The organism is Kaistia hirudinis (assembly GCF_014196455.1).
GTDB classification, from domain to species: Bacteria; Pseudomonadota; Alphaproteobacteria; order Rhizobiales; family Kaistiaceae; genus Kaistia; species Kaistia hirudinis.
Genome location: NZ_JACIDS010000001.1, coordinates 1,022,735 through 1,076,907 on the forward strand (window position 1 = coordinate 1,022,735; position 54,173 = coordinate 1,076,907).

The 54,173-nt window shown below is 65.2% G+C and carries 61 protein-coding genes and 4 tRNA genes (1 of these 65 cut by a window edge); 10 read left to right on the top strand and 55 right to left on the bottom strand.

Annotated elements, in window-relative coordinates; genetic code table 11:
• Together GGR25_RS04700 and GGR25_RS04705 are read right to left on the bottom strand one after the other, a co-directional pair.
• A protein-coding gene (locus GGR25_RS04700; RefSeq protein WP_183397529.1) for an AAA family ATPase crosses the window boundary here: on the bottom strand, positions 1 to 984 show its 5' portion. 135 nt of this gene lie to the left of the window's left edge; the window shows 984 of its 1,119 coding nt (coding positions 1–984); its start codon is at positions 982 to 984; its stop codon lies off the left edge, out of view.
• Between the two features lie 10 nt (positions 985 to 994).
• Entirely contained in the window at positions 995 to 2,107 is a 1,113-nt protein-coding gene (locus tag GGR25_RS04705) for an S-(hydroxymethyl)glutathione dehydrogenase/class III alcohol dehydrogenase (RefSeq protein WP_183397530.1), read from the bottom strand.
• Between the two features lie 418 nt (positions 2,108 to 2,525).
• On the opposite strand from GGR25_RS04705, the gene GGR25_RS04710 reads away from it, so the two are divergent.
• Positions 2,526 to 4,007 (top strand): DHA2 family efflux MFS transporter permease subunit, encoded by a 1,482-nt coding sequence (locus GGR25_RS04710; RefSeq protein WP_183397531.1) that lies wholly within the window; start codon positions 2,526 to 2,528, stop codon positions 4,005 to 4,007.
• A 4-nt stretch (positions 4,008 to 4,011) separates the two neighbouring features.
• Here GGR25_RS04710 and GGR25_RS04715 read toward each other — a convergent pair whose 3' ends face one another.
• Both GGR25_RS04715 and GGR25_RS04720 read right to left on the bottom strand, forming a co-directional pair.
• Positions 4,012 to 4,632 (bottom strand): glutathione S-transferase family protein, encoded by a 621-nt coding sequence (locus tag GGR25_RS04715; protein ID WP_183397532.1) that lies wholly within the window; start codon positions 4,630 to 4,632, stop codon positions 4,012 to 4,014.
• 106 nt (positions 4,633 to 4,738) lie between these two features.
• The gene (locus GGR25_RS04720; protein ID WP_183397533.1) at positions 4,739 to 5,377 is read right to left on the bottom strand and encodes a TetR/AcrR family transcriptional regulator C-terminal domain-containing protein; all 639 of its coding nucleotides are present in this window, start codon (positions 5,375 to 5,377) and stop codon (positions 4,739 to 4,741) included.
• Between the two features lie 75 nt (positions 5,378 to 5,452).
• On the opposite strand from GGR25_RS04720, the gene tet reads away from it, so the two are divergent.
• A complete protein-coding gene (gene tet, locus GGR25_RS04725) occupies positions 5,453 to 6,640 on the top strand; it encodes a Tet(A)/Tet(B)/Tet(C) family tetracycline efflux MFS transporter (RefSeq protein WP_183397534.1) in 1,188 nt (395 codons plus the stop codon).
• A gap of 6 nt (positions 6,641 to 6,646) precedes the next feature.
• On the opposite strand, the gene GGR25_RS04730 is transcribed toward tet, so the two are convergent.
• Both GGR25_RS04730 and GGR25_RS04735 read right to left on the bottom strand, forming a co-directional pair.
• Positions 6,647 to 7,957 carry a replication-associated recombination protein A gene (locus GGR25_RS04730; protein ID WP_183397535.1) on the bottom strand — a complete coding sequence of 437 codons (1,311 nt, stop codon included), beginning with the start codon at positions 7,955 to 7,957 and terminating at the stop codon, positions 6,647 to 6,649.
• A gap of 2 nt (positions 7,958 to 7,959) precedes the next feature.
• Positions 7,960 to 9,393, bottom strand: coding sequence for a DegQ family serine endoprotease (locus GGR25_RS04735; RefSeq protein ID WP_183397536.1), 1,434 nt, complete (start codon positions 9,391 to 9,393; stop codon positions 7,960 to 7,962).
• Between the two features lie 183 nt (positions 9,394 to 9,576).
• Here GGR25_RS04735 and GGR25_RS04740 point away from each other — a divergent pair, with 183 nt between their 5' ends.
• Both GGR25_RS04740 and GGR25_RS04745 read left to right on the top strand, forming a co-directional pair.
• On the top strand, positions 9,577 to 10,560 hold the full coding sequence (locus GGR25_RS04740) for a hypothetical protein (RefSeq protein WP_183397537.1): 984 nt from the start codon (positions 9,577 to 9,579) through the stop codon (positions 10,558 to 10,560).
• Between the two features lie 13 nt (positions 10,561 to 10,573).
• Positions 10,574 to 11,266: a hypothetical protein gene (locus GGR25_RS04745; RefSeq protein ID WP_183397538.1), complete on the top strand. Its 693-nt coding sequence runs from the start codon at positions 10,574 to 10,576 to the stop codon at positions 11,264 to 11,266.
• A 97-nt stretch (positions 11,267 to 11,363) separates the two neighbouring features.
• On the opposite strand, the gene rplQ is transcribed toward GGR25_RS04745, so the two are convergent.
• From rplQ to GGR25_RS04965, 44 genes are all read right to left on the bottom strand, one after another.
• Positions 11,364 to 11,792 (bottom strand): 50S ribosomal protein L17, encoded by a 429-nt coding sequence (rplQ, locus tag GGR25_RS04750; RefSeq protein WP_183397539.1) that lies wholly within the window; start codon positions 11,790 to 11,792, stop codon positions 11,364 to 11,366.
• A gap of 49 nt (positions 11,793 to 11,841) precedes the next feature.
• Positions 11,842 to 12,900, bottom strand: coding sequence for a DNA-directed RNA polymerase subunit alpha (locus GGR25_RS04755; RefSeq protein ID WP_343067976.1), 1,059 nt, complete (start codon positions 12,898 to 12,900; stop codon positions 11,842 to 11,844).
• A gap of 82 nt (positions 12,901 to 12,982) precedes the next feature.
• A complete protein-coding gene (gene rpsK, locus GGR25_RS04760; RefSeq protein ID WP_183397541.1) occupies positions 12,983 to 13,372 on the bottom strand; it encodes a 30S ribosomal protein S11 in 390 nt (129 codons plus the stop codon).
• 79 nt (positions 13,373 to 13,451) lie between these two features.
• On the bottom strand, positions 13,452 to 13,820 hold the full coding sequence (gene rpsM, locus GGR25_RS04765; RefSeq protein ID WP_183397542.1) for a 30S ribosomal protein S13: 369 nt from the start codon (positions 13,818 to 13,820) through the stop codon (positions 13,452 to 13,454).
• Between the two features lie 168 nt (positions 13,821 to 13,988).
• On the bottom strand, positions 13,989 to 14,594 hold the full coding sequence (locus GGR25_RS04770) for an adenylate kinase (RefSeq protein WP_183397543.1): 606 nt from the start codon (positions 14,592 to 14,594) through the stop codon (positions 13,989 to 13,991).
• Positions 14,591 to 15,922, bottom strand: a complete 1,332-nt coding sequence (gene secY, locus GGR25_RS04775) for a preprotein translocase subunit SecY (protein WP_183397544.1) — start codon at positions 15,920 to 15,922, stop codon at positions 14,591 to 14,593. Before secY ends, GGR25_RS04770 begins: the two co-directional genes overlap by 4 nt.
• A 114-nt stretch (positions 15,923 to 16,036) precedes the next feature.
• Entirely contained in the window at positions 16,037 to 16,522 is a 486-nt protein-coding gene (gene rplO / locus GGR25_RS04780; RefSeq protein WP_183397545.1) for a 50S ribosomal protein L15, read from the bottom strand.
• Between the two features lie 19 nt (positions 16,523 to 16,541).
• Positions 16,542 to 16,754: a 50S ribosomal protein L30 gene (gene rpmD / locus GGR25_RS04785; RefSeq protein ID WP_183397546.1), complete on the bottom strand. Its 213-nt coding sequence runs from the start codon at positions 16,752 to 16,754 to the stop codon at positions 16,542 to 16,544.
• Positions 16,755 to 16,781: 27 nt separating this feature from the next.
• Positions 16,782 to 17,330, bottom strand: coding sequence for a 30S ribosomal protein S5 (rpsE, locus tag GGR25_RS04790; protein WP_183397547.1), 549 nt, complete (start codon positions 17,328 to 17,330; stop codon positions 16,782 to 16,784).
• 48 nt (positions 17,331 to 17,378) lie between these two features.
• On the bottom strand, positions 17,379 to 17,735 hold the full coding sequence (gene rplR, locus GGR25_RS04795) for a 50S ribosomal protein L18 (protein WP_183397548.1): 357 nt from the start codon (positions 17,733 to 17,735) through the stop codon (positions 17,379 to 17,381).
• Positions 17,736 to 17,746: 11 nt separating this feature from the next.
• Positions 17,747 to 18,280 carry a 50S ribosomal protein L6 gene (gene rplF, locus GGR25_RS04800; protein WP_183397549.1) on the bottom strand — a complete coding sequence of 178 codons (534 nt, stop codon included), beginning with the start codon at positions 18,278 to 18,280 and terminating at the stop codon, positions 17,747 to 17,749.
• A gap of 40 nt (positions 18,281 to 18,320) precedes the next feature.
• Positions 18,321 to 18,719, bottom strand: coding sequence for a 30S ribosomal protein S8 (rpsH, locus tag GGR25_RS04805; protein ID WP_183397550.1), 399 nt, complete (start codon positions 18,717 to 18,719; stop codon positions 18,321 to 18,323).
• 13 nt (positions 18,720 to 18,732) lie between these two features.
• On the bottom strand, positions 18,733 to 19,038 hold the full coding sequence (gene rpsN, locus GGR25_RS04810; protein ID WP_183397551.1) for a 30S ribosomal protein S14: 306 nt from the start codon (positions 19,036 to 19,038) through the stop codon (positions 18,733 to 18,735).
• A 23-nt stretch (positions 19,039 to 19,061) separates the two neighbouring features.
• Positions 19,062 to 19,619 carry a 50S ribosomal protein L5 gene (rplE, locus tag GGR25_RS04815; protein WP_183397552.1) on the bottom strand — a complete coding sequence of 186 codons (558 nt, stop codon included), beginning with the start codon at positions 19,617 to 19,619 and terminating at the stop codon, positions 19,062 to 19,064.
• Positions 19,612 to 19,929, bottom strand: a complete 318-nt coding sequence (gene rplX, locus GGR25_RS04820; protein ID WP_183397553.1) for a 50S ribosomal protein L24 — start codon at positions 19,927 to 19,929, stop codon at positions 19,612 to 19,614. Before rplX ends, rplE begins: the two co-directional genes overlap by 8 nt.
• A gap of 1 nt (position 19,930) precedes the next feature.
• Positions 19,931 to 20,299 carry a 50S ribosomal protein L14 gene (gene rplN, locus GGR25_RS04825; RefSeq protein WP_183397554.1) on the bottom strand — a complete coding sequence of 123 codons (369 nt, stop codon included), beginning with the start codon at positions 20,297 to 20,299 and terminating at the stop codon, positions 19,931 to 19,933.
• Between the two features lie 63 nt (positions 20,300 to 20,362).
• Positions 20,363 to 20,611 carry a 30S ribosomal protein S17 gene (gene rpsQ / locus GGR25_RS04830; protein WP_183397555.1) on the bottom strand — a complete coding sequence of 83 codons (249 nt, stop codon included), beginning with the start codon at positions 20,609 to 20,611 and terminating at the stop codon, positions 20,363 to 20,365.
• Positions 20,612 to 20,621: 10 nt separating this feature from the next.
• Positions 20,622 to 20,822, bottom strand: coding sequence for a 50S ribosomal protein L29 (rpmC, locus tag GGR25_RS04835; RefSeq protein WP_183397556.1), 201 nt, complete (start codon positions 20,820 to 20,822; stop codon positions 20,622 to 20,624).
• A 26-nt stretch (positions 20,823 to 20,848) separates the two neighbouring features.
• Complete coding sequence (gene rplP / locus GGR25_RS04840; protein WP_183397557.1) at positions 20,849 to 21,262, bottom strand: 50S ribosomal protein L16; 414 nt, start codon at positions 21,260 to 21,262, stop codon at positions 20,849 to 20,851.
• A 34-nt stretch (positions 21,263 to 21,296) separates the two neighbouring features.
• Complete coding sequence (gene rpsC, locus GGR25_RS04845) at positions 21,297 to 22,013, bottom strand: 30S ribosomal protein S3 (protein WP_183397558.1); 717 nt, start codon at positions 22,011 to 22,013, stop codon at positions 21,297 to 21,299.
• Positions 22,013 to 22,393, bottom strand: a complete 381-nt coding sequence (rplV, locus tag GGR25_RS04850) for a 50S ribosomal protein L22 (RefSeq protein ID WP_183397559.1) — start codon at positions 22,391 to 22,393, stop codon at positions 22,013 to 22,015. Before rplV ends, rpsC begins: the two co-directional genes overlap by 1 nt.
• Position 22,394: 1 nt before the next feature.
• Positions 22,395 to 22,673, bottom strand: coding sequence for a 30S ribosomal protein S19 (gene rpsS / locus GGR25_RS04855; protein WP_183397560.1), 279 nt, complete (start codon positions 22,671 to 22,673; stop codon positions 22,395 to 22,397).
• Positions 22,674 to 22,685: 12 nt separating this feature from the next.
• A complete protein-coding gene (gene rplB, locus GGR25_RS04860; protein WP_183397561.1) occupies positions 22,686 to 23,522 on the bottom strand; it encodes a 50S ribosomal protein L2 in 837 nt (278 codons plus the stop codon).
• A 22-nt stretch (positions 23,523 to 23,544) separates the two neighbouring features.
• Entirely contained in the window at positions 23,545 to 23,838 is a 294-nt protein-coding gene (locus GGR25_RS04865; protein WP_183397562.1) for a 50S ribosomal protein L23, read from the bottom strand.
• The gene (gene rplD, locus GGR25_RS04870; protein WP_183397563.1) at positions 23,835 to 24,455 is read right to left on the bottom strand and encodes a 50S ribosomal protein L4; all 621 of its coding nucleotides are present in this window, start codon (positions 24,453 to 24,455) and stop codon (positions 23,835 to 23,837) included. Before rplD ends, GGR25_RS04865 begins: the two co-directional genes overlap by 4 nt.
• On the bottom strand, positions 24,455 to 25,171 hold the full coding sequence (gene rplC, locus GGR25_RS04875; RefSeq protein WP_183397564.1) for a 50S ribosomal protein L3: 717 nt from the start codon (positions 25,169 to 25,171) through the stop codon (positions 24,455 to 24,457). The genes rplD and rplC overlap by 1 nt, the downstream gene beginning before the upstream one ends.
• Before the next feature lie 16 nt (positions 25,172 to 25,187).
• Positions 25,188 to 25,496, bottom strand: a complete 309-nt coding sequence (gene rpsJ, locus GGR25_RS04880) for a 30S ribosomal protein S10 (protein WP_018184903.1) — start codon at positions 25,494 to 25,496, stop codon at positions 25,188 to 25,190.
• Positions 25,497 to 25,558: 62 nt separating this feature from the next.
• Positions 25,559 to 26,749 carry an elongation factor Tu gene (gene tuf, locus GGR25_RS04885; protein ID WP_183397565.1) on the bottom strand — a complete coding sequence of 397 codons (1,191 nt, stop codon included), beginning with the start codon at positions 26,747 to 26,749 and terminating at the stop codon, positions 25,559 to 25,561.
• A 53-nt stretch (positions 26,750 to 26,802) separates the two neighbouring features.
• Positions 26,803 to 28,878 (bottom strand): elongation factor G, encoded by a 2,076-nt coding sequence (gene fusA, locus GGR25_RS04890; RefSeq protein WP_183397566.1) that lies wholly within the window; start codon positions 28,876 to 28,878, stop codon positions 26,803 to 26,805.
• Between the two features lie 23 nt (positions 28,879 to 28,901).
• Entirely contained in the window at positions 28,902 to 29,372 is a 471-nt protein-coding gene (rpsG, locus tag GGR25_RS04895; RefSeq protein ID WP_183397567.1) for a 30S ribosomal protein S7, read from the bottom strand.
• 12 nt (positions 29,373 to 29,384) lie between these two features.
• Positions 29,385 to 29,756, bottom strand: a complete 372-nt coding sequence (rpsL, locus tag GGR25_RS04900) for a 30S ribosomal protein S12 (RefSeq protein WP_073058749.1) — start codon at positions 29,754 to 29,756, stop codon at positions 29,385 to 29,387.
• 441 nt (positions 29,757 to 30,197) lie between these two features.
• Positions 30,198 to 30,635 carry a cupin domain-containing protein gene (locus tag GGR25_RS04905; RefSeq protein WP_183397568.1) on the bottom strand — a complete coding sequence of 146 codons (438 nt, stop codon included), beginning with the start codon at positions 30,633 to 30,635 and terminating at the stop codon, positions 30,198 to 30,200.
• Between the two features lie 160 nt (positions 30,636 to 30,795).
• Complete coding sequence (locus tag GGR25_RS04910) at positions 30,796 to 32,082, bottom strand: alpha/beta hydrolase (protein WP_183397569.1); 1,287 nt, start codon at positions 32,080 to 32,082, stop codon at positions 30,796 to 30,798.
• Between the two features lie 149 nt (positions 32,083 to 32,231).
• Positions 32,232 to 33,401 (bottom strand): linear amide C-N hydrolase, encoded by a 1,170-nt coding sequence (locus GGR25_RS04915; protein WP_183397570.1) that lies wholly within the window; start codon positions 33,399 to 33,401, stop codon positions 32,232 to 32,234.
• A gap of 254 nt (positions 33,402 to 33,655) precedes the next feature.
• The gene (gene rpoC, locus GGR25_RS04920; protein ID WP_183397571.1) at positions 33,656 to 37,891 is read right to left on the bottom strand and encodes a DNA-directed RNA polymerase subunit beta'; all 4,236 of its coding nucleotides are present in this window, start codon (positions 37,889 to 37,891) and stop codon (positions 33,656 to 33,658) included.
• Positions 37,892 to 37,984: 93 nt separating this feature from the next.
• Entirely contained in the window at positions 37,985 to 42,118 is a 4,134-nt protein-coding gene (rpoB, locus tag GGR25_RS04925; RefSeq protein ID WP_183397572.1) for a DNA-directed RNA polymerase subunit beta, read from the bottom strand.
• 138 nt (positions 42,119 to 42,256) lie between these two features.
• Positions 42,257 to 42,634, bottom strand: a complete 378-nt coding sequence (gene rplL / locus GGR25_RS04930; protein WP_183397573.1) for a 50S ribosomal protein L7/L12 — start codon at positions 42,632 to 42,634, stop codon at positions 42,257 to 42,259.
• 44 nt (positions 42,635 to 42,678) lie between these two features.
• Entirely contained in the window at positions 42,679 to 43,197 is a 519-nt protein-coding gene (gene rplJ, locus GGR25_RS04935; RefSeq protein WP_183397678.1) for a 50S ribosomal protein L10, read from the bottom strand.
• A gap of 310 nt (positions 43,198 to 43,507) precedes the next feature.
• Entirely contained in the window at positions 43,508 to 44,206 is a 699-nt protein-coding gene (gene rplA, locus GGR25_RS04940; RefSeq protein ID WP_183397574.1) for a 50S ribosomal protein L1, read from the bottom strand.
• 2 nt (positions 44,207 to 44,208) lie between these two features.
• Entirely contained in the window at positions 44,209 to 44,640 is a 432-nt protein-coding gene (gene rplK, locus GGR25_RS04945) for a 50S ribosomal protein L11 (RefSeq protein WP_183397575.1), read from the bottom strand.
• A 145-nt stretch (positions 44,641 to 44,785) separates the two neighbouring features.
• The gene (gene nusG / locus GGR25_RS04950; protein WP_183397576.1) at positions 44,786 to 45,316 is read right to left on the bottom strand and encodes a transcription termination/antitermination protein NusG; all 531 of its coding nucleotides are present in this window, start codon (positions 45,314 to 45,316) and stop codon (positions 44,786 to 44,788) included.
• Positions 45,317 to 45,327: 11 nt separating this feature from the next.
• A complete protein-coding gene (secE, locus tag GGR25_RS04955; protein WP_183397577.1) occupies positions 45,328 to 45,528 on the bottom strand; it encodes a preprotein translocase subunit SecE in 201 nt (66 codons plus the stop codon).
• A 97-nt stretch (positions 45,529 to 45,625) separates the two neighbouring features.
• Positions 45,626 to 45,701 (bottom strand) — tRNA-Trp (locus GGR25_RS04960).
• Positions 45,702 to 45,801: 100 nt separating this feature from the next.
• Positions 45,802 to 46,884, bottom strand: coding sequence for a citrate synthase (locus GGR25_RS04965; RefSeq protein WP_183397578.1), 1,083 nt, complete (start codon positions 46,882 to 46,884; stop codon positions 45,802 to 45,804).
• Between the two features lie 83 nt (positions 46,885 to 46,967).
• Between GGR25_RS04965 and GGR25_RS04970 the strand changes: the two genes are divergently transcribed.
• Positions 46,968 to 48,122, top strand: coding sequence for a citrate synthase family protein (locus tag GGR25_RS04970; RefSeq protein WP_246409196.1), 1,155 nt, complete (start codon positions 46,968 to 46,970; stop codon positions 48,120 to 48,122).
• A gap of 33 nt (positions 48,123 to 48,155) precedes the next feature.
• On the opposite strand, the gene GGR25_RS04975 is transcribed toward GGR25_RS04970, so the two are convergent.
• The 4 genes from GGR25_RS04975 to GGR25_RS04990 form a co-directional block, all read right to left on the bottom strand.
• Complete coding sequence (locus tag GGR25_RS04975; RefSeq protein ID WP_246409198.1) at positions 48,156 to 48,527, bottom strand: hypothetical protein; 372 nt, start codon at positions 48,525 to 48,527, stop codon at positions 48,156 to 48,158.
• Positions 48,528 to 48,536: 9 nt separating this feature from the next.
• Entirely contained in the window at positions 48,537 to 49,727 is a 1,191-nt protein-coding gene (gene tuf, locus GGR25_RS04980) for an elongation factor Tu (protein ID WP_183397565.1), read from the bottom strand.
• 108 nt (positions 49,728 to 49,835) lie between these two features.
• Positions 49,836 to 49,909 (bottom strand) — tRNA-Gly (locus GGR25_RS04985).
• 19 nt (positions 49,910 to 49,928) lie between these two features.
• Positions 49,929 to 50,013, bottom strand: a tRNA-Tyr gene (locus GGR25_RS04990).
• A 186-nt stretch (positions 50,014 to 50,199) separates the two neighbouring features.
• Between GGR25_RS04990 and rlmB the strand changes: the two genes are divergently transcribed.
• Complete coding sequence (rlmB, locus tag GGR25_RS04995; protein ID WP_183397579.1) at positions 50,200 to 51,042, top strand: 23S rRNA (guanosine(2251)-2'-O)-methyltransferase RlmB; 843 nt, start codon at positions 50,200 to 50,202, stop codon at positions 51,040 to 51,042.
• A 14-nt stretch (positions 51,043 to 51,056) separates the two neighbouring features.
• On the opposite strand, the gene GGR25_RS05000 is transcribed toward rlmB, so the two are convergent.
• Positions 51,057 to 52,103 (bottom strand): AI-2E family transporter, encoded by a 1,047-nt coding sequence (locus GGR25_RS05000; protein WP_183397580.1) that lies wholly within the window; start codon positions 52,101 to 52,103, stop codon positions 51,057 to 51,059.
• 331 nt (positions 52,104 to 52,434) lie between these two features.
• On the opposite strand from GGR25_RS05000, the gene GGR25_RS05005 reads away from it, so the two are divergent.
• The 4 genes from GGR25_RS05005 to GGR25_RS05020 all read left to right on the top strand — a co-directional run bounded on the left by GGR25_RS05005 (position 52,435) and on the right by GGR25_RS05020 (position 54,031).
• Positions 52,435 to 52,509: transfer RNA gene (locus GGR25_RS05005), tRNA-Thr, on the top strand.
• A 148-nt stretch (positions 52,510 to 52,657) separates the two neighbouring features.
• The gene (locus GGR25_RS05010; RefSeq protein WP_183397581.1) at positions 52,658 to 52,852 is read left to right on the top strand and encodes a hypothetical protein; all 195 of its coding nucleotides are present in this window, start codon (positions 52,658 to 52,660) and stop codon (positions 52,850 to 52,852) included.
• 125 nt (positions 52,853 to 52,977) lie between these two features.
• Entirely contained in the window at positions 52,978 to 53,448 is a 471-nt protein-coding gene (locus tag GGR25_RS05015) for a DUF2165 family protein (RefSeq protein ID WP_183397582.1), read from the top strand.
• Between the two features lie 136 nt (positions 53,449 to 53,584).
• A complete protein-coding gene (locus GGR25_RS05020) occupies positions 53,585 to 54,031 on the top strand; it encodes an NUDIX hydrolase (protein WP_183397583.1) in 447 nt (148 codons plus the stop codon).
• The last annotated feature ends 142 nt before the right edge of the window (positions 54,032 to 54,173 follow it).

The window sequence follows — 54,173 nt, forward strand, 5'->3', positions numbered from 1 at the left end:
GACCCAGATCTGGGTGCGTTCGGCGGCCTTGGCGATCAGGCGCGCCAGCGGGGGGATGAGATCGGGGTGGAGGCTCGTTTCCGGCTCGTTCAGCGCGATGAAGGCCGGCAGGCGGTAGCTCGAGAGCGCCGCGACGAGGGCGAGATAGGCCAGCGTGCCGTCGGAGAGCTCATGCGCGCCGAGCGGACGCGGCAGATCGGCGAACTGGAGGCCGAGCGCCACGCGGCCATCGGGGAATTCGAAGGCGAGCCGGGCGCCGGGAAACGCGTCATGGATGGCGGCCGCGATCGCCGGCATCTCGCCGCGCACCTGTTTCACGGTCGCCAGCGCCGCGGCGAGATCCGCGCCGTTTGAGGCGAGCGTCGGTGTCGTGACCGCGAGGGCCGGGCGGCGGAGCGGCGAAGCCCGGTCGGTGCGGAAGTCGTGATAGAAGCGCCAGTCGGACAGCGCGCGCCGCACCGTCTCGAGCTCGGCGAAACGCCCCTGATCACGGAAGGCGGCGAGCGCGGTTTCCGACGGGACCAGCGCCTCGTCATAGGTGATGCGTGCGCCATCCTCGCCGCGCAGCCATGCGGCCGGGCCGGCGCGCTGCATCAGCGTGACGGGCCGCCGGCCGGAGGTCGCGCGCAGCGACTCCGCCTTGACCAGCGGCTCGGCGAGCGTCAGCGCCGCCTCGTCGAGCGCCGGCGTGCCGATCTCGATGGCATAGTCGAGATCGTCGAACACGGCGCGCAGCGACAGCCGCGCTCTGTCGCCCTTCCGGCGCGGTCCGGCCCAGAAGACGCTCTCGACGCCGCCCTCCTCCACGATCGCCCGCGTGATGGTCCCCGTGGCCGCGTGCTGCAACAGCTCGAGCGCGCGGTAGAGATTGGATTTGCCGACGCCGTTCCTGCCGAGAAGCACCGTCAGCCGCCCGATCGGCAGATAGATCTTCCGCAGCGAGCGGTAGTTCTCGATCGAGACGGCTGTCAGCGGCAGCTTCATTGCGCGCGGATCAATACACCACCACCGAGCGGATCGACTTGCCCTCATGCATCAGGTCGAACGCCGTGTTGATCTCGTCGAGCGGCATGGTGTGGGTGATCAGATCGTCGATGTTGATCTTCCCCTCCATGTACCAGTCGACGATCTTCGGCACGTCGGTGCGCCCGCGCGCGCCGCCAAAGGCCGAGCCCTTCCAGACGCGGCCGGTGACGAGCTGGAACGGGCGGGTCGCAATCTCGGTGCCCGAGGGCGCCACGCCGATGATGATGGATTCGCCCCAGCCGCGATGGCAGCACTCCAGCGCCTGGCGCATGGTGTGGACATTGCCGATGCATTCGAAGGAGAAATCGGCGCCGCCGCCGGTCAGGTCGATGATCGCCTGCACGACCTTGTCGCGGCCGACCTCATCGGGATTGATGAAGTGCGTCATGCCGAACTTCCGCGCCATCTCGACCTTGCCGGGGTTCAGGTCGACGCCGATGATCTTGTCCGCGCCGACCATGCGCGCGCCCTGGATCACGTTCAAACCGATGCCGCCGAGGCCGAACACCACGACATTGGCGCCCGGCCAGACCTTGGCCGTATAGACCACCGCGCCGATGCCGGTCGTCACGCCGCAGCCGATGTAGCAGATCTTGTCGAAGGGCGCGTCCTCGCGGACCTTGGCGAGCGCGATCTCCGGCAGCACGGTGAAGTTCGAGAAGGTCGAGGTGCCCATATAATGGAACACCTGCTCGCCCGAGCAGGAGAAGCGCGTCGTCGAATCCGGCATCAGGCCCTGGCCCTGCGTGGCGCGGATCGAGGTGCAGAGATTGGAGCGGCGCGACAGGCACGTCTTGCAGTTGCGGCACTCGGGCGTATAGAGCGGGATGACGTGGTCGCCGACCTTCACCGAGGTGACGCCGGCGCCGACCTCGCGCACGATGCCCGCGCCCTCATGGCCGAGGATCGCCGGGAACTTGCCCTCCGAATCGAGGCCGGACAGCGTATAGGCGTCGGTGTGGCACACGCCCGTCGCCATGATCTCGACGAGCACCTCGCCCGCCTTCGGCCCGTCGAGCTCGATCGTCTCGATGGTCAGCGGCTTGTTGGCTTCCCAGGCGACTGCGGCACGGGTCTTCATGGGCGGTTCCTCTCTGTCGAACGTCGGGGCGAGATTCCCTCTCGCTTCGCCCCAAGCTTATACGCCGCGTCCAAGCGCAGGGAAGAGGAGGCGCAAGGCGGCGCGGGGAGAATGTGGCGGGCGACTTTCGAGGAGCGATGCTGCGGCCCCATCCAGCTGCCGTCATCCCGGCGGAAGCCGGGATCCATACAGCCTGAGGCGCCGCGTCGACCGGCGCTTCGGCTGAATGGATCCCGTGTCGAGCACGGGATGACGGCGGAGACGGGGGCGACATCGGCGTATCAACGTTTCGAGGAGGGGGCCAAGGAGAGGCGAAAACACCCGCGCGTCGCCGCCATCCTCCCTGCGACACGGCGTTCCATTGGCGGGCGTCGTCGTGCTAGCGATTGTATGCAATCGAAAGTCGGGGGACGGGCGGATGGATGGAGCGGTGTCGGGCGCGGGTTCGCGTGAGGGAGCACCGGGCGGTGCGCCGCTGCCCGCCGACCCGGCGCGGCCGCATGCCAATCCCTGGCCGATCGTCGCCGTCACCTGCATCGGCGCCGCCATGGGCCAGTTCGATGCCAGCGTCGTGCAGCTCGCCTTGCCCGATCTCGCCGTCGTGTTCGACACGCGCGAAACGCTGGCGAGCTGGGTCGCGCTCTCCTATGTGCTCGCCTTCTCGGCCGCCCTCCCCGTCTTCGGGCGGCTCTGCGCCATGTTCGGCCGGAAGCGGCTCTATCTGGCCGGCATGGTGGTCTTTATCCTCGCCTCGGCGCTCTGCGGCATCGCCACCAGCCTGCCGGAACTGATCGTCTACCGCATCATCCAGGGCATTGGCGGGGCGAGCCTCGGCGCCAATTCGATCGTGATCCTCAACCAGGCGGCCGGCAAGGCGCTCCGCGCCCGGGCCATGGGCTATTTCTCCGCCGCCCAGGCCGTCGGCGTCAGCCTGGGGCCGATCGCGGGCGGGCTGCTGCTCGGCTTCTTTGGCTGGCAGGCGATCTTCTGGGTGACGGTGCCGATCGGCCTTCTCGGTGCCGTGGCGGGCTGGCTCGTCCTGCCCGACGATACGGAGCGTGACCGGCAGCCCTTCGACTGGCAGGGCGCGCTGCTGCTCGGACCCTCACTCGTCTGCCTCGTGATCGTGCTGAACCACATCGCCGATTGGGGCATCGCCTCGCTGCCGGCGCTCGCCTTCGGGATCGGCGGCATCGTGCTGCTCGCCTGCTTCATCCTGCGCGAGAAGCGGACGCCCTCGCCGCTGATCGATCTCGGCATCTTCGCGTCGAAGCCGTTCTCGCTCGGCGTCGTCGCCGTGCTGCTCTCCTATGCGCTGCTCTATGGCATGTTCTATCTGATGTCGTATGCCGCGATCCGCGGGCTGCACGAGCCGCCGGAGCGCGCGGGGCTGCGCCTTTCCGCCATCCCGATCGCGCTCGGCATCGCCGCACCCTTCGCCGGCGCGCTGGTCAAGCGCCATGGCACGGCGACGCTGGCGCTCTTCGGCATGGCGCTGGCCGCCGCCGCGTTGCTGACGCTCTCGCTGGTCGCGCTGGAGCCGATCCCTTCGCGCACCATCGGCATGATCGCGCTTGCCGTCTTCGGCGCCGGGCTCGGCTTCTTCATGGCGCCGAACAACAGCGCCACCATGGGCGCGGCGCCGGCGCGCTTTGCGGGCGAGGCCGGGGCGATGATCAATCTCGCGCGCATGCTGGGCGTCAGCCTCGGCATCGCCTCCTCCGCCTCGATGCTGCGCTGGCGGACGGAAGTCATCACCGGGGCGACGGGCGACACCGTGTTCTTCTACGGCCATCCGATGCTGGGCGCGGTCGAGACGAGCTTCGGCCTCCTGTTCGGCCTCGCCCTCGTCGCCGCGACCGCGACGTGGTGGCGCCGGCGCGTCGCGCCCGACGCCTGAGGCGTCAGGCCGGCGGGCTGAAGGCCTGCGATATCTCGGCGAAGACCGGCAGCGCCTCGCAGCGCTCGGCGTGGGCCAGCAGCGCCGGATGATCGCCGAAGAGATCGGGATGCACATCGCGCACGAAGCGGAGCGCGCAGGCGACCGCGATATCGGCATGGCCGATGCGCTCGCCGAACCACCAGCTCGTCGATACAGCCGCCCGTTCGGCCTCGAGCACATCGAGCACGTCGGCGATCTGCGCGCGGCAACGCGCGACCCAGACGTCCGACTTCTCCTTATGCAGCACGCCTTCGTAGAAAAGGATCACCGCCTTGTCGGCGAGCCCGGTGCCGAGCGCCGCGATCTTGAGCGCGCGGCGCCGGTCCGGCCCATGGTCGGCAATCAGGCGCTGGTCTTCCTCGACCTGCTCGTCCAGCCAATCGAGGATCGCAGCGCTCTCGATCAGCACCTCGCCGCTATCCAGCACCAAAGTCGGCACGCGGCGAAGCGGGTTATAGACGACGATCTTCTCCGCATCGGCAAAGGTCGACCACGGCTTCTGCTCGAAGGGCAGGCCATAAAGCTTCAGCGCAATGCCGACGCGGCGGACGAAGGGGGAGTCGTATTGGCCGATGAGGAACATGGGTGTCTCCGCTGGGCACGAGCCGCTCGGTCAATCCTAGCGACTGCGCCGCCCCCGCGCCAAGCTCTTGCTCGGAGCCGATCGCCATCGCGAGAGTCAGGCGCGGTCACGGCTCGTCGTTCGCCTCTTCCTCCCCACCAGCCAGCACGGCCGCCGCTCCGTCGAGGATCAGGCGCAGGCCGAGCTCGAACGCTGCAGCCGGGCTGCTGGTTCGATAGTGATGGACGGCGATCGCGGTGAGTGGATAGGCCTTGGCGCCTTCGTCGAGGGCGCGGCGATCCGCGTCTTCCACGCTCTCGGCCTGCTCTTCCACCACACAGCCGACTGTATAGCGGCTGATCGCGATGACGAGATCCATCGCAAAGACCGCGCTGAAGCCGGCCTCCACCAGATGGCGCAGTTGCGCCTCGATCTGGTCGAGATCCTGCGGCCCCGCCTCCGTGCCGGCATGGACGCGCGCGCCGTCGCGCCACGCCGTCAGGCCCGCGTGAAAATTGCGCGCGTTCATCTCCAGGAAGGCCCGCCAGGGCTCACCGGGCAACGGCGCGCGACGACCGGGCGCCCGCGCCTGGATCTCGTCGTTCATCGCATTGAGCAAAGCGCGCTTGCTCTTGAAATGCCAATAGAGCGCGGGCTGCTGCACGCCGAGGCGTATGGCAAGCGCCCGCGTGGTCAGCCGGTCCACGCCGACCTCATTCAGAAGCTGCAACGCCTCGTCGACGATGCGCGCCCGATCGACCTTCATTTCTTCCCCTTGCCAGATGTGAGCATCGCGCCTATGGAAATTTATCGATGATAAAGTTTAACCCAGCGTGATGTCTTGAACAGATCCCTTTGCGCCATTCTTGCGACGATCACGCTGGATGCGGCCGGTATCGGCCTGACTCTGCCGATCATTCCGAGCCTCTTGCGCGATGTCGGCCACACCGGCGATCTCGGTTGGCGGTTCGGCGCCTTCCTCTCCCTTTATGCGCTGATGCAGTTCATCGCCTCGCCCCTGCTCGGCATGCTCTCGGACCGGTTCGGGCGGCGGCCCGTTCTGCTCGCCTCGCTTGCCGGCGCGGCGATCGATTATCTCTTCATGGCTTTCGCGCCGACGCTGGCGCTGCTCTTTCTCGGGCGGGCGATCGCCGGCGCCACAGCGGCCAATATGGCAGTGGCCTCGGCCTATATCACCGACATCACGCCGGATTCCCAGCGCGCCCGCCGCTTCGGCCAGTTGAGCGCCTGCTTCGGCCTCGGCTTCATTGCCGGCCCCGTGCTCGGCGGCACGCTCGGCGACATCTGGGTTCGGGCGCCATTCATCGCAGCGGCGGTGCTCAACGGCATCAACCTCGTCGTCACCTTCCTCGTTCTGAAGGAATCGCGGACGCCCGGCATCGCGGAAGGCGAGCGGCCCTCGCTGAACCCGCTCGCGCCGCTGCGCTGGGCGCTGACCTTCCCCGCCTTGCTGCCGCTCCTCGGCGCCTATGTCATTCTCGGCTTCATCGGCGAGATCGCCGGGACGATCTGGGTGCTCTATGGCGAGGACCGGTTCGGCTGGGACACGGTGACGATCGGCATCTCGCTCGCCGGCTTCGGCGTGTTCCACGCGCTGGCGCAGGCGTTCCTGGTCGGCCCGATCGCCGAGCGCTATGGCGCGCGGCGCGCCCTCGTCGTCGGCATCGGCGCCGATACGCTCGCCTATGTGCTGATCGCGCTGGCAACGCAGGGCTGGATGGCCTTCATGCTGCTGCCGCTGTTCTGCCTCGGCGGGCTCGGCGGTCCGGCGATGCAGTCCCTGCTCACCGCCCGCGTCAGCGCCGATCATCAGGGGCGTCTGCAGGGCGTACTTGCCAGCATGACCAGCCTCGCCTCGATCTTCGGACCGTTGCTGATCAGCAGCCTCTATTTCGCCTCGCGCGCCCAGGTGCCGGGTCTCGTGTGGCTGGTCGGGGCGGCGCTCTATCTCGTCTGCCTGCCACTCCTGCTCGCCGCGTCGCGGTCGCAACCTGGCATGACGGCGTGAGCTGCCCTACCCCCCGCCGCGCTCCTTCCTCAGCTTGGCCCAATAGTCCATGCGCTTCCTGATTTCGCGCTCGAAGCCGCGTTCGACCGGCTCGTAGAAGCTCTGGCGCCCCAGTGCGTCGGGGAAATAGTCCTGGCCCGAGAAGGCGTCGGGCTCGTCGTGGTCGTAGCGATAGCCCTCGCCGTAGCCCTCGCCCTTCATCAGCTTGGTCGGCGCGTTCAGGATGCGCTTGGGCGGCAGCAGCGAACCGCCCTGCTTCGCGGTCTGCGTCGCGGCCTTGAAGGCGGTGTAGACGGCGTTCGATTTCGGCGCCGTGGCGAGATAGACGCAGGCCTGCGCGAAGGCGAGTTCGCCTTCCGGGCTGCCGAGATAGTCATAGGCATCCTTCGCGGCATTGGCGATGACCAGCGCCTGCGGGTCGGCGAGGCCGATATCCTCGACCGCCATGCGCACGAGGCGCCGTCCCAGATAGAGCGGATCCTCGCCGGCATCGAACATGCGCGCGAGATAATAAAGCGCCGCGTCGGGATCGGAGCCGCGGACGGATTTGTGCAGGGCGGAGATGAGGTTGTAATGGCCGTCCTGGCCCTTGTCGTAGATCGGCGCGCGGCGCTGCACGATCTCCTGCAGCGCCTTCGAATCGAAGATTTCGCCTTCCCTCGCGGCGCGCCAGACTTCCTCGGCCAGCGTCAGCGAGGCGCGGCCGTCGCCATCCGCCATGCGGATCAGCACCTCGCGGGCCTCCTCGTCGAGCGGCAGGGGCTTGCCCTCCGTCTCTTCGGCGCGCTCCAGCAACTGCCCGATCGAATGGGCGTCGTGCGAATGGAAAACGAGCACGCGGGCGCGGGACAGCAGCGCTGCGTTCAGCTCGAAGGAGGGGTTCTCCGTCGTCGCGCCGACCAGCGTGACGGTACCGTCCTCCATCACCGGCAGGAAGCTGTCCTGCTGGGCGCGGTTGAAGCGGTGGATCTCGTCGACGAAGAGCAACGTGCCCTTGCCGATCTGCCGCCGCGCCCGCGCCGCCTCGAACACCTTCTTCAAATCCGCGACGCCGGAAAAGATCGCCGAGATCTGCTCGAAATGCAGATCCGTCTCATGCGCGAGCAGGCGCGCGACGGTCGTCTTGCCCGTGCCCGGCGGTCCCCAGAAGATCATCGAGCCGAGCGAGCCGGAATGGAGCATGCGCGTTATCGCGCCGCCTTCGCCGACCAGGTGGTCCTGCCCGACGACCTCGGCGAGGCGCTGCGGGCGCAGCCGATCGGCCAGCGGGCGCGGCGCCGCCTTCTCCAGTCCCGCCGCGGCGAAGAGATCGCTCATGGTCAGCCGCCGATCGTCGAGCGGATCAGCCGCCCGCCGCGCTCGATGGTCAGCCGCCAGGCGTCGGCCGGCTGGCCGGCGACACTGGCCAGGATCCGCGTCGTGTCGATCGGGACGCCGTTCACGTCGACGATCACGTCGCCAGGCTGGAAGCCGACGCGGGCCGCGATCGAGCCGTCGGCGATCTTCTCGATCAGCACGCCGCGCTCACGATTGCCCTTGTAGCCGTTCTCGACCGCGACAGCCGGCGAGAGATTGACCACCGTGGCGCCGGTGAAGGGCGACTCGGCGTCGATCGCGCGCTCGTCGCGCAGCGGCACCTCGGGCGGCGCCTCCAAAGCGAGCGTCAACTGCATCTCCTTGCCGCCGCGCAGCACAGTGAGCGTGGACGAACTGCCGACGCCACGCGTCGCCAGGCGATAGTTGAGGGCATTGGGATCATCGATGTCGATGCCGTCCGCCTTGACGACGAGATCGCCCGCGGCGAGCCCCGCCTTGGCGGCCGGGCTGTCCGCACGGACCGCACTGACCAGCGCGCCAGTGGGCCGGTCGATGCCGAGGCCGTCGGCAATGTCGGCGGTGACGTCCTGGAAGTCCGCGCCGATCCAGGGCAGGCTCAGCTTCTTCCCGGACAGCGCGGACTGCGCGACGACGCGCACGAGATTGGACGGGATCGCAAAGCCGATGCCGATCGAGCCGCCGGAGCGGGAATAGATCGCTGTGTTGATGCCGACGAGGCGGCCCTTCATGTCGATCAGCGCGCCGCCGGAATTGCCGGGATTGATGGCCGCGTCGGTCTGGATGAAGAACTGATAGTCGGACGCGCCGACCTGGCTGCGGGCGAGCGCGGAGACGATGCCGCTGGTCACGGTCTGGCCGACGCCGAAGGGATCGCCGATCGCGAGCACCAGATCACCGACTTCCAGCGCATCCGAATCGGCGAATTCGATCACCGGAAACGGCCCCTTCGCGCCCTTGAGGCGGAGGACGGCGAGATCCATGCGCTCGTCCTTCAGGATGATGTCGGCCGGCAGCTCGCGCCGGTCGGAGAGCGCGACCTTCACCTCGTCGGCATTCTCGATGACGTGATAATTCGTCACCACGAGGCCGGACGACTCGATGATGACGCCGGAGCCGAGCGATTGCTGCACGCGCTTGCGCGGCGCACCGCCCATGTCGCCGCCGAAGAAGCGGCGGAAGAACGGGTCGTCCATGAAGGGCGAGACGCGCTGCTGCACCACGCGCGAGGCATAGACATTCACGACAGCCGGCGAGACGCGCTTCACCAGCGGCGCAAAGGAAAGGCTGATCTCCTGCGCACTCTGCGGAACGGTGCGCTCGACCGCCGTCGAACGCTCCGTCAGGCCGAATGCGGCCAGACCGCCAAGGAGCGCGAGGCAGAGCCCGAACGGCAACAGCCCGAAACGCAGTCGCATGACGCGGAACCTCCTGAAGACATTGTCACCCTGACGATGCTACATGAATTGCGGCGAGGCCGTGGCCCTCCGGCAATCCCCAGCGGCATCGCTGGCAGGGTCTTTTGCGCGGCCGTTTGCGCCGTCGGGGCTTGGCGCGCTGCACCGCTTGGGAATAATAAAGCGGGGGCAAGAAGGATTTCCATGCTCTGGATCGGTTTGTTCATAGTCGGGGTCTTCGGCGTTCTGGCCGGCGTGATCCCGCTGATCCTGAACGGCGCCCGCGCCGGCAGCATCGTGACGCTCGCTTTCGGCCTGGCGCTGCTGGTTTCCGGCACGGTCGGCGTCGTGGCGCGGCCCGACCTCGTGGCGCTGCGCCTGCCGCGCATCGTGCTCGGCGGCGGTGACGAACCTGCCCCGACGCCCGTCGCCGTGGTGAAGACCACCGATTCGCTCCCCGCCCCCGACGAGCCGGCCAAGGCCGAGCCCGCGGCGCCGGCCGCCTCCTCCGACGCGCCCAAGGACGAATCGCAGATGGCGCCGGCGAAGCTGCCGGAACCGGTCACGGTCACCACCACCAAGGTGGTCGGCGTCGAGCCGGAGCCCATGGCGAACCAATCCGCGCAGCTTCCCGATGCCGGCAATGCCGAGATCAGCGCCGCGCCAGCCGCACCGGCGGCTCCCGCGCAGCCGAACGACGCCGAGGCGCTCGCCGCCCTCGTCCCGCAGCAGCCGCGCGACGAGGCCGCCTTCACCAAGGTCGTGACCGCCGCGCGCCAGGAATATGAGGGCGCGAATTTCGACGACCGCGCCGCGCTGCAATCCGGCCGCGCCGCCGCGATCTGCGGCGCCGTCAAGGGACCGGCCGTGCAGAACTGGGTCGGGCGGATCAAGGAGATCGACAAGGACGCGGGCGGGCGCACGATCGTGACCGTCAGCCTGCCGGACGGCACGCTGGTCAAGACGTGGAACAACGCCATGTCCGACATCGAAGACAAGACGCTGATCGTCGCCGGCACGCCGCTCGCCACCGCCTTCGCGAAGCTCGCCCAGGGCGATGCGATCCGCTTCTCCGGCACTTTCTTCAATGACGAGCCGGACTGCTTCCGTTCGAGCCGCCTCTCGCTCGACCAGTCGATGACGGAGCCGAGCTTCCTGTTCCGCTTCAACGACGTCGAAAAGCTCTGACGGGAACTCTGCGATGCGCCGCGCGATCCTGATTGCCGGCCTGGCCGGCATGCTGACGGCCGGCTCCTCCGGCGACGCCTTCGGCCGCGATGTGGCCAACCCCATCTGGCCGGACAACTATGTCGGGCGGCTGCAGGCGCTGGCGCTGGTCCAGTCGCTGCGGGCCGAACTGCTCGCCAATCCGAGCGCGACGCTGGTTCTCGATCGCTGGTGCGCCGACCACCGCCTCGCGCCGCCCGGATCGAAGATCGTCGCCGACCGTGTGAAGGGCACAGACAAGGCGGCCGATGCGGCCGTGCGCGAGGCTCTCGGAGTCGGACCGGATGAACCCATCGCCTATCGCCGCGTCCGCCTCACCTGCGGCGACACCGTGCTCTCGGAAGCCGACAACTGGTATGTCCCGGCTCTCCTCACCGAGGCGATGAACCGCGAGCTGGAGACGACCGACACGTCGTTCGGGCGCGTCGTCAAGCCGCTCGACTTCACGCGCACCACGATCGCCTCGAAGCTTCTCTGGAGCCCCCTGCCTGAGGGCTGGGAAATGCAGGCTGCCGACGGCGCTGCGGCGGCCAATGCAGCCCTCCCCGTCCCGGACTTCGTCCTCCAGAACCGCGCCGTGCTGAAGCGCGCCGATGGCCGCCCGTTCAGCCTCGTCGTCGAGAACTATACCGGCAACATCCTGGCCTTCCCGCCGCCCGCTCGCTGACCGGGCCGCGTCCGCTTCACGAACCGCTTCTCGCACAAACAAAAAGGGCGGCCCTTGCGGACCGCCCTCTTCCAAACTCGCGAAACGAAATCAGCGATTACGCCGCCTCGGCCTCGGACGACTCGGCAGCCGCGTTGCGCGCGCGATCCGCGGCGCCCTTGGCTTCGACGTCGCGCTCGACGAACTCGATCACCGCGACCGGCGCATTGTCGCCATAGCGGAAGCCGGCCTTGAGAACGCGGGTGTAGCCACCCTGACGCTCCTTGTAGCGCGGTCCGAGCGTCTCGAAGAGCTTCTTCGCGGCGTCCTCGTCGCGCAGCTGCGCGATCGCCTGGCGGCGCGCGTGCAGGTCGCCGCGCTTGCCGAGCGTGATCAGCTTCTCGACGATCGGGCGAAGATCCTTCGCCTTGGGGAGCGTCGTGGTGATCTGCTCGTGCGTGATGAGCGCGACGGCCATATTGGCGAACATCGCCTTGCGATGGCTCGCCGTGCGGCTGAACTTGCGGCCCGAATTACCGTGGCGCATGGCCCTCTCCTCGATTCAATTTCCGGCGGCTCACGCCGTGGGACGTGTCTTAGTAATGGTCTTCGTAGCGCTTGGCGAGCTCTTCGATGTTCTCCGGCGGCCAGTTCGTGACCTCCATGCCGAGATGGAGACCCATCTGGGCGAGAACTTCCTTGATCTCGTTGAGCGACTTGCGACCGAAGTTCGGCGTGCGGAGCATTTCCGCCTCCGTCTTCTGGATGAGGTCGCCGATATAGACGATGTTGTCGTTCTTCAGGCAGTTCGCGGAACGCACCGAAAGCTCGAGCTCGTCGACCTTCTTGAGCAGCGCCGGGTTGAAGGCGAGCTCCGGAATGGCCTCCGCGGTCGTCTCCTTCTGCGGCTCTTCGAAATTGACGAAGATCGACAGCTGGTCCTGGATGATGCGCGCCGCATAGGCGACCGCGTCATCCGGGCGGAGCGAGCCGTCGGTCTCGACCGAAAGCGTCAGCTTGTCATAGTCGAGAACCTGGCCCTCGCGGGTGTTCTCGACGCGGTACGACACCTTCTTGACCGGCGAATAGATGCTGTCGACCGGGATCAGGCCGATCGGGGCATCCTCGGGGCGGTTGCGGTCAGCCGCGACATAGCCCTTGCCGGTGTTGACGGTGAACTCCATGCGGATCTCGGCGCCCTCGTCGAGCGTGCACAGCACGAGCTCGGGGTTGAGCACCTCGACATCGCCGACCGTCTGGATGTCGCCGGCGACGACGACGCCCGGGCCCTGCTTCCGCACGACCATGCGCTTCGGGCCGTCGCCCTGCATCTTGATCGCGATTTCCTTGATGTTGAGGATGATGTCGGTGACATCCTCACGCACGCCGGGAATCGACGAGAATTCATGCAGCACGCCGTCGATCTGGACCGCGGTGACCGCGGCGCCCTGAAGCGAGGAAAGCAGCACGCGGCGCAGCGCATTGCCGAGCGTCAGGCCGAAGCCACGCTCCAGCGGCTCCGCGACAACGGTCGCGAGGCGCCGGGGATCGGAGCCCAGCGAGACTTCCAGCTTGTTCGGCTTGATCAGTTCTTGCCAGTTCTTGTGGATCACGACCGTATCCTTTTGATCTCGACGCGCTCCGACGGTTCGGATCGCGTGGCGTCCGGCCGGGCCGGAACGCCGAATGTCGATGCGGAACGGAAAGGGCGCGGCGTATCCGCGCCCTCACGAGGCCTCAGACGCGGCGGCGCTTGCGCGGCCGGCAGCCATTGTGCGCGATCGGCGTGACGTCCCGGATCGAGGTGATGGTGAAGCCCGCGGCCTGCAGCGCGCGGAGCGCCGACTCACGGCCCGAACCCGGACCGGAGACTTCGACCTCGAGCGTCTTCATGCCATGCTCGGCAGCCTTGCGGCTCGCATCTTCCGCCGCCATCTGCGCGGCATAAGGCGTGGACTTGCGCGACCCCTTGAAGCCCATCATGCCGGCCGACGACCAGGAGATCGTGTTCCCCTGCGCGTCCGTGATGGTGATCATCGTGTTGTTGAAGGTCGAGTTCACATGCGCGACGCCCGAAGAAATGTTCTTGCGTTCGCGGCGACGCACGCGCGTCGTGTCCTTAGCCATTCTCTATCCTTTGGTTCGATCTCGACACCGCCGTAGTTCCGGCGGCTACACCGGGAGCCTAGCGCCCCTGTTCCGTGAATTACTTCTTCTTGCCGGCGATCGGCTTGGCCGGGCCCTTGCGGGTGCGCGCATTGGTATGCGTGCGCTGGCCGCGAACCGGCAGGCCGCGGCGATGGCGCAGGCCGCGATAGGAGCCGAGGTCCATCAGGCGCTTGATGTTCATTGCGACTTCGCGGCGCAGATCACCTTCCACGACGTAGTCGCGGTCGATCGCCTCGCGGATCTGCAGAACTTCGGCGTCCGAAAGCTCGTTCACGCGCCGCGCCGGATCGATGCCGGTCTTGGTGACGATGTCGGCAGCGTGCTTCGGGCCAATGCCGTGGATATACTGGAGCGCGATGATGACGCGCTTGTTCGTCGGAATGTTTACGCCTGCGATACGGGCCACTTGCCGTCTCCATTTACGCCGCCCGTCAACCGGGATCGGCACCTCGTTTTCCCCGCGTCCGGTGGAGGCCGGCCCTTGCGGAGCTTCTAAATTCTAATCAGCAAACACGCGACGCCGCGCCCCGATTCCCGGGGAACGACGCCGCCGTTCCGAAATGAGAGGCGTCCCTTATCGGGTAACGGCCTTCTCGTCAAGATGGGCGAGCGTCTTTTCGACATCCCGCCAGACTTCGTCGATGGGCCGCATGCCATCCAGCTCGATCAACCGGCCCCGCGCCTTGTAGTAAGGCGCGATCTGCGCGGTATCACGATCATAGGCCGCAAGACGGGTCTTGAAGACCTCCGGATCGTCATCCTTGCGAACCGGCTCGCCGCGCGCCTTCGTCTCCTCGGCGCGCTTGACGATGCGATCGATCAGCTTGGAACGATCGACCTTGAGCTCCACGACAATGTCGAGCACCAGGCCCTTCTTCGCCAGCATCGCCTCGAGTGCATCGGCCTGGGCGATCGTGCGGGGGAAGCCGTCGAGAATGAAGCCCTTGCGGGCATCCGCCTCGTCGATCCGGTCCGCGACGATGCCGATCACCACCTCGTCCGGGACGAGATTGCCGGCATCCATGATCGCCTTGGCCTTGAGGCCGACCGGCGTTCCCGCCTTGACCGCCGCCCGGAGCATGTCGCCCGTCGACAATTGCGGAATGCCGAAGCGCTCGACAATCCGTGCCGACTGGGTGCCCTTGCCGGCACCCGGCGGTCCGAGCAGGATCAGCCTCATCGTCTCTTCCCCTTGAGCTTAGCCTTCTTCACGAGCCCTTCATATTGATGCGCAAGCAGGTGTCCCTGCACCTGTGACACGGTGTCCATCGTGACATTCACCACGATGAGCAGCGACGTGCCGCCGAAATAGAAGGGAACATGGGTGGCCGAGATCAGGAATTCGGGCAGCAGGCAGACGATGATCAGGTAGGCCGCGCCGAGCACTGTGATTCGGGTGAGCACATAGTCGATATACTCGGCCGTGCGCTGGCCCGGACGAATGCCCGGAACGAAGCCGCCGTGCTTCTTCAGATTGTCCGCGGTGTCGACCGGATTGAACACGATCGCCGTATAGAAGAACGCGAAGAACGCGATCATCGCCGCATAGAGCAGCATATACAGCACCGTGCCGTGGCCGAGCAGCGCGACGATCGAGTTGAACCAGCCGGGGCCCTGCCCTGCCGTGAAATTCGCGACGGTCGCCGGCAGCAGCAGCAGGGACGAGGCGAAGATCGGCGGGATGACGCCGGCGGTGTTCAGCTTCAGCGGCAGATGCGACGACTCACCCTGGAACATCCGGTTGCCGACCTGGCGCTTCGGATACTGGATGATGAGGCGGCGCTGCGCGCGCTCCATGTAGACGATGAAGGCGATCGCCGCGACGGCGACGACGGCCACCAGCAGGATGACCCAGGTCGCGATCGCGCCCTGACGGCCGAGCTCGAGAACGCTCGCCAGTGCATGCGGCAGGTTCGCGACGATGCCGGCGAAGATGATCAGCGAGATGCCGTTACCGATGCCGCGCGACGTGATCTGCTCACCGAGCCACATCAGGAACATCGTGCCGCCGGTCAGCGTCAGCACGGTCGTGATGCGGAAGAACAGGCCGGGATCGATGACGATATTCGAACCGCCCTCGAGGCCGACGGAAATGCCGTAGGCCTGCACGACGGCGAGCAGCACCGTGCCGTAGCGCGTGTACTGGTTGATGATCTTGCGTCCCGCCTCGCCTTCCTTCTTCAGGGCATCGAGCGAGGGGACGATCGACGTCATCAGCTGGATGATGATCGACGCCGAGATATAGGGCATGATTCCGAGCGCGAAGATCGCCATACGGCCGACCGCGCCACCCGAGAACATGTTGAAGAGGCCGAGAATGCCGGACTGCTGGTTCTGGAAGGCGCTCGACAGCGCCTCCGGATTGATGCCCGGCAGCGGAATATAGGTGCCGAGGCGATAGACCAGCAGCGCGCCGAGCGTGAACCAGATGCGCTTCTTCAGTGCATCGGCCTTGGCGAACGCGCCAAAGTTCAGATTGGCCGCGAGTTGTTCAGCCGCAGATGCCATTCACCGCTCCGATCGGGCCCGAGGCGCGGGCCCAGTACCCCCAACATGAGGGGCTTACGTGGTCCCTCGAAGGCACGACATCAAGCCGCGCCTTCGACCGGATCGCAAGCGGCTTTACGCCGCTTCGGTCTCAGCAACAGCCGCGGCGAGCAGCTTGACCGAACCGCCAGCCTTTTCGACCGCCTCGAGTGCGGGCTTCGACGCACCGGCAACCTCGAAGGTCACGGCGCCCTTGAGCTCGCCCGGGCCGAGAAGGCGCAGGCCGTCCTTGACGCGGCGCAGAACGCCGGCCTCGACCAGGACTTCGACGGTGATCGGCTTCGCCGTATCCAGCTTGCCGGCGTCGATCGCCTTCTGGATGCGGCCGAGGCTGATCTCGTTGTAGTCCTTGGCGAAGATATTGGTGAAACCGCGCTTCGGCAGGCGACGATGCAGCGGCATCTGGCCGCCCTCGAAGCCCTTGATCGCAACGCCGGTGCGCGACTTCTGGCCCTTGACGCCACGCCCACCGGTCTTGCCCTTGCCGGAGCCGATGCCGCGACCAACCCGGATGCGATCCTTGTGAGCGCCCGGATTGTCAGTGATCTCGTTCAGCTTCATCGAACTGTCCTCTCGCGGATCACGCCTCGTCCACGACGCGGACGAGGTGCGACACCTTGGCGATCATGCCCCGAACCGCAGGGGTGTCCTGCAGCGTCGCGCGGCGGCGGATCCTGTTGAGGCCGAGGCCGATCAGCGTAGCGCGCTGCTCGGCCGGCCGGCGAATCGGGCTTCCCGTCTGCTCGACGACGATCGTCTTAGCAGCGCTGGTGCCGTCGGTCTTCTTGGCCATCGTCCATAATCCTCGAATTCGGGCCTATCAGGCCTCGGCAGCCGCAACCTCGACCGCGTCGCCGCGGCGGGACTGCAGAACCGAAACCTTGATGCCGCGACGGGCCGCGACGGAGCGCGGGCTGTCCTCGGCGGCGAGCGCCGCAAACGTGGCACGCACCATGTTGTACGGGTTGGACGAGCCCATCGACTTCGCGACGACGTCCTGGACGCCGAGCGTCTCGAACACGGCGCGCATCGGGCCGCCGGCGATGATGCCGGTGCCGGGCGGTGCGGCGCGCAGGAAAACGCGACCGGCGCCGTGGCGACCGAACACGTCGTGATGCAGCGTGCGACCGTCGCGCAGCGGCACGCGGACCAGCGAACGCTTGGCGGCCTCGGTCGCCTTGCGGATCGCTTCCGGAACCTCACGCGCCTTGCCGTGGCCGAAGCCGACCCGGCCCTTCTGGTCGCCGACGACGACGAGGGCCGCGAAGCCGAACCGCCGTCCGCCCTTCACCACCTTCGCGACGCGATTGATGTGAACGAGCTTGTCGACGAATTCGCTGTCGCGCTCTTCCCGCTGCTCTCTTGCCATCGAAAGATCCAATCGTCTTGTTGTTTCGCTAGATGCGCCCGAGGCGCATCAGAAATCGAGACCGCCTTCGCGAGCTCCGTCGGCCAGCGCCTTCACGCGGCCGTGATACAGATACGGCCCGCGATCGAACACCACCTGCGTGACGCCCGCCGCCTTGGCGCGCTCGGCAATCAGCTTGCCCACCACCTCGGCGGCCGCCTTGTCGGCGCCGGTCTTCAGCGAGGAGCGCAGATCCTTCTCGAGCGTGGACGCCGAGGCGATCGTGTGCCCGGCCGCGTCGTCGATCACCTGAGCATAGATATGCTCGGACGAACGATGCACGCTGAGGCGCGGACGTCCCGACGCGACCTTCCGGATCGCACGGCGGACGCGCGCGGCGCGCCGATCCTTGATCGTATTGGCCATGACGGTCTCCGTTACTTCTTCTTGCCTTCCTTGCGGAAGATCACTTCGTTCGCGTACTTGACGCCCTTGCCCTTGTAGGGCTCCGGACCGCGGAATTCGCGGATCTCGGCGGCGACCTGACCGACACGCTGACGATCGATGCCCGAGATCAGGATCTCGGTCGGCTTGGCGCACTGGATCGTGATGCCGGCCGGGATCGGATAGACCACGTCGTGGCTGTAGCCCAGTGCCAGCTGCAGGTTGGTTCCCTGCACGGCAGCGCGGTAGCCGACGCCGTTGATCTCGAGCTTCTTGGAGAAGCCGTCCGTCACGCCCTTCATCAGGTTGGCGATCATCGTGCGCGACATGCCCCAGGCAGCCCGCGAGGGCTTGCTGTCGTCACGCGGCGCGACGTTCACGCCGCCCTCGCCCAGCTCCACCGTGACATGCTCGGTGAAATTGAACGTAAGCTCGCCCTTCGGTCCCTTAACGGACACCGTCTGGCCATTGATGGTGGCCGTAACGCCTTTCGGCACCGCCACCGGCTTCTTTCCGATACGAGACATCAGATCAATCCGTCCGGTTCGTGTTTCGCGTTAAACCAGATCAGAATACCTGGCACAGAACTTCGCCGCCGACATTCTGCTCGCGGGCGTCGGCATCCGACATGACGCCCTTCGGCGTCGAGAGGATGGAGACGCCGAGGCCATTCTTGACCCGCGGAATGTTCTTAACCGAAGCGTAGACACGCCGACCGGGCTTCGACACCCGCTCGATCGTCCGGATGACCGGCTCGCCGTCGAAATACTTCAGTTCGATCTCGATTTCGGCCTTGCCGTCACCGTGATCGACCATGGCAAAGCCACGGATGTAGCCCTCGGACTGCAACACGCCGAGCACGTTGTGGCGCAGCTTCGAAGCCGGGGTCGAAACCTTCGACTGCCGACGAAGCTGTGCGTTACGGATGCGGGTGAGCATATCACCCAGAGGATCGGTCATTGTCATCGGACCGTTCTCCTTACCAGCTCGACTTGACCAGGCCCGGGATCAATCCCAGCGACCCGAGTTCGCGCAGTGCGATACGCGACATCTTCAGCTTGCGATAGACACCGCGCGGACGCCCGGTGACCTCGCAGCGGTTGCGAATGCGCGTCGGCGAGGAGTTGCGGGGCAACTCAGCCAGCTTGAGGCGCGCCTGAAAGCGCTCCTCCAGCGGCAGCGACTCGTCGTTCGCGATCGCCTTCAGCTTCGAGCGACGGCCCGAATACTGCTTGGCGAGCTTGCGGCGCCGATCGTTCTTCTCGATGGAGCTCTTCTTAGCCATATCAGTCTCGTCCTCTCGGCTCGTTACTGGCGGAACGGGAAGTTGAGCGCCTTCAGCAGCGCCCGGGCTTCCTCGTCCGTCTTCGCGGTGGTGCAGACGATCACGTCCATGCCCCAGACCTGATCAACCTTGTCGTAGTTGATCTCCGGGAAAATGATGTGCTCCTTGATGCCCATGGCATAGTTGCCACGGCCGTCGAAGCTCTTCGGGTTCAGGCCGCGGAAGTCACGCACGCGCGGCAGCGCGATGGTGACCAGGCGATCCAGGAACTCGTACATGCGCGTCTTGCGCAGCGTGACCTTGCCGCCGATCGGCATGTTCTCGCGCACCTTGAAGGTCGCGATGGACTTGCGAGCACGCGTCAGGGCGGGCTTCTGACCGGCGATCATCGCCAGGTCGCCGAGCGCCGACGTCACCTTCTTGGAGTCGTTCACCGCCTCGCCGACGCCCATGTTCAGGACGATCTTGTCGAGGCGCGGAACCTCCATCGGGTTCTTGTAGCCAAATTCAGCGACGAGCTTCTCGCGAACCTCGTCCTGGTAGAACTTCCTGAGCCGCGGCTCGTAAGCTGCCTCAGCCATCGATCACATCTCCCGAACGCTTTGCGACGCGTTGCTTGCGCCCGTCTTCGGTCACCTTGAAGCCAACCCGGGTCGGCTTGCCGTCCTTGGGGTCGGCAACGGCGATGTTCGAGACATGGATCGGCAGCTCTTTCGAGATGATGCCGCCCTGCTCGCTCGCCGTCTGCTTCTGATGCTTGCGGCCAACATTGATGCCGCGCACCACCGCGCGCTGCTCGTCGGGGATCACCCGCAGAACTTCGCCCGTCTTGCCCTTATCCTTGCCGGCCAAGACGACGACGTTGTCGCCCTTCTTAATCTTAGCGGCCATATCACAGCACCTCCGGCGCGAGCGAGATGATCTTCATGTGGTTCTTCGCGCGCAATTCGCGCGGAACCGGTCCGAAGATACGGGTCCCGATCGGCTCCTTCTGATTGTTGATCAAGACGGCGGCGTTCTTGTCGAACCGGATGACGCTGCCGTCCGGACGGCGGATATCCTTCGCCGTGCGCACGACGACCGCCTTCATCACGTCGCCCTTCTTGACGCGGCCGCGCGGAATGGCCTCCTTGATCGACACGACGATGACGTCGCCGACCGATGCGTATTTCCGCTTCGAACCGCCGAGAACCTTGATGCACATCACACGACGAGCGCCGGAATTATCCGCCACGTCGAGGTTAGTTTGCATCTGAATCATGACTGGCCGCCTACTTTCCTGGTCGCTACCGCGCCAATCGGCGCAGCCACGACGAACCTCTTCTTATTTGCCGTCCGTCAGCTCGGTGCCGACAACGACCCAGCGCTTGTTCTTCGAGATCGGCTTCGTCTCCTCGATGAAGACCTGGTCGCCGACCTTGTAGGTGTTGCCCTCGTCATGGGCGTGATACTTCTTCGAACGACGCACCGTCTTCTTCATGACCGGGTGCGTAAAGCGCCGCTCGACGAGAACGACAACAGTCTTGTCGTTCTTGTCGCTGACGACGCTGCCCTGCAGAACGCGTTTCGGCATCCTCGTCTCCTCAGCGCTTGTCCGCCGCGCTCTTCTGCGCGGCGATGGTCTTGATTCTGGCGATGTCGCGGCGAACCTGCCGGACACGCGCCGTGTTCTCGAGCTGGCCGGTCGCCCGCTGAAAGCGCAGGTTGAACTGCTCCTTCTTCAGGTTCGCGAGTTCCGTCTCGAGCTGATCGGCGGTCTGGAGCCGAATATCCTTGGCCTTCATGGCTGTCGTCCTCGTCGGTCCGCCGATCACTCGGCGATGCGCTGCACGAAGCGCGTCTTGATCGGGAGCTTGGCGGCACCGAGACGGAGCGCCTCGCGGGCGGTCTCCTCGTCGACTCCGTCGATCTCGAACATGATGCGGCCGGGCTTGACGCGCGACGCCCAGTATTCCGGAGCGCCCTTGCCCTTGCCCATGCGGACTTCGGTCGGCTTCGACGTGACCGGAACATCCGGGAACACGCGGATCCAGACACGGCCGGCACGCTTCATGGCACGGGTGATCGCGCGGCGAGCCGCCTCGATCTGGCGCGCCGTGACGCGCTCCGGCTCCAGCGCCTTCAGGCCGAAACCGCCGAAGTTCAGGTCCGTACCACCCTTGGCGACGCCATGGATGCGGCCCTTGAACTGCTTGCGGAACTTGGTGCGCTTCGGTTGCAGCATTTTCGTTCTCTCTCGACTTCAGCCGGTTCCGACCTTACGCCGCGTTATCGCGACGACGGCCACCCGAGCCGGAGCCCTGTTCATTGCCTTCGGTCTGGCGACGCTCGGACGCCATCGGATCGTGCTCCAGGATCTCGCCCTTGAAGATCCAGACCTTGATGCCGCAGGCGCCGTACGCGGTATGCGCCGTTGCCGTGCCGTAATCAATGTCCGCACGAAGCGTGTGCAGCGGAACGCGGCCCTCGCGGTACCACTCCAGACGCGCGATCTCGGCGCCGCCGAGGCGGCCCGACGCGTTGATGCGGATACCCTCGGCGCCAAGACGCATCGCCGACTGGACCGAGCGCTTCATGGCGCGACGGAACGCGACGCGGCGCTCGAGCTGCTGGGCGATCGAAGCGGCCACCAGGTTCGCGTCGATCTCCGGCTTGCGGACCTCCACGATATTGATGTGCACTTCGCTGTCCGTCAGCTTGCCGACGATCTTGCGCAGCTTGTCGATATCGGCGCCCTTCTTGCCGATGACGATACCCGGGCGAGCCGAGTGGATCGTCACGCGGCACTTCTTGTGCGGGCGCTCGATTACGATCTTGGAGACCGCAGCCTGCTTCAGCTCCTTGAGGAGCGCGGCACGGATGCGCTGGTCCTCGTGGAGCAGCTTGCCGTATTCGCCCTTGTTGGCGAACCAGCGGCTGTCCCAGGTCCGGTTGATGCCGAGCCGAAGGCCGATCGGATTGACTTTCTGGCCCATCAGGCGGCCTCCTCAGCTTCACGCACGACGATCGTCAGGTGCGAAAACGGCTTCTCGATCCGGCCGACGCGACCGCGGGCCCGCGGCGAAAACCGCTTCATGACCATTGCCTTGCCCACGAAGGCTTCGGCAACGACAAGAGCGTCCACGTCGAGATCGTGATTGTTCTCGGCGTTGGCGATCGCACTCTCGAGCGTCTTCTTCACGTCGCGTGCAATGCGCTTCTCCGAGAAGGTCAGGTCCGCGAGAGCGGTGCTGGCCTTCTTGCCCCGGATCAGCTGGGCGACGAGATTGAGCTTGCGCGGAGAGACACGGATCATGCGCGTCATCGCGCGCGCCTCGGTGTCCTTCAGCGCGCGTTCGCGCTTCGGCTTGCCCATCTTACTTCCTCTTCGCCTTCTTGTCGGCCGTATGGCCATAGTAGGTGCGAGTCGGCGAGAACTCGCCGAACTTGTGCCCGACCATGTCCTCGTTGACGAGGACCGGAATGTGCTTCTGGCCGTTGTAAACGCCGAAGGTCAGGCCGACGAACTGCGGAAGGATCGTGGAACGACGGCTCCAAATCTTGATCACCTCGCTGCGGCCCGAAGAGCGGCTCTTCTCGGCCTTGCGAAGGAGGAAACCGTCGACGAACGGGCCTTTCCAGATGGAACGAGACATGGAAAGCCTCTCTTACTTGCTCTTGCGCAGATGACGGCTGCGCGCGATGAACTTGTCGGTCGACTTGTTGTTGCGGGTCTTCTTGCCCTTGGTGGGCTTGCCCCACGGGGTGACCGGATGACGGCCGCCCGACGTGCGGCCCTCGCCGCCACCGTGCGGATGGTCAACCGGGTTCATCGCGACGCCGCGCACGCTCGGACGCTTGCCGAGCCAGCGGTTGCGTCCCGCCTTGCCGATCGAAATATTCGAGTGATCCGGGTTCGACACCGCACCGACCGTCGCGAGGCAGGACTGGCTGACCAGACGCTGCTCGCCCGAGTTGAGGCGAAGGATCGCATAACCCTGATCGCGGCCGACATACTGCGCATAAGCGCCGGCCGAACGCGCGATCTGGCCACCCTTGCCGGGCTTCAGCTCGACATTGTGGACGATCGTGCCGACCGGCATGGCGCCGAGCGGCATGGTGTTGCCGGGCTTCACGTCGGCCTGGGCCGCCGAGATGACCGTGTCGCCGACCGCCAGGCGCTGCGGCGCCAGGATGTAGGAGAGCTCGCCGTCCGCATACTTGATCAGCGCGATGAACGCGGTGCGGTTCGGATCATATTCGATGCGCTCGACGACAGCCGGAATGTCCAGCTTGCGGCGCTTGAAATCGATGATGCGGTAGGCGCGCTTGTGACCGCCGCCACGACCATAGGCCGTCACGCGACCCAGATTGTTGCGACCGCCGCTCTGCCGCAGGCCAACCGTCAGACCCTTGACCGGCTTGCCGGCGTAGAGCTCCGAGCGATCGACGAGAACCAGCTGGCGCTGGCCTGGCGTGGTCGGCTTATAATGCTTGAGTGCCATGGCTTCAGCCTATTCTTCTTGCTCAGAGACCGGTCGACACGTCGATCGAGTCACCCTCGGCCAGCGTCACGATCGCCTTCTTGACGTCGCTCTGCTTACCGACGATGCCGCGGAAGCGCTTGACCTTGCCCTTGCGCACCAGCGTGTTGACGCCGGTCACCTTGACCTTGAACAGCGCCTCGACGGCAGCCTTGATCTCGGGCTTGGTGGCGGTCTTCAGAACGTTGAAGACAACCTTGCTCTGCTCCGTCGCAATGGTCGACTTTTCGCTGAGCACCGGGCTGCGGATGATGTCGTAGTGGGTCGGCTTGCTCATTTGAACCGCTCCTGCAGCGCTTCCACCGCGGCCTTGGTCAGAACCAGCTTCTCACGGCGCAGAATGTCGTAGACGTTGATGCCCTGGATCGGCAGCACGTCGATGTTCGGCACGTTGCGGGCCGCGAGGCCGAAATTCGCATTCACCTCGGCACCGTCGATGATCAGAGCATTCGCAAGCCCGAGCTTGGCGAAGCGCTCCTTGACCACCTTGGTCTTCGGCTGGTCGAGCACGACGTCGGAGACAACGACGAGATTCTCGCCCTTCACCTTGGCCGACAAAGCGTGCTTCAGCGCCAGGGCGCGGAACTTCTTCGTCAGGTCATGCGCATGGCTGCGGACGACCGGGCCGAACGCCTTGCCACCGCCGCGGAACTGCGGAGCGGTCTTGGCGCCGTGACGAGCACCGCCGGTGCCCTTCTGCTTGTACATCTTCTTGGTCGTTCCGCTGACTTCGGAACGGCCCTTCGACTTGTGCGTGCCAGCCTGGCGCTTGGCGAGCTGCCAGCGAACCATGCGCTGCAAGATGTCGCTGCGCGGGTCGAGACCGAAGATCTCGTCCGAGAGCGAAATCTCGCCGGCCTCGGCGCCGTCGAGCGTCGTGACCTTGATATCCATTATTCGGTCTCCTTCGCTTCGACCGCTGCCTCGGCAGCCGCGCGCAGCTTGATGGCGCCGGGAACCGGGACATCCTTCGGCAGAGCGCGCTTGACCGCGTCGCGAACCTCGATCCAGCCACCCTTCGAACCGGGAACCGAGCCCTCGACCATGATCAGGCCGCGCTCGACATCCGTACGGATGACCTTGAGATTCTGCGTGGTGACGCGGACATCACCCATGTGGCCGGCCATCTTCTTGTTCTTGAAGACCTTGCCGGGATCCTGGCGCTGACCCGTCGAACCATGAACGCGGTGCGAGACCGAGTTACCATGAGTCGCGCGGCCGCCACCAAAATTGTGACGCTTCATGACGCCGGCAAAGCCCTTGCCGATCGACACACCCGACACGTCGACGAACTGGCCGACGACGAAGTGCTCGGCCGTCAGTTCGGCGCCGATCTCGATCAGGTTGTCCGGCGATACACGGAACTCGACGACCTTGCGCTTGGGCTCGACTTCAGCCTTCGCAAAGTGGCCGCGTTCGGCCTTCGGCGTGTTCTTGACCTTGGCGAGGCCGGAGCCCAGCTGCACCGCGGTGTAGCCGTTCTTGTCTTCCGTACGGTGGGCGACAACCTGACAATTGTCGAGCTTGAGCACGGTGACCGGCACCTGCTCGCCCGCATCCGTATAGATGCGGGTCATGCCCAGCTTCTGTACGATCAATCCAGAGCGCATCTTGTCCTCGCTCGCCTCAGAGCTTGATTTCGACGTCCACACCGGCAGCGAGGTCGAGCTTCATCAGCGCGTCCACGGTCTGCGGGGTGGGATCGACGATGTCGAGAAGGCGCTTATGAGTGCGCATCTCGAACTGCTCGCGGCTCTTCTTGTCGATATGCGGCGACCGGTTCACGGTGAACTTCTCGATCTGAGTCGGCAGCGGCACGGGGCCGACGACGCGGGCACCGGTACGCTTGGCCGTGTTCACGATCTCGCGCGTCGAGGCATCGAGAATTCGATGATCGAACGCTTTGAGCCGGATCCGGATATTCTGACCGTTCATCGATTTGTGTCCTCAAGAAACGTGGGCGCGCCGCAACAAGCGCGCCCCGTCCGGATCTAGCCTTACTTGATGATGGAAGCGACGACGCCGGCGCCGACGGTGCGGCCGCCTTCGCGGATCGCGAAGCGGAGCTTCTCTTCCATCGCGATCGGAACGATCAGCGTCACTTCCATGGCGATGTTGTCGCCCGGCATCACCATCTCGACGCCTTCGGGAAGCGTCACCACGCCCGTCACGTCCGTCGTGCGGAAGTAGAACTGCGGACGGTAGTTGGTGAAGAACGGCGTATGACGGCCGCCCTCTTCCTTCGTCAGGATGTACGCCTCGGCCTTGAACACCGTGTGCGGCGTCACCGAGCCGGGCTTGCACAGCACCTGGCCGCGCTCCACGCCTTCGCGATCAACGCCGCGGATCAGCGCGCCGATGTTGTCGCCGGCCTGGCCCTGATCGAGCAGCTTGCGGAACATCTCGACGCCGGTCACCGTCGTCTTCTTCGTGTCGCGGATGCCGACGATCTCGACTTCCTCGCCGACCTTGACGATGCCGCGCTCGACGCGACCCGTCACCACCGTGCCACGACCCGAGATCGAGAACACGTCCTCGATCGGCATCAGGAACGGAAGGTCGATCGGACGCTCCGGCTGCGGGATATAGGTGTCGACGGCCGTCATCAGCTCGAGGATCGCATCCTCGCCCAGCTTCGCGTCGCCATCGTTCAGCGCCACGACCGCAGAGCCCTTGACGATCGGAATGTCGTCGCCCGGATAGTCATAGGACGACAGCAGCTCGCGAACCTCGAGCTCGACGAGCTCCAGCAGCTCCGGATCGTCGACCAGGTCGACCTTGTTCAGGAACACGACAAGCGCCGGAACGCCGACCTGACGGGCGAGCAGGATGTGCTCGCGGGTCTGCGGCATCGGGCCGTCGGCGGCCGACACGACCAGGATCGCGCCGTCCATCTGCGCCGCGCCGGTGATCATGTTCTTCACATAATCGGCGTGGCCGGGGCAGTCGACATGGGCGTAGTGGCGGTTCTGCGTCTCGTACTCGACATGCGCCGTCGAGATCGTGATGCCGCGCGCGCGCTCCTCGGGAGCCGCGTCGATCTGGTCATACGCCTTGAACGTCGCGCCGCCCGTCTTCGCAAGAACCTTCGTGATCGCCGCAGTCAGCGACGTCTTGCCATGATCGACGTGACCGATCGTGCCAATGTTGCAGTGCGGCTTCGTACGCTCGAATTTCTCTTTTGCCATCGGACTTCTCCGTCTCGTTCAGCTGGTTTCGTGTCGCGCTATCTAGAAAGGGCTCAGGCGTACTTCGCCTGAACTTCCTGAGCGACGGCCTGCGGAACCTGCTCATAGTGGTCAAACTGCATCGTGTAGCTCGCGCGCCCCTGGCTCATGGAGCGCAGGTTGTTCACGTAGGAGAACATGTTCGCGAGCGGCACGAAGGCGGTGATGACATTCGCGTTGCCGCGCATGTCCTGGCCCTGGATCTGGCCACGGCGGGAATTCAGATCGCCGATAACCGAGCCGACGAAATCTTCCGGCGAGACCACTTCGACCTTCATGATGGGCTCGAGAAGGGCCGGATTGGCCTTCAGGAGACCTTCGCGAAGAGCGGCACGCGAGGCGATTTCGAACGCGATCGCCGAGGAGTCCACCTCGTGATAGGCGCCGTCGATCAGCGAGACCTTGACGTCCACGACCGGGAAGCCGGCGATCGGGCCGGAGGTCATGACCGAGTTCAGGCCCTTTTCGACGCCCGGGACGTATTCCTTCGGAACCACGCCGCCGACGATCTTGTTCTCGAACTGGTAGCCAGCGCCGATCTCGTTCGGCTCGATCATGAACTTGACGCGAGCGAACTGGCCGGTACCACCGGTCTGCTTCTTGTGCGTGTAGTCGATCTCGGTCGCCTTGCGGATCGTCTCGCGATACGCAACCTGCGGAGCACCGACATTCACGTTGATGTTGTACGGCGCACGGCGAAGGATATCGATCTTGATGTCGAGGTGAAGCTCGCCCATGCCCTTGATGATGGTCTGGCCGGACTCGCTGTCGGTCGACACGCGGAAGGACGGATCCTCGGACGCGAGCTTCTGCAGGGCAAGCGACAGCTTCTCCTGATCGGCCTTCGTCGCCGCCTCGACCGACATCTCGATGACGGGGTCCGGGAACTCCATCTTCTCGAGGATGACGGGCGACGCCGGATCGCAGAGCGTGTCGCCGGTGCGGGCTTCCTTGAGGCCGACCAGAGCGACGATGTCGCCGGCATAGGCCTCTTCGATGTCCTCACGCGAATTGGCGTGCATCTGGACCATGCGGCCGATGCGCTCGCGCTTTTCCTTGGTCGAGTTGAGCAGCGTCGTACCCTTCTGCAGCACACCCGAATAGATGCGTGCGAAGGTCAGGATGCCGAACGGGTCCTCGATGATCTTGAACGCGAGCATCGAGAGCGGCTCGGAGTCGGTCGAATGACGCTCGACTTCCTGCTCGGTCTTCGGGTCGATGCCCTTGGTCGGCGGAACGTCGACCGGCGACGGCAGGTAGTCGACGACCGCGTCGAGCAGCGTCTGCACGCCCTTGTTCTTGAACGCCGAGCCCGTGAGGACCGGGAACCAGGTCGAATGCAGCACGGCCTTGCGGATGAGCGACTTCAGCGTCGCGACGTCGGGCTCGGTGCCCTCGAGATAGGCTTCCATCGCGGTGTCGTCGAGCTCGACGGCAGCCTCGATCAGTTCGGCGCGAGCCTCCTGAGCCCGCTCCAGCAGATCGGCCGGGATCTCGACGACGTCATACTTCGCGCCGAGGCTCTCGTCGTGCCAGACAACCGCACGCATCTCGACGAGGTCGATGATGCCCTTGAAGTCCTGCTCGGCGCCGATCGGCAGCTGGATCGGGACGGGACGCGCGCCGAGGCGGGTCTTGATGTCCGCGATGCACATGTCGAAGTTCGCGCCGGTCTTGTCCATCTTGTTGCAGAAGACAATGCGCGGCACGTGGTACTTGTCGCCCTGGCGCCAGACGGTCTCGGTCTGGGGCTCGACACCCTGGTTGGAGTCGAGCACGCACACGGCACCGTCGAGAACGCGCAGCGAACGCTCGACTTCGATCGTGAAGTCGACGTGGCCGGGCGTGTCGATGATGTTCAGGCGCTTGCCGTTCCAGAAGGTGGTCGTGGCCGCAGACGTGATCGTGATGCCACGCTCCTGCTCCTGCTCCATGTAGTCCATGGTGGCGGCGCCGTCATGGACTTCGCCGATCTTATGGCTCTTGCCGGAGTAGTAGAGGATGCGCTCGGTCGTCGTGGTCTTGCCGGCATCGATGTGGGCCATGATGCCGAAATTGCGGTAGTCTTCGATCTTGTGCGTGCGGGCCATGATGGTCTCACCTTGTCCGATCGTTACCAGCGATAATGCGAGAAGGCGCGGTTGGCCTCCGCCATGCGGTGCGTGTCTTCGCGCTTCTTGACCGCGTTGCCGCGATTGTTCGAAGCGTCGAGGAGCTCGCCCGAGAGGCGCTCGATCATCGTCTTCTCGTTGCGGGCACGGGCAGCCGTCAGCAGCCAGCGGATCGCGAGGGCCTGGCGGCGGTCCGTACGAACCTCGACCGGGACCTGATAGGTCGCACCACCGACGCGGCGCGAACGAACTTCGATATGCGGCGCGACATTGTCCAGCGCCTGGCGGAACACGGCAACCGGCTCCTGCTTGGTGCGGGCCTGGATGACGTCGAGGGCGCCGTAAACGATGCTCTCGGCAACCGACTTCTTGCCGTCATACATGACGGCATTCATGAACTTGGTGACGACGATATCGCCGAACTTCGGGTCCGGGATGATCTCGCGCTTCTCGGCTTTATGGCGACGGGACATAAACGAAACCCCTTACTTCGGACGCTTCGCGCCGTACTTCGAACGACGCTGCTTACGGTTCTTGACGCCCTGGGTGTCGAGCACGCCGCGCAGAATGTGGTAGCGCACGCCCGGCAAGTCCTTGACGCGACCGCCGCGGATCATGACGACCGAGTGTTCCTGCAGGTTATGGCCCTCACCAGGGATGTAGCCGATAACCTCGAACTGATTGGTCAAACGCACCTTGGCGACCTTACGAAGCGCCGAGTTCGGCTTCTTCGGGGTCGTCGTATAAACGCGCGTGCAGACGCCGCGCTTCTGCGGGTTCTGCTCGAGCGCGGGAACCTTGTTCCGCTTGGCCGGCGCCTGGCGAGGCTTCCGGATCAACTGATTAATAGTCGGCATGCGTCGCCTTTCAGCTAGCCTACGGTCCTGATCGCATCGCTTCCCAACCCTCGCCGGTGACCTTGCGGCCATAAACGAAGGGCGCCATTCCACCCGGAGGTGGAGGCGCCACGAGAAGCAGAGGATCACGGCTTACGCCGCGATCATGCGTGTCGCATTCTTAACGTCGTTGTCGATCCAGACAGTGTTTAAGTCCGAACTCCGCGGCGCGGCGCCAGCGAACGCTTTAGACTTACCACCTGCCCGAAAGCTCGCGGAACCTACTTATTCCCCCCCTCCGCGTCAACCCCTGTTTACGGTTCTTTGGCAGAGCCGCTTTCCGGGAAGATTCCTGCGACGGCCAAGCTTTCGCGGTTCGATTGATGCGGAGATGAGGGGTTCTGCGCAATTATCGTTCGCCACGACCCCGGATACCCGGTCGCCGCAGCGAATCGTGCCGAACTATTGCGGCGGGGGAACCTTCACGCTGAAGGGTTTCCCCTTCTCGCCGGTGACGATCATCAAGATTCGCACCGTCTCATCGCCCACGACTCGCCCGTCATGCGGGCGATTGACCATTTCCGCGAACGAATCGCCGGCCTTGAAGATTCGCTTCTCGCCGCCGGCCGTCTGCACCTCGATGGTGCCCTGGAGGATATAGGCATAGGCGGGATAGGGGTGCTCGTGCCAGCCGGTCTCGGCGCCAGGCGGAATCTCGACCATCAATGTGAGCACCTCGGGCGCGTCGACGTCGGGGTAGCGGATCGGTTCACCGCTCGACGTCGTCTGCGTATCGAGCAGGCGCTTCACCTTGACGCTCGGCTTGTAGCTCTCTTCCGCATGCGCTCCCGACACGCCGAGAACCAGCATCACCCCCAGGACTGTCTTCCAAGGCAGCATCCGACTTCCCTCCCCTTTTGATTGCGTTGGCCGTTCCTCTGCAGCCGGTCTTGCCTACAGGAGCCTGACCCGATGAGAAAGGGCCGCACTGGGCGGCCCTTGCATGATCACAGCAGAGGGCGCCGCAGCGGGCGCCCGGGCGATCTATGCGGCCACGCTCCTATTGACCGACGTCGGTCGTCGATTTGATCGCATCGCCCGTGGCCGCCGCGCTGTCCGACACCTGATTGCCGAATGCCTCGACATTCTGGTCGAAGTTCTTGCGCGTGTTCGGATCGACGATCGCGACCGGTGCGGCGACGACGAGGCCCGCGGCCGTGCCGACGGTCGCGGCGGCGCCGGCCGAGGCCGCGATGATCCTGTCACCAAGGCCGATGCGGGAATCGGTGATCGTCTGGCCCTGCGCGAGCCGGAGCCCGATCGCCTGCACCACTTGCGGGCTCTCGGCGAACTTGCCGTGGTTAAGCCTGTCGGCGGTCTTCAGGTCCGTCAGGTCGATGACCGTGACGTTCTCCGCCGCGAGCTGGCTCTTATAGGGCTCCAGCGTCGGGTTGATCTGGCCGAGCCGCTCGACATTGCCCCAGATCCGCCGCGACGCCGCCAGCGCGCGATCGTCCTGCGAGACGAACAGCGTGAAGTTCGGCCGCTTGGGTCCGATATCAGCCATCTGGCTGCGGAAGACATCGACGTCGACATCCGGCGAGGCCAGCATGACGTTCTTGATCTTCGGCGCGATGCGGCCGTTGCGGATCGCCATCTGCCGAAGCGCCTCGATGGTCACCCAATTGCCCATGGAATGCGCGAGGATCGAGATCTCGCCGACATTGGGGTCTGCCGCCAGCGAGGAGAGCAGCTTCTCGAGCGCGTCGCGCGAATAATTGGTGCTCTCGCGGTCATAGCCATAGGCGAGCAGGCTGCCACGCGAAGGCCAGGTGAAGAGCACCGGCACGACATCGGAATGGGAGTCGTGCACGATCTGGGCGAAGCGATAGACGGCGTCGTCGAACTGGTTGTTGAAGCCATGGATGAAGACGAGCGCCTGGCGCCCGGGCGTCTTGACGATGCGCTTGTTGAACCAGGTCTTCGCCTGGGCCAGCGTCATGTCTTCCGCCTTCACGGTCACGAAATCGGTCGCGGGATTGCCCGGCAGCTTCTTCGGCCACTGCACCTCGCCGACCTTACGAACCTGCTCGGGCGGGATCGAGACGACGATGTTCGCGAAGTCGAGCTGCGAGCCGCGCTCGCCGGAGAAGATGACGCCCGGCTTGTCCGAACGCAGGCGCGTCGTCGCGACCCCGATGTCGACGAGGCTCGTTCCCTGGGCGGTCAGCGCGACCGGCGCCAGCACGCCTTCCGGACGGCCGCCGCATCCCGCAAGCACGAGAACCGCTACCACGCCGACGCAAACCGCCCGCAACTGCCGAACGCCAAAGGACAAGATCACCATTCTCCAGAGAGAGACGCTCCCATACCACGCCAGCCCGACGCGGCCCATCCCCCGGCCTCGCCGCGAGACGACAAGAAAAAGGCCGCCCGGAGGCGGCCTCTTCATTCTTCGTGGCAGAACGCGCAGCCTGCTCGGGCTGCGCCCTTAGATCACTTGCCCGCGGCGAGCGCCGCGGTGCCATCGCTGGCGAGGCCGTCGATCGTGGCGAGCGGAATCGAGACGACCTTGTCGAGCTTCGACAGGGCACCGAGATCGAACTTCGTGTAGTTCATGCCCTTATAGGTGCGCAGGAACAGCGTATCCTGAGTGAGGTCCGTGAGCGCGGTCCAGGACGTGTATTCGCTGGTGAAGGCGGGGGCGTCCTTGGTCAACGCCGCGGCGATGCCCTCATTGCCGGCGCCGCCCGCGTCCTTGGTGATGTCCTTCGGGCGATCGAAATTGTTCATGACATGGGCGACGGTGCGGATCGCGTCGTCCGGGTTGGACACCTTCTCCGCGAACTGGGCGTAATAGACCGCGCGCACGAACCGGCCGACGGACGTATTCGACGCCGGCAGGCCTTCGGTTGCGATGCCGGAATCCGGCTGGGCGACCGCGAGATTGCCGAACTTGTTGGTCGAACGGTCCAGATTGTTTAGGAAGGTGTAGTTGTTGAGATTGGTCAGATGCCACGCCAGGCTCGGACCGTTCGTCATCACGCCAACCGGGTTGTCGTAGACGGTCTGCTTGCCATCGGCGAACTCGATGACGATCGAAGCGCCGGTCCGATCGTGCAAGACGTAGTGGAAAGGCGACTTGGCATTGCCTAGCAGAGCCAACGGCGCGAGCAGCACCGGCTGGCTGGCGAGCGCCGCCTTCACTTCAGCGACCGTCGCGAACTGGCCGAGGGTCCACGAGCCCAAATCGATCGCCGACAGCGCGGCTTTCGTCTTCTGGAAGGCCGCACCGGGACCATTGGCATCGGCGAAAGCGAGCAGGCTGAAGGTCAGCCCCTTCTCATTCAGTCCCTCGACGATCTTGAGATCGTCCATCGAACCATCGGGCACGGTCACGGCCAGCACGCGATAGGTGCTGGCGTAGTCCAGCGCCGCCGCATCGGCTGAGCCCTGCGACGTCGTGCGCTGACCCGCGGGGAAATAGGTCACGAAATAAGGCAGCTCGCCGGCGAGCTCGAGCGTGCGGCCGGCATAGGGCGCTCCGTTCGCGTCGAAATAGAGCAACGACGTGCACGCAGATGCCGGCGCGGCCGCTGCCATCGACAGCGCAAGGATGGTGGAGACCGCAGATCCGAACAGTCTGGCTCGACGCGAAAATTGCATGATCAACTCTGTGTGGGAGGGTACGCCGCACTGTGGGTCACGACCCGTGACAGGGCAATGGCACAAAGGGACCCCAGCCCGCGAAATCGTCCGAGGCACACCGAAATCCGCGGTCTTCGGGTAGCAAGCCAGGCGCGTGCGCTGCTTCAGCGCTGCGCTGACTGATGGGAAGGGTGCGCCCCTCCCCCTGACGAAGAAACGAAAAAGGCCGCCCGAAGGCGGCCTTTTCCATTTTCCGTCGCTGACCGACCGACCTATTCGGCCGCGTTGGTCAGATTGCCGAGCAGGCCGCCCGGCGCAGGCGTCGGCTCCGGCGCCGAAGACGTCCGCCGGCGCTCCTCGAGGATCAGCTCGTCGCGCTTGGTCGCGATCTCGCGGATGCGGTTCATGGAGCCACCCGTGCCCGCCGGGATCAGCCGGCCGACGATGATGTTCTCCTTGAGGCCTTCCAGCGGATCGACCTTGCCGTTGACGGCCGCTTCCGTGAGGACGCGGGTCGTCTCCTGGAACGAGGCCGCCGAGAAGAACGACCGCGTCTGCAGGCTCGCCTTGGTGATGCCGAGCAGGACCGGATTGCCGATGGCGATCTTCTTGCCCTCGGCCTTCGCCTTCTCGTTGATCAGGTCGAACTCGAGCTGGTCGACCTGCTCGCCGGAGAAGAACTCCGTCTCGCCGCCGTCCACGACCTCGACCTTCTGCAGCATCTGGCGAACGATCACCTCGATGTGCTTGTCGTTGATCTGCACGCCCTGGAGCCGGTAGACGTCCTGGATCTCGTTGACGAGATAGGCTGCGAGAGCCTCCACGCCCTTGATCGCCAGAATGTCGTGCGGCGCCGGGTTGCCGTCCATGATGTAGTCGCCCTTCTCGACGGCATCGCCCTCCTGGAGATGGAATGGCTTGCCCTTCGGGATGAGATACTCGACCGGCTGCAGCGGCAGACCCGCCGCATCCACCGAGCCTTCGGCCGGCTCGATGATGACGCGACGCTTGTTCTTGTAGTCACGGCCGAAGCGGACGGTACCGTCCATCTCGGCAATGATGGCGTGATCCTTCGGACGACGGGCCTCGAAGAGCTCGGCGACACGCGGCAGACCGCCGGTGATGTCACGCGTCTTCGCGCCTTCCGTCGGGATACGCGCCAGCACGTCGCCGGCGTGGACCTCGGAGCCCGGATCGACCGAGAGAATGGTCTCGACCGAAAGCAGGTACCGCGCCTCGCTGCCACGAGCGAGCTTGAGCACCTTGCCGTCCTTGCCCTTGACGACGATCGCCGGCTTCAGGTCGCCGCCGCGCGGATTGGCACGCCAGTCGATGACGACGCGCTTGGTGATGCCCGTCGACTCGTCGGCCGTCTCGGTGACCGAGATGCCCTCGACCATGTCCTCGTAGCCGATCGTGCCGTTGACCTCGGTCAGCACCGGGCGGGTATAGGGATCCCACTCGGCGAGACGCTGGCCGCGCTTGACGTGGTCACCCTCGTCGACATGCAGGCGCGAACCATAGGTCACGCGGTTGACCGCGCGCTCCGTGCCGTCCTTGTCGACGATGACGATCGCCATGTTGCGGCCGAGGGCGATGAGCTTGCCCTCGGAGTCGCGCACGATGTTGCGGTTACGGATCTGGACCGTACCCTCGAAGCTCGACTCGATGAACGACGAGTCCACCACCTGTGCCGTTCCGCCGATGTGGAACGTACGCATGGTGAGCTGCGTGCCCGGCTCGCCGATCGACTGCGCCGCGATGACGCCGACGGCCTCGCCCATGTTCACGGGCGTGCCGCGCGCCAAGTCACGGCCATAGCAGGCCGCGCAGACGCCGATCTTGGTGTCGCAGGTGAGCACCGAGCGGATCTTCGCCGACTGAACGCCAGCCTTCTCGACCTTCTCGACGTCACGCTCCTCGATGAGCTTGCCAGCCGGAACCAGCACCTCGCCCGTCGCGGCCGAGACGATATCCTCCGCCGCGGTACGGCCGAGGATACGCAGACCGAGCGACGCCACGACCTGACCGGAGTCGATCACAGCCTGCATCTTGAGGCCGTTGGTCGTGCCGCAATCCGTCTCGATGATGATGCAGTCCTGCGCCACGTCGACGAGACGACGCGTCAGGTAGCCCGAGTTCGCGGTCTTCAGGGCGGTGTCGGCCAGACCCTTACGGGCACCGTGGGTCGAGTTGAAGTACTCGAGAACGGTGAGGCCTTCCTTGAAGTTCGAGATGATCGGGTTCTCGATGATCTCGCCCGACGGCTTGGTCATCAGACCGCGCATACCGGCAAGCTGCTTCATCTGCGTGGGCGAACCGCGCGCACCGGAGTGGCTCATCATATAGACCGAGTTCATCGGCTTCTGACGGCCCGTTTCCTCGTCGATCTTGACGGCGGAAATGCCCTTCATCATCTCCTCGGCGACGCGATCACCGCACTTCGCCCAGGCATCGACGACCTTGTTGTACTTCTCACCATAGGTGATGAGGCCGTCATTGTACTGCTGCTCGTAATCCTTCACGAGCGCCTGCGTCTCTTCGACGAGCTTCGCCTTCGCGGCCGGGATGACCATGTCGTCCTTGCCGAACGAGATGCCCGCACGGCAGGCCTCGCGGAAGCCGAGCGCCATGATCCGGTCGCAGAAAATGACCGTCTCCTTCTGACCGCAATGGCGGTAGACGGCGTCGATCGTGTTCGAGATCTCCTTCTTCGTCATCAGCTTGTTGACGACGTCGAAAGGCAGGTTCACGTGCTTGGGCAGCAGTTCGCCGATGAGCAGGCGGCCGGGCGTCGTGTCATAGATCTTCGACACGACGTTTCCGGCGGCGTCCACGCCGCGATAGCGTCCCTTGATCTTCGTGTGCAGCGTGATCGCCTTGGCGGCGAGCGCGTGCTCGATCTCGGGGATCGACCCGAACAGCATGCCCTGGCCCGGCTCGCCCTCTGCCATGATGGAGAGGTAATAGAGGCCGAGCACGATGTCCTGCGACGGCACGATGATCGGCATGCCGTTCGCCGGGTGCAGGATGTTGTTGGTCGACATCATCAGGACGCGCGCTTCCAGCTGCGCTTCCAGCGACAGCGGGACGTGCACGGCCATCTGGTCGCCGTCGAAGTCGGCGTTGAAGGCCGAGCAGACGAGCGGATGCAGCTGGATCGCCTTGCCTTCGATCAGCACCGGCTCGAAAGCCTGGATGCCGAGACGGTGCAGGGTCGGGGCGCGGTTGAGCAGGATCGGATGCTCGCGGATGACCTCGTCCAGGATATCCCAGACCTCCGGCCGCTCCTTCTCGACGAGCTTCTTCGCCTGCTTCACCGTCGAGGAGAAGCCCTTGGCGTCGAGGCGCGAATAGATGAACGGCTTGAACAGCTCGAGCGCCATCTTTTTCGGCAGGCCGCACTGGTGCAGCTTCATCTCCGGGCCAACCACGATGACCGAACGGCCGGAATAGTCGACGCGCTTGCCGAGCAGGTTCTGACGGAAGCGGCCCTGCTTGCCCTTCAGCATGTCCGACAGCGACTTCAGCGGACGCTTGTTGGCGCCCGTGATCACGCGGCCGCGGCGGCCATTGTCAAACAGTGCGTCGACGGCCTCCTGCAGCATGCGCTTTTCGTTGCGGATGATGATGTCCGGCGCGCGCAGCTCGATCAGCCGCTTCAGGCGGTTGTTGCGATTGATCACGCGGCGATAGAGGTCGTTCAGGTCGGAGGTCGCGAAACGACCGCCGTCGAGCGGAACGAGCGGACGCAGATCCGGCGGGATGACCGGGATCTGGGTCATGATCATCCACTCCGGCCGGTTGCCGGACTCGATGAAGGCCTCGACGAGCTTCAGGCGCTTGCCGAGCTTCTTGGGCTTCAGCTCCGAGGTCGACGTGGCGATCTCTTCGCGGAGGTCCACGGCGAGCTTCGGCAGGTCGAGCGCCATCATCATCTCGCGGATGGCTTCCGCGCCGATCATGGCCGTGAACGAGTCATCGCCATACTCGTCCTGGGCGCGCAGATACTCTTCCTCGGTCAGGAGCTGACGCTCCTTGAGCGGGGTGAGGCCGGGCTCCAGAACGACGTAGTTCTCGAAATAGAGGATGCGCTCAAGATCCTTGAGCGTCATGTCCATCAGCATGCCGATGCGGGACGGCAGCGACTTCAGGAACCAGATGTGCGCGACGGGCGCGGCGAGCTCGATATGGCCCATGCGGTCGCGCCGGACGCGCGCCAGCGTGACCTCGACGCCGCACTTCTCACAGATGATGCCCTTGTACTTCATGCGCTTGTACTTGCCGCACAAGCACTCGTAGTCCTTGATCGGTCCGAAGATACGCGCGCAGAAAAGGCCGTCACGCTCGGGCTTGAACGTGCGGTAGTTGATCGTCTCGGGCTTCTTGATCTCGCCATACGACCAGGAGAGGATCTTCTCCGGGCTCGCGATATGGATGCGGATCTGGTCGAAGTTCTGCGCCGGCTGGGCCAGCGGGTTGAAGATGTTCGCGACTTCCTGATTCATCGCCGATCTCCTGTTGCACCGATCGGGCAGGGCCGACGCCCTGCCCCGATCGCCGCGTATGAGTGAATTCGCTTCATTCGGGTGGGCAGCGGATTACTCCGCCGCGTCCGGAAGCTGCTCGGCGGGGGCATCCCCGATCCGCTTCGACTGATTGAGCTCGACGTCGAGGCCGAGTGAACGCATTTCCTTGACCAGAACGTTGAACGATTCCGGAATACCGGCTTCGAACGTGTCGTCGCCACGGACGATCGCCTCGTAGACCTTGGTACGACCGGCAACGTCGTCCGACTTCACCGTCAGCATCTCCTGCAGCGTGTAGGCGGCGCCATAGGCTTCGAGCGCCCACACCTCCATTTCGCCGAAGCGCTGACCGCCGAACTGCGCCTTGCCACCGAGCGGCTGCTGGGTAACCAGCGAGTACGGGCCGATCGAGCGGGCGTGGATCTTGTCGTCCACCAGATGGTGCAGCTTCAGCATGTAGATGTAGCCGACGGTCACCTTGCGGTCGAAGGACTCGCCGGTCCGGCCGTCATAGAGAACGACCTGGCCGGAGGATTCGAGACCTGCGTCCTTCAGCATGTCGACGATGTCCGGCTCGCGCGCACCGTCGAAGACCGGCGTCGCAATCGAGACGCCCTTCTTCAGATGCTGGCTGAGGCGGATCACCGACTCGTCGTCATAGTCAGCGATCTTCTCGTTCTTCGGCCCGCTATAGATGTCGTCGAGCGTCAGGCGGAGCGGCTTCACGTCGCCCGTCTTCTTATAGTCCTCGAGCATCTTGCCGATCTTGAGGCCCATGCCGGCACAAGCCCAGCCGAGATGGGTCTCGAGGATCTGGCCGACATTCATGCGGCTCGGCACGCCGAGCGGATTGAGCACGATGTCGACATGCGTGCCGTCCTCCAGGAAGGGCATGTCCTGCACCGGAACGATGCGCGAGACGACACCCTTGTTGCCGTGACGGCCGGCCATCTTGTCGCCCGGCTGGATCTTGCGCTTCACGGCAACGAAGACCTTGACCATCTTCATCACGCCGGGCGGCAGCTCGTCGCCGCGCTGCAGCTTCTCGACCTTGTCGATGAAGCGCTTCTCCAGCCGCTTGCGGCTCTCGTCATACTGGCCGCGCAGCGCCTCGATCTCGCCCATGAGCTTCTCGTCGGCGACGGCGAACTGCCACCACTGGCTACGAGGATATTCCTCGATGACCTCGCGGCTGAGCACCGTTTCCTTCTTGAAGTTCTTCGGGCCGCTCGAGGCCGTCTTGCCGGCGAGCATGTCGACCAGTCGGCCATAGACGTTGCGGTCCAGGATGGCCTGCTCGTCGTCACGGTCCTTAGCGAGCCGCTCGATTTCCTCGCGCTCGATCGCCATGGCGCGCTCGTCCTTCTCGACGCCGTGCCGATTGAACACACGCACCTCGACGATCGTGCCGGTGACGCCCGGCGGAACGCGCAGCGACGTGTCGCGCACGTCAGACGCCTTCTCGCCGAAGATGGCGCGCAGCAGCTTCTCTTCCGGCGTCATCGGGCTTTCGCCCTTCGGCGTGATCTTGCCGACCAGGATGTCGCCAGCCTGGACGTCGGCACCGATATAGACGATGCCGGCTTCGTCGAGGTTCTTCAGCGCCTCTTCCGAAACGTTCGGAATGTCGCGCGTGATTTCCTCGGGGCCGAGCTTCGTGTCGCGCGCCATCACCTCGAATTCCTCGATGTGGATCGAGGTGAAGACGTCGTCCGACACGATCCGCTCGGAGAGAAGGATCGAGTCCTCGAAGTTGTAGCCGTTCCACGGCATGAACGCGACGAGCACGTTCCGGCCGAGCGCCAGATCGCCGAGATCGGTCGACGGGCCGTCGGCCAGGATGTCGCCCTTGCCCACGATGTCGCCGACGCGCACCAGCGGACGCTGGTTGATGCAGGTCGACTGGTTCGAGCGCTGGAACTTCATCAGCCGGTAGATGTCGACGCCGGACTTCGACGGATCGAGGTCCTCGGTGGCGCGGATGACGATACGGGTCGCGTCGACCTGGTCGACCACGCCGCCGCGGCGGGCCGCGATGGCCGCGCCGGAGTCACGCGCCACGACGCTTTCCATGCCGGTGCCGACGAACGGCGCCTCGGCGCGGACGAGCGGCACGGCCTGACGCTGCATGTTCGAGCCCATGAGGGCGCGGTTCGCGTCGTCATTCTCGAGGAACGGGATCAGCGCGGCAGCGACCGAGATGACCTGCTTCGGCGAGACGTCCATCAGGTCGACGCGCTCGGGCGCGACCATGACGTTTTCACCCGCATGACGGCAGACGATCAGGTCGTCGACGACCTTGCCGCTCGCGTCGAGCGCCATGTTCGCCTGGGCGACATAGTACTTCGACTCTTCCATGGCGGAGAGATAGACGATCTCGTCCGTCGCGACGCCGTCCTTGACGCGCCGGTACGGGCTCTCGATGAAGCCGTACTTGTTGACGCGCGCAAACGTCGCCAGCGAGTTGATCAGGCCGATATTCGGGCCTTCCGGTGTCTCGATCGGGCAGATGCGGCCGTAATGCGTCGGGTGCACGTCGCGCACCTCGAAGCCGGCGCGCTCGCGCGTCAGACCGCCCGGGCCAAGCGCCGAGAGACGACGCTTGTGCGTGATCTCGCTGAGCGGGTTGGTCTGGTCCATGAACTGCGACAGCTGCGAGGAGCCGAAGAACTCGCGCACGGCGGCAGCCGCCGGCTTGGCGTTGATCAGATCCTGCGGCATGACGTTGCCGATCTCGACCGACGACATGCGCTCCTTGATCGCGCGCTCCATGCGGAGCAGGCCGACGCGATACTGGTTCTCCATGAGCTCGCCGACCGAACGCACGCGGCGATTGCCGAGATTGTCGATGTCGTCGATCTCGCCCTTGCCGTCGCGCAGCTCGACGAGCATGCGGATGACCGCGAGGATATCCTCCTCGCGCAGCACGCGGACGGTATCCTCGGCATGCAGGTCGAGGCGCATGTTCATCTTGACGCGACCGACCGCGGACAGGTCGTAGCGCTCGCTGTCGAAGAACAGCGAGTGGAACATGGCCTGCGCCGAATCCATGGTCGGCGGCTCGCCCGGACGCATCACGCGATAGATGTCGAACAGCGCGTCTTCACGCGTCTCGTTCTTGTCCACCGCGAGCGTGTTGCGGATATAGGCGCCGACATTGATGTGGTCGATGTCGAGAACCGGGATCTCGTCGTAGCCGGCCGTCTCGAGCGTCGCGAGCAGCTTCTCGGAGATCTCCGTGCCGGCCTCGGCGTAGATCTCGCCGGACTGCGGATTGGCGATATCCTCGGCGATATAGGCGCCGAAGAGTTCCTCGTCGGAGACCTTGAGCGCCTTGACGCCCTTCTCGGCGATCGCACGGGCAGCGCGGGCGGTCAGCTTCTTGCCGGCCTCCACGACGACTTCGCCGGTGTCTGCATCGACGAGATCCGACGCCGCCTTGAGCCCGCGCATACGCGCCGGGTCATAGGGCATACGCCAGCCGCCATTGACCTTGGAATAGGTCAGCTTGTTGTAGAACGTGTCGAGGATCTCCTCGCCGTCCATGCCGAGCGCGAACAGCAGCGACGTCACCGGAATCTTCCGGCGACGGTCGATACGCGCATAGACGATGTCCTTGGCGTCGAACTCGATGTCGAGCCAGGAACCGCGATAGGGGATGATGCGGGCGGCGAAGAGCAGCTTGCCGCTCGAATGCGTCTTGCCCTTGTCGTGATCGAAGAACACGCCAGGCGAACGATGCATCTGCGAGACGATGACGCGCTCGGTGCCATTGACGATGAAGGTGCCGTTCAGCGTCATGAGCGGCATTTCGCCCATGTACACTTCCTGCTCCTTGATGTCCTTGACGGACTTGGCGCCGGTATCCTCGTCGACATCGAACACGATCAGGCGCAGCGTCACCTTGAGCGGCGCGGAGAACGTCATGCCGCGCTGGCGGCACTCGTCGACGTCATACTTGGGCGGATCGAAGTCATAGCGAACGAACTCGAGCAGCGCCGTGTTCGAGAAGTCGGAAATCGGGAAGACCGACTTGAAGACAGCCTGCAAGCCCTCGTCCGGTCGCCCGCCCTCCGGCTCCTCCACCATGAGGAACTGGTCGTAGGACGCCTTCTGAACCTCGATGAGGTTCGGCATCTCGGCGACGTCGCCGATCGACCCGAAGAACTTGCGGATGCGCTTACGACCGGTGAATGCCTGGGCCATGTTCGCTCCTTTTCGTGTTTCAAAAGAACGGCTGTCCGGAAAGCCGTATAGCCGCGTTTTGGCGCGGCTCTCAGGACAGCGGTCCCCGGGGACCGTTAGACCGGCCGGCCCCGCGAGGCGGGGCCGGCCGTATGCAACTTACTTGACGTCGACCTTGGCGCCGGCGCCTTCGAGCTGGGCCTTGAGCTTGGCAGCCTCGTCCTTCGACACGGCTTCCTTGACGGCCTTCGGCGCGCCCTCGACCAGGTCCTTGGCTTCCTTGAGGCCAAGAGCCGTGATCGCGCGGACTTCCTTGATCACGTTGATCTTGTTCGCGCCGGCCTCGACGAGGATCACGTCGAACTCGGTCTTCTCCTCGACGGCAGCGGCCGGAGCAGCAGCGCCACCAGCGGCGGCGACGGCGACCGGAGCGGCAGCCGAGACGCCCCACTTCTCTTCGAGGAGCTTCGACAGCTCGGCGGCCTCGAGAACCGTCAGGCTCGAGAGTTCTTCAACAATCTTCGAAAGATCAGCCATTTCTTCTTCCTATCAGTTCGAATTCGGATGTCGGGATAACGGCCTTACGCCGCTTCATCCTTCTTGGCATAGGCGCCGAACACGCGGGCCAGCTGGCCTGCAGGTGCCTGGACGACCGCCGCGATCTTGCTCGCCGGGGCCTGGATAAGGCCGATGAGCTTGCCGCGAAGTTCGTCGAGCGACGGCAGCGAGGCGAGAGCCTTGACGCCGTTCGGATCCAGATTGGTCTTCCCCATCGCGCCGCCGAGAATGACGAGCTTGTCATTCGTCTTGGCGAAATCGGTAGCGACCTTGGGCGCTGCCACCGGATCGTCGGAATAGGCGACGATCGTCGGACCCGTGAACAGGTCCGCGATGTGGGCAGAGTCCGTGCCTTGAAGGGCGAGCTTGACAAGGCGGTTCTTTGCGACCTTGACGCTGACTCCCGCCTGACGAGCCTTGCCACGAAGGGCAGTCAGCTCAGCGACGGTGAGGCCGGCGTAGTGTGCCACGACGACGACGTTGGTCTGCTTGAAGACCTCGTTCATCGTCGAGACAAGTTCGCGCTTTTCCGCTTTCTCCACTTGCCTCTCTCCAATTGGCGGCCGACTATCACGGTCGGGACCGCCGGTTGCGTCTGTCGTGGCCGAAAGATCCGGCCACAACGCTTCCTGGCCTGTCCCCCCGCGCTCCCTTTCGGGCCGCCGGGCATAAGAGGATCGAACTGATCTTCCGGCCGAAGCCGTAAATCCGTTTCTCACCCCGTCTATGCAGGCAATTAAGCCGGCTAGGCCGGCACCTGCAGTCTCGGACAGGTATCAGACCGGCCGGGGCGAGCCCCGGACGGCCTCTTCAACGCCCGGTCGCCCGGGCGCATTCGCAGATGATCGGCGCTTACGCGCTGATCACCGAAGACGGGTCGACATGGATGCCGGGACCCATGGTCGACGAAACGGCGACCTTCTGAACGAAGGTGCCCTTGGCGCCCGTCGGACGGGCCTTCTGGACCGCATCCGCGAAGGCCTTGATGTTCTCGACGAGCTTTTCGGCGTCGAACGAGGCCTTGCCGATGCCGGCATGGATGATACCGGCCTTCTCGACGCGGAACTCGACCGAGCCGCCCTTGGCGCCCTTGACGGCCGTCGTGACGTCCATCGTGACCGTGCCGACCTTGGGGTTCGGCATCAGGCCGCGCGGGCCGAGAATCTTGCCGAGGCGGCCGACGAGCGGCATCATGTCCGGCGTGGCGATGCAGCGATCGAAATCGATCGTGCCGCCCTGGACAGTCTCGAGCAGGTCCTCGGCACCGACGATGTCGGCACCGGCGGCCTTGGCTTCATCAGCCTTGGCGCCACGCGCGAACACCGCGACGCGAACCGTACGGCCCGAGCCGTTCGGCAGATTGCAGACGCCACGGACCATCTGGTCGGCGTGACGCGGATCGACGCCGAGATTCATGGCGATCTCGACGGTCTCGTCGAACTTCGCCGTGGTCCGGCTCTTGAGCAGCGAGACGGCCTCGATGATCGGGTAGAGCTTGGTCCGATCAATGCCCTCGCGGGCCTTCAGAACGCGCTTTCCGTGATGAGCCATGATCAGTCAACCACCTGCAGGCCCATGGACCGGGCGGAACCTTCGACCATCCGAGCCGCCGCTTCGACGTTCTCGGCGTTCAGATCCTTGAGCTTCTTCGACGCGATCTCGAGGCACTGGGCGCGCGTCACCGAACCGGCGGCAGCACCCTTGCCCGGCGTCTTGGAACCAGCGGTCACGCCAGCCGCCTTCTTCAGGAAGAAGCTCACGGGAGCCGTCTTCATGACGAAGGTGAACGACTTGTCCTGGTAATAGGTGATCACCACCGGAACGGGGGATCCCTTTTCCATTTCCTGGGTCTGCGCGTTGAACGACTTGCAGAACTCCATGATATTGATACCGCGCTGACCAAGCGCGGGGCCGATCGGCGGCGACGGGGTCGCCGAGCCGGCCTTGACCTGAAGCTTCAGGTAGCCTGCGATCTTTTTCGCCATCTTGCTTCCTTTCCCATGCCGGCGACCTGCCGACGAGGTGGACCGGCACTAGGCCGTCCCATGCCGCCGGCCGGAGCCGACGAGGAATGGTGTGGTTCGGACGGCGACGCTTGGCGGGCGCCGCATCCTCCCACACCCCTTTCGATCAGACCTTTTCGACCTGACCGTATTCGAGCTCCACCGGAGTGGCGCGCCCGAAAATCGAAACGGCAACCTTGAGCCGCGCGCGAACCTCGTCGACTTCCTCGACGAGGCCGTTGAACGACGCGAACGGACCGTCGGAGACGCGGACCTGCTCGCCGATCTCGAAGCTGACCGACGGCTTCGGCCGCTCGACGCCTTCCTGCACCTGGTGCAGGATGCGGCCGGCCTCGGCTTCGGAAATCGGCATCGGCTTGTTGTCGGAGCCGAGGAAGCCGGTCACCTTCGGCGTGTTCTTGATCAGATGGTACGCATCGTCGGTCAGCGCCATCTTCACCAGCACATAGCCCGGGAAGAACTTGCGCTCCGCGTCGACCTTGCGGCCGCGGCGCACCTCGACGACCTTTTCGGTCGGAACCAGAATCTCGTCGAAAAGATCGGCAAGGCCACGCTGCCCGGCCTGCTCGCGGATCGACTCCGCGACCTTCTTTTCGAAATTCGAATAGGCGTGAACGATGTACCAGCGCTTCTCCATGATCGGCCCGCCTACTTACCGAGGCCGAGAAGCAGCTGAACGCCCCAGCTCAGACCGAAATCGGCGACGGTGAAGAAGATGCTCGCCGCAATCGCCATTACGAACACCATCGCGGTCGTGATCACAGCCTCGCGGCGCGACGGCCAGACGACTTTCGAAACCTCCGACCGGACCTGCTGGAAGAACGTAAAAGGATTGGTTTTGGTGGCCATTACCCGCTCACGGCTTGCGGGCGCGCAAACAAGTGTCTGCGCACCGCGCTGGGAAGCGTTACATAGAACCGATCAAACGATTCCTCAAGTGCTAATTTGGCAGGGGCAGTAGGACTCGAACCTACGACCTACGGTTTTGGAGACCGTCGCTCTACCAACTGAGCTATACCCCTACACGCCCGGGCGTACCCGATGCGCGACTACATAGCCGCGTCGGCGGCTGTGCGCAATCCCCGCCGAAGCCTTCTCTGGGGATCACGGGCGGGCCTGCCCTCAGCCAGCGCGGGCAAGCGGCTGAGGCCCGACATAGCGCGCGTCCGGGCGGATCAAATTGCCGTCGCGCTGCTGTTCGAGCGCATGGGCGATCCAGCCCGCGCTGCGGCCAATGGCGAAGACGGCGGTGAAGGCGGCGCGCGGAATTGCCAGGCGTTCCAGCAGCAGAGCCGTATAGAATTCGACATTGACGTCCAGCCGGCGGCCGGCCTTGCGGCGCGCCAGCACGCCGAGCGCCGCCCGCTCCACGGCTGCTGCAAAGGCGAGTCGCCCCTCCCCTTCGCCGAGTTCCCGGAGCGCCTGCCGCAGCACGTCGGCGCGCGGATCGCGCACCCGGTAGGCCCGGTGGCCGAAGCCCATGATTCGCTCGCCGGCGGCGATTCGCTGCTCGATCCACGCCTCGGCCTGATCGGCGCTGCCGATCGAATCGAGCATGTCGAGCACCGGCCCCGGCGCGCCGCCATGCAGCCGCCCCTTCAGCGCCGATAGCGCCGCGATCAGGGCCGACGGCAGTCCGGCCTCGGTCGAGGCGACGACACGCGCCGTGAAGGTGGAGGCATTGAGGCCGTGATCGATCACCGCGACGAGATAGGTCTCGAAGGCGCGCACCAGGGCGGCGTCCGGCATGGTCCCAGCGATCAGGCGTAGCAGATCGAGCGCGTGGGGCAGCGCCGCGTCGGGGCGGGACATCACGCGCCCCTCGGCCCGGCAGATCGCCAGCGCGGCGGCAACGCCGGCGGCGCCGATCAGGGCGGCGGGCTCGGCGAGCGGATCCGCGTCGCCGATCCCGGCGAGCAGCATACGCATCGCCTCGACCGGATCGAGCGTGCCGGCAATACCGTCCAGCCGGCCGTGGAAACGCTCATAGGCCGCCACCCGGCCCTGCCCGATCGCGGCGCTGAACGCAGCCGAATTGCCCGTATCGGCAAAGCCTTCCAGCAGCAGCGCCGCGGCCGCCTCATAGGCCAGATGCCCGGCGAGTTGCTCGACGGGATAGCCGCGGATGATGAGACGTCCGCCGGCGCCGTCGACCTCGCTCAACACGGTATCGGCCGCAACGACACCCGCCAGTCCCTTCGTCATCTCTCCAACTCCTTCTCGCTTTGCGAAGGCCGTCAGAGTCGGATAGATTGATCGGACACTCAATCTTGAATCAACGAATCAATATGTCCGTCATAATTGAGACCGCCGAGCTCGGCCAGTGGATGTCCGCAGCAGACGCGAGCCTGCTGCTCGGCGTGCGGCCGGCCTCGCTCTACGCCTATGTGAGCCGCGGCCTCATCCGTACGACGGAGCATCCGGACGACCCGCGCGCCCGCCTCTATGCGCGGGCCGATATCGAGGCGCTGATCGAGCGCAAGCGACGGCAAGCCCGGCCCGCGGCCGCCGCAGCCACGGCGCTCGACTGGGGCATGCCGATCCTGTCGACCCGGATCTCCAGCATTGCCGACGGGCGTCTCGCCTATCGCGGCCAGGACGCGATCGCGCTCGCCGACACCGCAACGTTGGAGGACATCGCCGCCCTGCTCTGGTCCCTGCCCGTCCCCGATATCGCGAACACTGAACCGGAAGCACGCGACAGCGCCGGCTCGCCAATCGACCGCGCCGCCGCGGCGCTCGTCGCCGCGCTGCCGCTCTCCGTACCCGGCGAGCGGGGTGCGCGACTCGCCGGGCGCGCGGCCCGGCTCGTCGGCCTGATCGCGACGGCGGCCACCGGCGCGTCCCTGGAGCCGGGACCGCTGCATTGGGCCATCGCCCGCGCCTGGAAGGCCGAGACGGCTGCCGACGCAATCCGGCGCGCGCTGGTGCTCGTCGCCGATCACGAGCTCAACGCGTCCACCTTCGCGGTTCGCGTGACGGCATCGACCGGTGCCTCGCTCACCCATGCGCTCATCGCTGGCCTGATGACACTGGCAGGGCCGATCCATGGCGGGGCGACGCAGCGCGCGGCTTCATTCTTCGCGGAGGCAGAGCGGATCGGCGATGCGGAGACGGCCGTCCAGGGCCGTCTGACGCGGGGCGAGCCGATCCCCGCCTTTGGACACCGGCTCTATCCCAAGGGCGATCCCCGCGCCCGCGCGCTGCTCGCCGCAGTGCCGCCCACGGCGTTCGACGCATCGCTGATCGCTGCAGTCGAACGAGTGCTGGGCGTGGCGTCGTCGATCGACATTGCGCTGGCCGCGCTGGAGCGCCGCTTCGCCCTGCCCCGCGATTCCGCCCTCGCCCTCTTCGCGATCGGCCGCAGCGTCGGCTGGATCGCGCATGCGATGGAACAGGCGGAAACAGGCCAGTTGATCCGGCCGCGGGCGGCGGCGGGGTGACAGCGGAGTGCATCAACGCTCACGCGTGAGATGTCACGGCGGCTGCAAAGCGGGATCGGCTTCGGGGCCCTTCTTCTGCTTCGGCGCTAGCGCGCATTCGCGGTTGGCGCCGGTGCCGGGCGCATTTTCGAAGACACAGCGCGTTTCGGGCGGCACGCCGCAGACGCGGTCAAGGTCACGGAAGCCGACGCATTTGCCGTTCGGACCGCGATAGCCGGGTCCGCCCTTGCAGCCGCAGCCCTTGCAGGCCTGGCGCTCCGGACAGGCCGCCGATGCCGGGACCGTAGCGAGCGAAAGCGCGCAGAGCAGCACCAAAGCAAAAAGGGCGAAAGCGGACCGGCCGCTTTCGCCTTTCGAATGCGTTCCGGCCCGGAGGCCGGAGAGACGCGCGGGATGCTGACGCATCCCGCGATCTTACTTGATGATGGAAGCGACGACGCCGGCGCCGACGGTGCGGCCGCCTTCGCGGATCGCGAAGCGGAGCTTCTCTTCCATCGCGATCGGAACGATCAGCGTCACTTCCATGGCGATGTTGTCGCCCGGCATCACCATCTCGACGCCTTCGGGAAGCGTCACCACGCCCGTCACGTCCGTCGTGCGGAAGTAGAACTGCGGACGGTAGTTGGTGAAGAACGGCGTATGACGGCCGCCCTCTTCCTTCGTCAGGATGTACGCCTCGGCCTTGAACACCGTGTGCGGCGTCACCGAGCCGGGCTTGCACAGCACCTGGCCGCGCTCCACGCCTTCGCGATCAACGCCGCGGATCAGCGCGCCGATGTTGTCGCCGGCCTGGCCCTGATCGAGCAGCTTGCGGAACATCTCGACGCCGGTCACCGTCGTCTTCTTCGTGTCGCGGATGCCGACGATCTCGACTTCCTCGCCGACCTTGACGATGCCGCGCTCGACGCGACCCGTCACCACCGTGCCACGACCCGAGATCGAGAACACGTCCTCGATCGGCATCAGGAACGGAAGGTCGATCGGACGCTCCGGCTGCGGGATATAGGTGTCGACGGCCGTCATCAGCTCGAGGATCGCATCCTCGCCCAGCTTCGCGTCGCCATCGTTCAGCGCCACGACCGCAGAGCCCTTGACGATCGGAATGTCGTCGCCCGGATAGTCATAGGACGACAGCAGCTCGCGAACCTCGAGCTCGACGAGCTCCAGCAGCTCCGGATCGTCGACCAGGTCGACCTTGTTCAGGAACACGACAAGCGCCGGAACGCCGACCTGACGGGCGAGCAGGATGTGCTCGCGGGTCTGCGGCATCGGGCCGTCGGCGGCCGACACGACCAGGATCGCGCCGTCCATCTGCGCCGCGCCGGTGATCATGTTCTTCACATAATCGGCGTGGCCGGGGCAGTCGACATGGGCGTAGTGGCGGTTCTGCGTCTCGTACTCGACATGCGCCGTCGAGATCGTGATGCCGCGCGCGCGCTCCTCGGGAGCCGCGTCGATCTGGTCATACGCCTTGAACGTCGCGCCGCCCGTCTTCGCAAGAACCTTCGTGATCGCCGCAGTCAGCGACGTCTTGCCATGATCGACGTGACCGATCGTGCCAATGTTGCAGTGCGGCTTCGTACGCTCGAATTTCTCTTTTGCCATCGACCAGGTTTCCTGTCGTCTCGTTCCGTTGAGCCGCAGGGGCTCAGATTGCACCGCGACCACGCCGCGCGTTCAGTCTCGCCTCGCCTTGGTGCGATGCTCGATGGGTGGAGCGGGTGAAGGGAATCGAACCCTCGTATTCAGCTTGGAAGGCTGCTGCTCTACCATTGAGCTACACCCGCGCGCTAACGATCCGTCGAATGGTGGAGGGGGTTGGATTCGAACCAACGTAGGCTAAGCCAACGGATTTACAGTCCGTCCCCTTTAACCACTCGGGCACCCCTCCGTTCCATTTCGGCAGAGCGTCAAGCGATCAGGATATTCGCCGCGAACCGCCCTGAGGCCGTTTGCGTGGCGCGTGTTATGGAGAGGTTGCCCGGACCTGTCAACGCATATCGAAGGGCTTTTCCACGCCGCTGAGAAGCAGCTCGCGCCGATTGCTGCAAGCGGGCCTGTCCCCTATAAGTCCTCCATGTCAGATGACCGCAAGTCCTCCAAGCGCCCCCGCCACCCCGGCTATTTCAACCGCTCCAAGGACAAGTCGGACGGGCCGGCGGCCCGCCATTTCGGCCCCCGCAAGGCGGCCGAAAAGAACCCCGACCAGCTCTGGATCTATGGTGTCCACGCCGTCGCGGCCGTGCTCGGCAATCCGCGGCGCACCGTGCTGCGCCTCCTCGCGACGCAAAATGCCGTCGCGCGGCTGAAGGAAGAAGGCGCAAACGTCCCCGCCCATGAGGATGTCGCGCCGCGCGATCTCGATCGCCTGCTCGGCGCCGAGGCGGTGCATCAAGGCGTCGCAGTGGAAGTGGCGCCGCTCGAGCCGCTGGCGCTCGACGATCTCGGCGAGGCCAAGCTGATCGTCGTGCTCGACCAGGTGACCGACCCGCACAATGTCGGCGCCATCCTGCGCTCCGCCGTCGCGTTCGGCGCCGATGCGCTGGTGGTGACGGGCCGCCATGCGCCGGCCGAGACCGGCGTCCTCGCCAAGGCCGCCTCCGGGGCGCTCGAACTGATCCACGTCGTCGAAGTGCCGAATCTGGCCCGCGCGCTGGATGAACTCGGCGATCTCGGCTTCACGCGCGTCGGCCTCGACAGCGAGGGCGACCACGTGATCGAGGAGGCGATGGGCGGCGAGCGAATCGCGCTGGTGCTCGGCGCCGAGGGCAAGGGACTGCGCCGGCTGACGCGCGAGAAATGCGACGTCGTGGCCCGCCTCGACATGCCCGGCGCCATCAAGAGCCTGAACGTGTCCAACGCGGCCGTCCTCTCGCTCTATCTGGCGCGCCGCCATCTCGGTGCGCCGGCGAAGGGCTGACCACCCCCGCTGCTCTATTCGCGCTCGCGCCAGATATCGATCAGCGTCACGGTTACCGTGACGGCGAGCGGGCCGAGGATGAAGCCCGACATGCCGAAGACCAGCAGGCCGCCGACCATCGAGATGAAGGCGGGCACGGTGTGCAGGCGGAGCCGGTTGCCGACCAGCATCGGGCGCAGGATGTTGTCGATATTGCTGATGACCACCGCACCCCACAGCGCCAGCACGATGGCGTGAACCCACCTGCCGTCCGCGGCCAGCAGGACGGATGCCGGAATCCACACGACGAAGGAACCGAGCACGGGGACGATCGACAGGATCGTCATCACCAGGCCCCAGAGCAACGCCGCCGGGATGCCGAGCAGCCAGAACATCATGCCGCCGAGCGCCCCCTGCACCAGGGCGACGGCCATCGTGCCATAGACGATTGCCCGAACCGTATCGATGACGCGACCGAAGACGCGGTCCGATTCGGCCGGCGTCAGCGGCAGGAGATCGATGAGCAGCGCCCGTGCCTCCTTCCGATCACGCAGGAAATAGAACAGCAGATAGAAGGTGAGCCCGATCACGGCGACCTGCACCAGCGATCCGCGCACGAAGGACGCCCCGAGATTGCTGAGCCAGGTGGCCATGCCCGACGCGAGCGAGGGAATGTCGACCTGATCGGCGATCCATCGGCCGATCGGCGCCAGACGCGGGTGCTGATCCATGAATCGCTGAAATTCGCCGGAGGCGATGCGGAACTGGATCACCCGCGCATTGCCCGCCGCCTCCGCGACCAGCCGTTCGATCACGAAGCTCGCGGGAACCGCGACGACCACGATGATCACCACGAGCGAGATCATCGCCGCGACGCCGCGATAGCGCAGCCTTCGTTCCAGCATCGCTTGCATCGGCGCGAAGATCACGGCGAGCGTCAGCGCCGCGGTGGACGCGCCGATGAAGGGTACCGCAAGAAAGAAGCACAGCACGCAGCCGACGATGATGGCGAATGCCAGCAGGATCGAGCGTGTCGGCACGCGGCCCTCGACGCTGGGTCCTTCGGATTTGCGTTGAACCATCGGTCCAGCCTCCCTGATGCTCCGGCCGCGCCGCATGCGTGCAGACCCCTCCCCCCTGCATCAAGCGCGTCTGGCGCGGCACGGCAAGCCTCGCCGGACGGCGATCCCCATTCAAAGCCGGCTTTCCGGCCCGGCGCATGCGGTTTCCCCGCCAATCCGTCGCCGCGCGTCGGGACAACCGGGCCGGCAAGGGCCTTGACGGAGCGGCCGACTTTGGGGAAGAGAAACCCGCAGCCGAAAGGGCCGGCAGGCGCGAGGCGACGCGCCTTCGGCCCGATGCATGTCCGTCTTGCGTTAAGATATTGAAGCTGCATTTGAATTTCGTCTAGATGCCGGTTTAGCTCAGCGGTAGAGCAGCGGTTTTGTAAACCGAAGGTCGGGGGTTCAATCCCCTCAACCGGCACCAGCCCCATCTCCTCGACTGGGCGCCGAGATCGGGCACGGCACGCGTTCGGCAGCATCGGGCGGGCCGGTCTCGCTATCTCACCCACGCCATCGGCGTCATGATATCCTTTGGCGCGGGCCGTTGTGGCCTGGATCCGGAGGAGCACGCATTGTTCATTCTTGTCGTACTTTCAATTGTCTACGGGACTGCGGAGGACTCCAAGTCGCTTGCTGTCTCTTCATCGATCTCCGCCGCGAGCGGCTTCAAGACCGCCGAGGCCTGCAAAGCCGCTGGCGAGCGGCTGCTCGCTTCGCCGCGTCCGTCCAACCTCGAAATCCGGTACAGCTGCGAAGCCGCGGAATAGTCGCGACCGGCACCGGGGCCCTGCGTCGCATGGTCCCGCCCGATCGACCCTTCACAGTCGGCCCCGGGGGTGCACTATTCCCCGCTGGAGCGATTGTGGGGAATCCTATGGAACATCTGATCTTGTTGGCGCAGGCGCTGCTGGTTGCGGGACTGGCAGGCTGGCTCGGCATCGGCGCATTCGAGAACATCCGCGTGCCGCGAGCCAATGCCGACATGGTCGCCGATGTGATCGCCATGCGGGTGATCCGCACTGAATCGCCAGAGCTTTTTCGTCTCGTCGGCGGCAATCGGATCGAATCGCCGCTGTTTCACAAATTCGCCTTTGCGGCGATCGTGATCGCGGAGAGCCTGTCGGTCATTCTGATGACCGCCGGTTCGCTGGGACTTCTGGGGGCGCTGGCCGGGTTCTGGGCGGTGGAGCCGGCGAAGATCATCGCGGCGGCGGGCGTGCTGGGCTTCACGCTGGTCTGGTCGGGCTTCCTGGTCGGTGGCCAGTGGTTCCACTATTTCCTGGGTCACCAGGAGGCGCAGCACACCCATTTCATGCTCGCCATCTGGGGGGTGGTCGTCTTCGGCATCGTGGTAGGTTTCTGACCTCCCGACGTCGTCCCAACGCCGCCATTGGCGAACATTGACGGAAATTGCACGGGCGGCCCTGTCCACACGCGGCGATAGGGGCGACAATCGCGTTTTGCGGACCAGGTTCCGAATCGGTACAGGCTCCAACTCGATGGCCAAGAAGACAGAGGCACGCCACCAGATCGGCGCCCTGCCCGTTCGCGAACGGGACGGGACCACCGAGGTGTGCCTTGTCACCACCCGCGAGACGCGGCGCTGGACCGTGCCCAAGGGCTGGCCGATGCGGGGGCACAAGGACTGGGACGCCGCGCGCATCGAGGCAGAGGAGGAAGCCGGGGTCTCCGGCACGGTCGCGCGGAAGCCGATCGGTTCCTATCTCTATTGGAAGCGGCGGATCGAGAAGTTCGATCTCGTGCGCGTCAATGTCTACCGGCTCGACGTCCTCCGCCAACTGGCGGCCTGGAAGGAAGCCGCAGAGCGCCGCGTCGAGTGGTTTCCGGCCGAGGTCGCAGCGGAGATGGTCGACGAGCCGGGCCTTGCGGCGCTGATCGCGGCCTTTGCCGACGAGGCGGACGAAGGCGGGCAGGAGCCGGTCTGACGCTGTTTCTGAGATCGCGGCAAGACATTGTTCGCAATAGCGTACCGCACTGCACAATCTAAACTTTTCAACATCAATTCAATCAGATAAGATTGAAATCGCACGGGTCGAAGGGTCCAAGGGCGACCGGGTGCATGTTCTG

What these genes read in the sequence shown, in the direction of transcription:
- GGR25_RS04705 (WP_183397530.1), bottom strand. Translation starts at nt 2,107, where the DNA reads ATGAAGACCCGTGCCGCAGTCGCCTGGGAAGCCAACAAGCCGCTGACC.
- GGR25_RS04710 (WP_183397531.1), top strand. Translation starts at nt 2,526, where the DNA reads ATGGATGGAGCGGTGTCGGGCGCGGGTTCGCGTGAGGGAGCACCGGGC.
- GGR25_RS04715 (WP_183397532.1), bottom strand. Translation starts at nt 4,632, where the DNA reads ATGTTCCTCATCGGCCAATACGACTCCCCCTTCGTCCGCCGCGTCGGC.
- GGR25_RS04720 (WP_183397533.1), bottom strand. Translation starts at nt 5,377, where the DNA reads ATGAAGGTCGATCGGGCGCGCATCGTCGACGAGGCGTTGCAGCTTCTG.
- GGR25_RS04730 (WP_183397535.1), bottom strand. Translation starts at nt 7,957, where the DNA reads ATGAGCGATCTCTTCGCCGCGGCGGGACTGGAGAAGGCGGCGCCGCGC.
- GGR25_RS04735 (WP_183397536.1), bottom strand. Translation starts at nt 9,393, where the DNA reads ATGCGACTGCGTTTCGGGCTGTTGCCGTTCGGGCTCTGCCTCGCGCTC.
- GGR25_RS04740 (WP_183397537.1), top strand. Translation starts at nt 9,577, where the DNA reads ATGCTCTGGATCGGTTTGTTCATAGTCGGGGTCTTCGGCGTTCTGGCC.
- GGR25_RS04745 (WP_183397538.1), top strand. Translation starts at nt 10,574, where the DNA reads ATGCGCCGCGCGATCCTGATTGCCGGCCTGGCCGGCATGCTGACGGCC.
- rplQ (WP_183397539.1), bottom strand. Translation starts at nt 11,792, where the DNA reads ATGCGCCACGGTAATTCGGGCCGCAAGTTCAGCCGCACGGCGAGCCAT.
- rpsK (WP_183397541.1), bottom strand. Translation starts at nt 13,372, where the DNA reads ATGGCTAAGGACACGACGCGCGTGCGTCGCCGCGAACGCAAGAACATT.
- GGR25_RS04770 (WP_183397543.1), bottom strand. Translation starts at nt 14,594, where the DNA reads ATGAGGCTGATCCTGCTCGGACCGCCGGGTGCCGGCAAGGGCACCCAG.
- secY (WP_183397544.1), bottom strand. Translation starts at nt 15,922, where the DNA reads ATGGCATCTGCGGCTGAACAACTCGCGGCCAATCTGAACTTTGGCGCG.
- rplO (WP_183397545.1), bottom strand. Translation starts at nt 16,522, where the DNA reads ATGAAGCTGAACGAGATCACTGACAATCCGGGCGCTCACAAGGATCGC.
- rpmD (WP_183397546.1), bottom strand. Translation starts at nt 16,754, where the DNA reads ATGGCCAAGAAGACCGACGGCACCAGCGCTGCTAAGACGATCGTCGTC.
- rpsE (WP_183397547.1), bottom strand. Translation starts at nt 17,330, where the DNA reads ATGGCAAGAGAGCAGCGGGAAGAGCGCGACAGCGAATTCGTCGACAAG.
- rplR (WP_183397548.1), bottom strand. Translation starts at nt 17,735, where the DNA reads ATGGCCAATACGATCAAGGATCGGCGCGCCGCGCGCGTCCGCCGTGCG.
- rplF (WP_183397549.1), bottom strand. Translation starts at nt 18,280, where the DNA reads ATGTCTCGTATCGGAAAGAAGCCGGTGGCGGTGCCGAAAGGCGTTACG.
- rpsH (WP_183397550.1), bottom strand. Translation starts at nt 18,719, where the DNA reads ATGACAATGACCGATCCTCTGGGTGATATGCTCACCCGCATCCGTAAC.
- rpsN (WP_183397551.1), bottom strand. Translation starts at nt 19,038, where the DNA reads ATGGCTAAGAAGAGCTCCATCGAGAAGAACGATCGGCGCCGCAAGCTC.
- rplE (WP_183397552.1), bottom strand. Translation starts at nt 19,619, where the DNA reads ATGGCTGAGGCAGCTTACGAGCCGCGGCTCAGGAAGTTCTACCAGGAC.
- rplX (WP_183397553.1), bottom strand. Translation starts at nt 19,929, where the DNA reads ATGGCCGCTAAGATTAAGAAGGGCGACAACGTCGTCGTCTTGGCCGGC.
- rplN (WP_183397554.1), bottom strand. Translation starts at nt 20,299, where the DNA reads ATGATTCAGATGCAAACTAACCTCGACGTGGCGGATAATTCCGGCGCT.
- rpsQ (WP_183397555.1), bottom strand. Translation starts at nt 20,611, where the DNA reads ATGCCGAAACGCGTTCTGCAGGGCAGCGTCGTCAGCGACAAGAACGAC.
- rpmC (WP_183397556.1), bottom strand. Translation starts at nt 20,822, where the DNA reads ATGAAGGCCAAGGATATTCGGCTCCAGACCGCCGATCAGCTCGAGACG.
- rplP (WP_183397557.1), bottom strand. Translation starts at nt 21,262, where the DNA reads ATGCTGCAACCGAAGCGCACCAAGTTCCGCAAGCAGTTCAAGGGCCGC.
- rpsC (WP_183397558.1), bottom strand. Translation starts at nt 22,013, where the DNA reads ATGGGCCAGAAAGTCAATCCGATCGGCCTTCGGCTCGGCATCAACCGG.
- rplV (WP_183397559.1), bottom strand. Translation starts at nt 22,393, where the DNA reads ATGGGCAAGCCGAAGCGCGAACGCGCGCTGAAGGACACCGAGGCGCGC.
- rpsS (WP_183397560.1), bottom strand. Translation starts at nt 22,673, where the DNA reads ATGTCTCGTTCCATCTGGAAAGGCCCGTTCGTCGACGGTTTCCTCCTT.
- rplB (WP_183397561.1), bottom strand. Translation starts at nt 23,522, where the DNA reads ATGGCACTCAAGCATTATAAGCCGACCACGCCAGGCCAGCGCCAGCTG.
- GGR25_RS04865 (WP_183397562.1), bottom strand. Translation starts at nt 23,838, where the DNA reads ATGAGCAAGCCGACCCACTACGACATCATCCGCAGCCCGGTGCTCAGC.
- rplD (WP_183397563.1), bottom strand. Translation starts at nt 24,455, where the DNA reads ATGGATATCAAGGTCACGACGCTCGACGGCGCCGAGGCCGGCGAGATT.
- rplC (WP_183397564.1), bottom strand. Translation starts at nt 25,171, where the DNA reads ATGCGCTCTGGATTGATCGTACAGAAGCTGGGCATGACCCGCATCTAT.
- rpsJ (WP_018184903.1), bottom strand. Translation starts at nt 25,496, where the DNA reads ATGAACGGTCAGAATATCCGGATCCGGCTCAAAGCGTTCGATCATCGA.
- tuf (WP_183397565.1), bottom strand. Translation starts at nt 26,749, where the DNA reads ATGGCAAAAGAGAAATTCGAGCGTACGAAGCCGCACTGCAACATTGGC.
- fusA (WP_183397566.1), bottom strand. Translation starts at nt 28,878, where the DNA reads ATGGCCCGCACGCACAAGATCGAAGACTACCGCAATTTCGGCATCATG.
- rpsG (WP_183397567.1), bottom strand. Translation starts at nt 29,372, where the DNA reads ATGTCCCGTCGCCATAAAGCCGAGAAGCGCGAGATCATCCCGGACCCG.
- rpsL (WP_073058749.1), bottom strand. Translation starts at nt 29,756, where the DNA reads ATGCCGACTATTAATCAGTTGATCCGGAAGCCTCGCCAGGCGCCGGCC.
- GGR25_RS04905 (WP_183397568.1), bottom strand. Translation starts at nt 30,635, where the DNA reads ATGCTGCCTTGGAAGACAGTCCTGGGGGTGATGCTGGTTCTCGGCGTG.
- GGR25_RS04910 (WP_183397569.1), bottom strand. Translation starts at nt 32,082, where the DNA reads ATGGTGATCTTGTCCTTTGGCGTTCGGCAGTTGCGGGCGGTTTGCGTC.
- GGR25_RS04915 (WP_183397570.1), bottom strand. Translation starts at nt 33,401, where the DNA reads ATGCAATTTTCGCGTCGAGCCAGACTGTTCGGATCTGCGGTCTCCACC.
- rpoC (WP_183397571.1), bottom strand. Translation starts at nt 37,891, where the DNA reads ATGAATCAGGAAGTCGCGAACATCTTCAACCCGCTGGCCCAGCCGGCG.
- rpoB (WP_183397572.1), bottom strand. Translation starts at nt 42,118, where the DNA reads ATGGCCCAGGCATTCACCGGTCGTAAGCGCATCCGCAAGTTCTTCGGG.
- rplL (WP_183397573.1), bottom strand. Translation starts at nt 42,634, where the DNA reads ATGGCTGATCTTTCGAAGATTGTTGAAGAACTCTCGAGCCTGACGGTT.
- rplA (WP_183397574.1), bottom strand. Translation starts at nt 44,206, where the DNA reads ATGGCTCATCACGGAAAGCGCGTTCTGAAGGCCCGCGAGGGCATTGAT.
- rplK (WP_183397575.1), bottom strand. Translation starts at nt 44,640, where the DNA reads ATGGCGAAAAAGATCGCAGGCTACCTGAAGCTTCAGGTCAAGGCCGGC.
- nusG (WP_183397576.1), bottom strand. Translation starts at nt 45,316, where the DNA reads ATGGAGAAGCGCTGGTACATCGTTCACGCCTATTCGAATTTCGAAAAG.
- secE (WP_183397577.1), bottom strand. Translation starts at nt 45,528, where the DNA reads ATGGCCACCAAAACCAATCCTTTTACGTTCTTCCAGCAGGTCCGGTCG.
- GGR25_RS04965 (WP_183397578.1), bottom strand. Translation starts at nt 46,884, where the DNA reads ATGACGAAGGGACTGGCGGGTGTCGTTGCGGCCGATACCGTGTTGAGC.
- GGR25_RS04970 (WP_246409196.1), top strand. Translation starts at nt 46,968, where the DNA reads ATGTCCGTCATAATTGAGACCGCCGAGCTCGGCCAGTGGATGTCCGCA.
- GGR25_RS04975 (WP_246409198.1), bottom strand. Translation starts at nt 48,527, where the DNA reads ATGCGTCAGCATCCCGCGCGTCTCTCCGGCCTCCGGGCCGGAACGCAT.
- tuf (WP_183397565.1), bottom strand. Translation starts at nt 49,727, where the DNA reads ATGGCAAAAGAGAAATTCGAGCGTACGAAGCCGCACTGCAACATTGGC.
- rlmB (WP_183397579.1), top strand. Translation starts at nt 50,200, where the DNA reads ATGTCAGATGACCGCAAGTCCTCCAAGCGCCCCCGCCACCCCGGCTAT.
- GGR25_RS05000 (WP_183397580.1), bottom strand. Translation starts at nt 52,103, where the DNA reads ATGGTTCAACGCAAATCCGAAGGACCCAGCGTCGAGGGCCGCGTGCCG.
- GGR25_RS05020 (WP_183397583.1), top strand. Translation starts at nt 53,585, where the DNA reads ATGGCCAAGAAGACAGAGGCACGCCACCAGATCGGCGCCCTGCCCGTT.